General features: G+C 40.6%; 41 protein-coding genes and 1 pseudogene. 26 read left to right on the forward strand and 16 right to left on the reverse strand.

What is annotated here, in order from left to right:
• From ACVPON_RS02710 to ACVPON_RS02720, 3 genes are all read right to left on the reverse strand, one after another.
• On the reverse strand, positions 1–404 hold a 404-nt coding region (locus tag ACVPON_RS02710; protein WP_462875941.1), incomplete at its 3' end, for a transposase family protein.
• Positions 405–638: 234 nt separating this feature from the next.
• Positions 639–1,094 (reverse strand): GNAT family N-acetyltransferase, encoded by a 456-nt coding sequence (locus tag ACVPON_RS02715; protein WP_462875943.1) that lies wholly within the window; start codon positions 1,092–1,094, stop codon positions 639–641.
• 98 nt (positions 1,095–1,192) lie between these two features.
• Positions 1,193–1,969: a class I SAM-dependent methyltransferase gene (locus ACVPON_RS02720; protein ID WP_462875945.1), complete on the reverse strand. Its 777-nt coding sequence runs from the start codon at positions 1,967–1,969 to the stop codon at positions 1,193–1,195.
• A 352-nt stretch (positions 1,970–2,321) separates the two neighbouring features.
• On the opposite strand from ACVPON_RS02720, the gene pnp reads away from it, so the two are divergent.
• The 6 genes from pnp (at position 2,322) to ACVPON_RS02750 (ending at position 10,764) form a co-directional block, all read left to right on the forward strand.
• The gene (gene pnp / locus ACVPON_RS02725; RefSeq protein ID WP_462875947.1) at positions 2,322–4,532 is read left to right on the forward strand and encodes a polyribonucleotide nucleotidyltransferase; all 2,211 of its coding nucleotides are present in this window, start codon (positions 2,322–2,324) and stop codon (positions 4,530–4,532) included.
• Positions 4,533–4,751: 219 nt separating this feature from the next.
• The gene (gene cysE, locus ACVPON_RS02730) at positions 4,752–5,336 is read left to right on the forward strand and encodes a serine O-acetyltransferase (RefSeq protein ID WP_462875949.1); all 585 of its coding nucleotides are present in this window, start codon (positions 4,752–4,754) and stop codon (positions 5,334–5,336) included.
• Positions 5,337–5,607: 271 nt separating this feature from the next.
• Complete coding sequence (cysS, locus tag ACVPON_RS02735) at positions 5,608–6,951, forward strand: cysteine--tRNA ligase (protein ID WP_462875951.1); 1,344 nt, start codon at positions 5,608–5,610, stop codon at positions 6,949–6,951.
• Complete coding sequence (locus ACVPON_RS02740) at positions 6,944–7,324, forward strand: Mini-ribonuclease 3 (RefSeq protein ID WP_462875953.1); 381 nt, start codon at positions 6,944–6,946, stop codon at positions 7,322–7,324. Before cysS ends, ACVPON_RS02740 begins: the two co-directional genes overlap by 8 nt.
• Positions 7,325–7,332: 8 nt before the next feature.
• Positions 7,333–8,274, forward strand: coding sequence for a helix-turn-helix domain-containing protein (locus ACVPON_RS02745; protein WP_462875955.1), 942 nt, complete (start codon positions 7,333–7,335; stop codon positions 8,272–8,274).
• A 1,356-nt stretch (positions 8,275–9,630) separates the two neighbouring features.
• Entirely contained in the window at positions 9,631–10,764 is a 1,134-nt protein-coding gene (locus ACVPON_RS02750) for an ABC transporter ATP-binding protein (RefSeq protein ID WP_462875957.1), read from the forward strand.
• 262 nt (positions 10,765–11,026) lie between these two features.
• Here the strand turns inward: ACVPON_RS02750 and ACVPON_RS02755 are convergent, their stop codons facing one another.
• Positions 11,027–11,983, reverse strand: coding sequence for an aromatic acid exporter family protein (locus tag ACVPON_RS02755; RefSeq protein ID WP_462875959.1), 957 nt, complete (start codon positions 11,981–11,983; stop codon positions 11,027–11,029).
• A gap of 541 nt (positions 11,984–12,524) precedes the next feature.
• Between ACVPON_RS02755 and rlmB the strand changes: the two genes are divergently transcribed.
• The 4 genes from rlmB to ACVPON_RS02775 all read left to right on the forward strand — a co-directional run bounded on the left by rlmB (position 12,525) and on the right by ACVPON_RS02775 (position 15,768).
• Positions 12,525–13,253, forward strand: coding sequence for a 23S rRNA (guanosine(2251)-2'-O)-methyltransferase RlmB (gene rlmB / locus ACVPON_RS02760; protein WP_462876016.1), 729 nt, complete (start codon positions 12,525–12,527; stop codon positions 13,251–13,253).
• Positions 13,254–13,283: 30 nt separating this feature from the next.
• Positions 13,284–14,147: a DegV family protein gene (locus ACVPON_RS02765; protein ID WP_462875961.1), complete on the forward strand. Its 864-nt coding sequence runs from the start codon at positions 13,284–13,286 to the stop codon at positions 14,145–14,147.
• Positions 14,148–14,198: 51 nt separating this feature from the next.
• Positions 14,199–15,092 carry a DUF7916 family protein gene (locus ACVPON_RS02770; protein ID WP_462875963.1) on the forward strand — a complete coding sequence of 298 codons (894 nt, stop codon included), beginning with the start codon at positions 14,199–14,201 and terminating at the stop codon, positions 15,090–15,092.
• Between the two features lie 100 nt (positions 15,093–15,192).
• The gene (locus ACVPON_RS02775) at positions 15,193–15,768 is read left to right on the forward strand and encodes a hypothetical protein (RefSeq protein WP_462875964.1); all 576 of its coding nucleotides are present in this window, start codon (positions 15,193–15,195) and stop codon (positions 15,766–15,768) included.
• A 271-nt stretch (positions 15,769–16,039) separates the two neighbouring features.
• Here the strand turns inward: ACVPON_RS02775 and ACVPON_RS02780 are convergent.
• Positions 16,040–16,162, reverse strand: a pseudogene (locus ACVPON_RS02780) (helix-turn-helix domain-containing protein); the annotation flags it as partial.
• Between the two features lie 277 nt (positions 16,163–16,439).
• Between ACVPON_RS02780 and rplM the strand changes: the two are divergent.
• Together rplM and rpsI are read left to right on the forward strand one after the other, a co-directional pair.
• Entirely contained in the window at positions 16,440–16,886 is a 447-nt protein-coding gene (gene rplM / locus ACVPON_RS02785) for a 50S ribosomal protein L13 (RefSeq protein WP_067086679.1), read from the forward strand.
• A 19-nt stretch (positions 16,887–16,905) separates the two neighbouring features.
• Positions 16,906–17,298 (forward strand): 30S ribosomal protein S9, encoded by a 393-nt coding sequence (gene rpsI, locus ACVPON_RS02790; protein WP_462875966.1) that lies wholly within the window; start codon positions 16,906–16,908, stop codon positions 17,296–17,298.
• 59 nt (positions 17,299–17,357) lie between these two features.
• On the opposite strand, the gene ACVPON_RS02795 is transcribed toward rpsI, so the two are convergent.
• The 10 genes from ACVPON_RS02795 to ACVPON_RS02840 all read right to left on the reverse strand — a co-directional run bounded on the left by ACVPON_RS02795 (position 17,358) and on the right by ACVPON_RS02840 (position 27,174).
• Complete coding sequence (locus tag ACVPON_RS02795) at positions 17,358–18,404, reverse strand: tyrosine-type recombinase/integrase (RefSeq protein WP_462875968.1); 1,047 nt, start codon at positions 18,402–18,404, stop codon at positions 17,358–17,360.
• 100 nt (positions 18,405–18,504) lie between these two features.
• Positions 18,505–18,663: a DNA-binding protein gene (locus tag ACVPON_RS02800; protein WP_462875969.1), complete on the reverse strand. Its 159-nt coding sequence runs from the start codon at positions 18,661–18,663 to the stop codon at positions 18,505–18,507.
• 29 nt (positions 18,664–18,692) lie between these two features.
• Positions 18,693–19,865, reverse strand: coding sequence for a Rep family protein (locus ACVPON_RS02805; protein ID WP_462875971.1), 1,173 nt, complete (start codon positions 19,863–19,865; stop codon positions 18,693–18,695).
• A gap of 161 nt (positions 19,866–20,026) precedes the next feature.
• On the reverse strand, positions 20,027–20,584 hold the full coding sequence (locus ACVPON_RS02810) for a hypothetical protein (RefSeq protein WP_462875973.1): 558 nt from the start codon (positions 20,582–20,584) through the stop codon (positions 20,027–20,029).
• Position 20,585: 1 nt separating this feature from the next.
• On the reverse strand, positions 20,586–21,677 hold the full coding sequence (locus tag ACVPON_RS02815) for a cell division protein FtsK (RefSeq protein WP_462875975.1): 1,092 nt from the start codon (positions 21,675–21,677) through the stop codon (positions 20,586–20,588).
• 3 nt (positions 21,678–21,680) lie between these two features.
• Complete coding sequence (locus ACVPON_RS02820) at positions 21,681–22,007, reverse strand: hypothetical protein (protein ID WP_462875977.1); 327 nt, start codon at positions 22,005–22,007, stop codon at positions 21,681–21,683.
• A 184-nt stretch (positions 22,008–22,191) separates the two neighbouring features.
• The gene (locus tag ACVPON_RS02825; RefSeq protein ID WP_462875979.1) at positions 22,192–23,124 is read right to left on the reverse strand and encodes a hypothetical protein; all 933 of its coding nucleotides are present in this window, start codon (positions 23,122–23,124) and stop codon (positions 22,192–22,194) included.
• Positions 23,125–23,201: 77 nt separating this feature from the next.
• The gene (locus ACVPON_RS02830; RefSeq protein WP_462875981.1) at positions 23,202–24,221 is read right to left on the reverse strand and encodes a hypothetical protein; all 1,020 of its coding nucleotides are present in this window, start codon (positions 24,219–24,221) and stop codon (positions 23,202–23,204) included.
• 97 nt (positions 24,222–24,318) lie between these two features.
• Complete coding sequence (locus ACVPON_RS02835) at positions 24,319–26,106, reverse strand: hypothetical protein (RefSeq protein ID WP_462875983.1); 1,788 nt, start codon at positions 26,104–26,106, stop codon at positions 24,319–24,321.
• A gap of 111 nt (positions 26,107–26,217) precedes the next feature.
• Positions 26,218–27,174 carry a hypothetical protein gene (locus ACVPON_RS02840; protein WP_462875985.1) on the reverse strand — a complete coding sequence of 319 codons (957 nt, stop codon included), beginning with the start codon at positions 27,172–27,174 and terminating at the stop codon, positions 26,218–26,220.
• Between the two features lie 219 nt (positions 27,175–27,393).
• On the opposite strand from ACVPON_RS02840, the gene ACVPON_RS02845 reads away from it, so the two are divergent.
• The 9 genes from ACVPON_RS02845 to ACVPON_RS02885 all read left to right on the forward strand — a co-directional run bounded on the left by ACVPON_RS02845 (position 27,394) and on the right by ACVPON_RS02885 (position 47,357).
• Entirely contained in the window at positions 27,394–27,567 is a 174-nt protein-coding gene (locus tag ACVPON_RS02845; RefSeq protein WP_462875987.1) for a helix-turn-helix domain-containing protein, read from the forward strand.
• Positions 27,568–29,162: 1,595 nt separating this feature from the next.
• Entirely contained in the window at positions 29,163–32,195 is a 3,033-nt protein-coding gene (locus ACVPON_RS02850) for a glycoside hydrolase family 98 domain-containing protein (RefSeq protein ID WP_462875989.1), read from the forward strand.
• An 864-nt stretch (positions 32,196–33,059) separates the two neighbouring features.
• Positions 33,060–38,135 carry a ZmpA/ZmpB/ZmpC family metallo-endopeptidase gene (locus ACVPON_RS02855; RefSeq protein ID WP_462875991.1) on the forward strand — a complete coding sequence of 1,692 codons (5,076 nt, stop codon included), beginning with the start codon at positions 33,060–33,062 and terminating at the stop codon, positions 38,133–38,135.
• A gap of 286 nt (positions 38,136–38,421) precedes the next feature.
• Complete coding sequence (locus tag ACVPON_RS02860) at positions 38,422–40,197, forward strand: ABC transporter ATP-binding protein/permease (protein ID WP_462875993.1); 1,776 nt, start codon at positions 38,422–38,424, stop codon at positions 40,195–40,197.
• Positions 40,190–41,845, forward strand: coding sequence for an amino acid ABC transporter ATP-binding/permease protein (locus ACVPON_RS02865; protein ID WP_462875994.1), 1,656 nt, complete (start codon positions 40,190–40,192; stop codon positions 41,843–41,845). Before ACVPON_RS02860 ends, ACVPON_RS02865 begins: the two co-directional genes overlap by 8 nt.
• Before the next feature lie 692 nt (positions 41,846–42,537).
• Positions 42,538–43,131, forward strand: coding sequence for an MptD family putative ECF transporter S component (locus tag ACVPON_RS02870; protein ID WP_462875996.1), 594 nt, complete (start codon positions 42,538–42,540; stop codon positions 43,129–43,131).
• The gene (locus ACVPON_RS02875; protein WP_462875998.1) at positions 43,128–43,787 is read left to right on the forward strand and encodes an energy-coupling factor transporter transmembrane component T; all 660 of its coding nucleotides are present in this window, start codon (positions 43,128–43,130) and stop codon (positions 43,785–43,787) included. Before ACVPON_RS02870 ends, ACVPON_RS02875 begins: the two co-directional genes overlap by 4 nt.
• Positions 43,751–45,199, forward strand: coding sequence for an ABC transporter ATP-binding protein (locus ACVPON_RS02880; RefSeq protein WP_462876000.1), 1,449 nt, complete (start codon positions 43,751–43,753; stop codon positions 45,197–45,199). The genes ACVPON_RS02875 and ACVPON_RS02880 overlap by 37 nt, the downstream gene beginning before the upstream one ends.
• Before the next feature lie 1,003 nt (positions 45,200–46,202).
• On the forward strand, positions 46,203–47,357 hold the full coding sequence (locus tag ACVPON_RS02885; protein ID WP_462876002.1) for a carbohydrate-binding domain-containing protein: 1,155 nt from the start codon (positions 46,203–46,205) through the stop codon (positions 47,355–47,357).
• A 270-nt stretch (positions 47,358–47,627) separates the two neighbouring features.
• On the opposite strand, the gene ACVPON_RS02890 is transcribed toward ACVPON_RS02885, so the two are convergent.
• A complete protein-coding gene (locus ACVPON_RS02890) occupies positions 47,628–48,299 on the reverse strand; it encodes a trimeric intracellular cation channel family protein (protein WP_462876004.1) in 672 nt (223 codons plus the stop codon).
• Between the two features lie 230 nt (positions 48,300–48,529).
• Here ACVPON_RS02890 and ACVPON_RS02895 point away from each other — a divergent pair, with 230 nt between their 5' ends.
• The 5 genes from ACVPON_RS02895 to ACVPON_RS02915 all read left to right on the forward strand — a co-directional run bounded on the left by ACVPON_RS02895 (position 48,530) and on the right by ACVPON_RS02915 (position 55,311).
• Positions 48,530–49,498: a thiamine pyrophosphate-dependent dehydrogenase E1 component subunit alpha gene (locus ACVPON_RS02895; protein WP_462876006.1), complete on the forward strand. Its 969-nt coding sequence runs from the start codon at positions 48,530–48,532 to the stop codon at positions 49,496–49,498.
• Positions 49,499–49,570: 72 nt separating this feature from the next.
• Positions 49,571–50,566 carry an alpha-ketoacid dehydrogenase subunit beta gene (locus ACVPON_RS02900; protein ID WP_462876008.1) on the forward strand — a complete coding sequence of 332 codons (996 nt, stop codon included), beginning with the start codon at positions 49,571–49,573 and terminating at the stop codon, positions 50,564–50,566.
• 90 nt (positions 50,567–50,656) lie between these two features.
• Positions 50,657–52,045: a dihydrolipoamide acetyltransferase gene (locus tag ACVPON_RS02905; protein ID WP_462876010.1), complete on the forward strand. Its 1,389-nt coding sequence runs from the start codon at positions 50,657–50,659 to the stop codon at positions 52,043–52,045.
• Between the two features lie 269 nt (positions 52,046–52,314).
• Positions 52,315–54,069, forward strand: coding sequence for a dihydrolipoyl dehydrogenase (gene lpdA, locus ACVPON_RS02910; protein ID WP_462876012.1), 1,755 nt, complete (start codon positions 52,315–52,317; stop codon positions 54,067–54,069).
• Between the two features lie 252 nt (positions 54,070–54,321).
• Positions 54,322–55,311: a lipoate--protein ligase gene (locus ACVPON_RS02915; protein WP_462876014.1), complete on the forward strand. Its 990-nt coding sequence runs from the start codon at positions 54,322–54,324 to the stop codon at positions 55,309–55,311.
• Positions 55,312–55,811: the final 500 nt, after the last annotated feature.

Genomic DNA, 55,811 nt, shown 5'->3' on the forward strand with positions numbered 1-55,811 from the left:
AGAACTGATGATGTTGAGATAGATAGCCTGTGTGCAATATGTGTCATTGCTTGGTTTTCGATGAGTAATTGGGCAATCTTCTGGTTAACTGCGACAGAGATTTGATGGTTTTTCTTAACAAGAGGAGTTTCAGCGACCGCTATTTTCCCACATTCCTTGCACTTGAAACGACGTTTTTTAAGACGGATAAGTAGAGGATAGCCAGCAGTTTCTAGATAGGGGATTTTGGAGGCTTTCTGGAAATCGTATTTAGCCATTTGTCCCTTGCAGGAAGGGCATTTAGGGGCTGTGTAATCTAAGTGACCGTGGAGTTCGAAGTGAGTTCCCATATCAAATTCATCAGTGATAAGGATATTTTTGTCTTTAATTCTGAGAAAATTTGTGATAAGATTTAGTTGTTCCATATGACCCTTTCTAATGAGTAGTTTGGTTGCTTTTCATTATAAGTCATATGGGACTTTTTTTCTATACTCAAAAAGGCTCCATAATCTCTACAGTGGATTTACCCACTACAGAAATTATAGAGCCTCTTTACAAAGCTATTGGTCTAGATTTGAGAGTACTTTTATAGTTCTTTCGTTTCCTTTTAGTACTAGGCAAGGAGCTACAGGCTGTATTGGGTATGGCAAGGAGTATGGCTACAATTTTTTAATCATGACCAAGCAAGGATTTTGAGGTTCCCATAAAGTTGGAAAGACTTCGAGTTTTACAAAGCCACAGGATTTGTAAAAAGAAACGGTCTGATCATACTCTTTATAGTGCCCTTCATCTACAGTTTTAACCTGTAGGTAGGAATAATCTTGCCGGGCTTCTTCTTCTAGTGCCTCGATCAATAGCTTTCCAATACCTTTGCGGTGGTGCGCTTTTTTTACCCCCATACAATGGATAACTCCACAATCTTTAGATGAATTGGTCAAGTTTATAAAGGCGACTGCTTCATGGTCCTCATAGGCAGCCCAAAGTGGCAACCTCGTCCCATCTTGGACATACTTTTGTGTACTTTCAGGCAAGCCAAACCACTCGGGTAAATCAGCCAGGACTTCTTTGATAATGCGAGCTTTTTCAGTAGGATTTGTCACAGTTCTAATATTCATTTTTGCTCCTTTGTGAGAGGTTTGTGCAGAAAATTCTCTCTAAAAATAGAGTAGGTTCCTCTTTTCTTTTTGTTGGTTTGTTAAGGTTATCATTTGGCTCATAGCTTAATGGACAGATTCGCAAGATAATCGCTACCAAATACACTTAAACGATTATTTTTATCCTTAGATTCATAAAAATCAATCATGGCAAATCCTTGTTTCAGCTGACCTCTGATTTGTTCTTCTAAAGTGTGGCTAAACTCATAACCATCATCTGGATTAATGCTTAGCTGTCCAGTAGCTTCTAGCTGTCTGGAATTAAAGGGAAGATGATAGGTTAAAGATAACTCTTTTTCAGGCTGCTCCCAAACCTCCTCACCATCATACATGTAAATCCAAGGATTCATATAACCTACCATCAGCAACCCTCCTTTTTTCAAAACTCTATAGGCTTCACGCCACATCGTATCCAAATTTTCAATATAAACATTGGATACAGGACAAAAAATAATATCAAACGACTGATCATCAAAGGGGAATGTCTTCGTCATATCTGCCTGAACCGTTATCAGTGATAGCCCCTCTCTATTTGCGACCTGTCTATCTTTTTTCAGCTGTGATTCTGAAAAATCCATAATGGTCGTCTCATAGCCATTCATAGCAAAGACTGGTCCTTGCTGCCCTCCTCCACAGGCTAAACCTAAAAGTTTCTTACCTGGTGCTTTTTCAAACCATGATAAAGGAACGCTAGCTCCAACTGTTAGAGCTACTGCCATCGGTTTCCCCTTCATTGCTGTTAACTCCTCATGACTATAAGGAATTGTATAGGGGACTGTTTGCCTGCTTGATACGCGATTCCATCTTTTTTGGTTTTCAAGAATATATTCTGCCATTATTCTTTCCTCCTTCGTGTTTAAGAGTTCTCTTTCATAATAGAATTGTCTACACTTCATTATAGCATTTTTTTAATTTAGGAAGAAAAGGTGAAATAATGGGATTCGTAAGGACTTTTTGAAATCTCAATGACTTCTGTCTTTTTCTTTTTAATTTTCCTTTTCCTTCTTTTGTTTTTCGGCTAAAATATGATAAAATAAACAGGATACGTGGTTTTGTGCAAAGTTGAGTTTGGGAGCTTCCTAGGCTGACCTTTGTAGAAAACACGTTATCCTCTTTGAACAAAAAAGAATGGACTTTAGGTGTCTACTTTTGATGTTTTAGAGAATAGTTTAAAATTAGGAGATGCAAATGGTAAAACAAACATTTGAAATGGTTTTTGCGGGTCGTCCTCTGGTAGTTGAGGTCGGTCAGGTCGCAAAACAGGCAAACGGTAGCGTCGTTGTCCGCTACGGTGAAAGTACAGTTCTAACTGCCGCTGTCATGTCTAAAAAAATGGCAACAGGGGATTTTTTCCCTCTTCAAGTCAATTATGAAGAAAAGATGTATGCGGCAGGAAAATTCCCAGGTGGCTTTAATAAACGTGAAGGACGTCCGTCAACAGATGCAACCTTGACTGCCCGTTTGATTGACCGCCCGATTCGTCCTATGTTTGCAGAAGGGTTCCGTAATGAAGTGCAGGTCATTAATACCGTTTTATCGTATGATGAAAATGCAAGTGCACCGATGGCAGCGATGTTTGGTAGCTCACTAGCTTTGGCTATCTCGGACATTCCATTCAACGGCCCGATTGCTGGTGTCCAAGTCGGTTATGTAGATGGTGAATTGATTCTCAACCCGACGCAAGATCAGGCTGAGCATTCCTTGCTTGAATTAACTGTAGCAGGAACCAAAGAGGCTATTAACATGGTGGAGTCTGGAGCAAAAGAATTGTCAGAAGAAATCATGCTCGAAGCCCTACTCAAAGGTCATGAGGCTGTGAAAGAACTGATTGCATTCCAAGAAGAAATCGTGGCTCAAGTCGGTAAGGAAAAGGCAGAAGTTGAACTCCTCCATGTGGATGAAGACTTGCAAGCTGAAATCATTGCAGCTTATAACAGCGATTTGCAAAAAGCAGTCCAAGTAGAAGAAAAATTGGCTCGTGAAGCTGCAACCAATGCGGTGAAAGATCAGGTAACAGCTGTCTATCAAGAAAAATATGTAGAGCATGAAGAATACGATCGGATTATGCGTGATGTGGCAGAGATTCTGGAGCAGATGGAGCACGCAGAGGTGCGTCGCTTGATTACAGAAGACAAGGTTCGTCCAGATGGTCGCCGGGTAGATGAAATCCGTTCACTAGAAGCAGCTGTAGACTTTTTACCACGGGTGCATGGTTCTGGTCTCTTTACTCGTGGACAAACGCAAGCCTTGTCTGTGTTGACCTTGGCACCGATGGGAGAGACGCAAATTGTGGACGGTTTGGACCCTGAGTACAAAAAGCGCTTCTTACACCATTATAATTTCCCTCAATACTCAGTAGGGGAAACAGGACGTTACGGTGCACCAGGTCGCCGCGAAATTGGTCATGGTGCTCTCGGTGAACGCGCTCTTCTTCAAGTCTTGCCGAGCCTTGAAGAGTTCCCTTATGCGATTCGTTTGGTTGCAGAAGTGCTTGAGTCAAACGGTTCTTCTTCACAGGCTTCTATCTGTGCAGGAACCCTCGCCCTTATGGCAGGTGGTGTCCCGATCAAGGCACCAGTAGCAGGAATTGCTATGGGCTTGATTTCAGATGGGACCAATTACACTGTCTTGACAGATATTCAAGGTCTCGAAGATCACTTTGGTGATATGGACTTCAAGGTAGCAGGAACGCGCGACGGAATTACAGCCCTACAAATGGATATCAAGATTGAAGGGATTACGGCGGAAATCTTGCAAGAAGCTCTCGCACAAGCAAAGAAAGCCCGCTTTGAAATTTTGGATGTGATTGAAGAAGCCATTCCAAGTGTTCGTCCAGATTTGGCACCGACTGCGCCTAAGATTGACACCATTAAGATTGATGTTGATAAGATTAAGATTGTCATCGGTAAGGGTGGCGAAACCATCGATAAGATTATCGCAGAAACAGGCGTGAAGATTGATATTGATGAAGAAGGGAATGTGGCTATTTACTCAAGCGATCGCGATGCGATTAACCGCGCTAAAGAAATCATCGCAGGCTTGGTACGTGAGGCAAAGGTTGATGAAGTCTATCGTGCGAAGGTTGTCCGGATTGAAAAATTTGGTGCCTTTGTCAATCTTTTTGATAAGACCGATGCCCTTGTGCATGTATCTGAAATGGCCTGGACCCGTGTCAACCGAGTAGAAGATTTGCTACAAATCGGTGATGAAGTGGATGTTAAGGTAATCAAAGTGGATGAAAAGGGACGTGTGGATGCATCGATGAAAGTCCTCTTACCTCGTCCTGAAAAAGTGGCAGAGAGTGAACCAAGAGAAAAATCAGACCGCCCACGTCGCCCGAGGGAACAAAAAGACAAGGGAACCTTTGGTGAGTTTAAATTTCATAAGGTAGAAAAATAAGGGAGAAAAAAGATATTTTAAGAGGTCTCAAATACCGCTACTTCTTTATGTCTTAGTTGGGCTATTGAGAGCGACTCCCTTACTGCTGATAGCTACAAGATGGTCTAGGCTTGTAAAATAATGATGTTCAAGATTTTATAAGCCAAATACCTACTGCGTACATAGACATTGTGAGGCTGAGCACTTTTGCCCAGCCTTATCCATAATAAAGGAGAAAAAATGGGTTGGTGGAAAGACACCATTGAGATTGTAAAAGAAAAAGATCCGGCAGCACGAACAACGCTGGAGGTCATTTTGACCTATCCGGGGGTGAAAGCCTTGGCTGCTCATCGGCTGTCTCATTTCTTGTGGCAGCATGGCTTTAAGTTGCTGGCTCGTATCCATAGTCAGTTCTGGCGTTTTTGGACCCAGATTGAAATCCATCCAGGTGCTCAGATTGCAAGTGGTGTCTTTATTGACCACGGAGCAGGCTTGGTAATTGGGGAGACAGCTGAGGTTGAGTCAGGTGTCATGCTCTATCATGGGGTAACCCTTGGTGGAACGGGGAAAGACTGTGGCAAGCGTCACCCGACCGTCCGAAAAGGAGCCCTCATTTCTGCCCATTCCCAAGTCATTGGGCCGATTGAAATTGGTGAAAATGCCAAGGTTGGTGCAGCAGCGGTTGTCTTGTCTGATGTCCCTGCAGATGTGACGGTTGTTGGGATGCCTGCAAAAATCGTTCGCATTCATGGAATAAAAGATGAGCAGGCCATTCGTCCCTTGCAAGAAGCAAGGGAAGCAAGCTATTATTCCGCTAAGTTATAGGCACAAGAGACAGCCATGAGCGATGTTACTAGAAGACTTTTTCCGAGCTTTTAGTCCGAACTCAATTAAATCCAAGCTACAAAGCCCGTAAAAAACTTAAAGTGAAAATAGCCAGCTAGCTATCGCTAATAAACTGTATTTCAACACGTTTATGTTGTGTTCTTTTTCACACAGTGCTTAGATTAAATTTAATCCCTCCATCGCTTATTTATTTTTATTGAATATAAAAATAAACGAAGAGACCATCATTTACAAACCAAAGGACTATAGTATGATTACAATTTACGATACGATGACACGGAGCCTCCGTGAGTTTGTACCCTTGGAGCCTGGGAAGGTCAGGATGTATGTCTGCGGACCAACCGTCTATAATTATATCCATGTCGGGAATGCCCGTTCAACCGTAGCTTTTGATACGATTCGGCGTTATTTTGAGTACCGTGGCTTTGAGGTGACCTATATTTCCAACTTCACCGATGTTGATGATAAGATTATCAATCGGGCTAAGGAAGAGGGAGTGACCCCGCAGGAAATCGCAGAGAAATATATCGCAGCCTTTACTGCTGATGTGGAACAGTTAGGTGTCAAACCTGCAACCAAGCATCCCCGTGTTATGCACTTTATGGATGAGATTGTGGCCTTTATTGAGGAATTGATTGCAAAGGGTTATGCTTATGAAGTAGCAGGAGATGTCTATTTCCGAGTAGAGAAGTCACAGAACTATGCAGCCTTAGCCAATAAGAGCTTGGAAGACTTGGTGTTAGGAGCTAGTGGACGGACAGATGAGGAAACCGCTCGTAAGGAACATCCTGCCGATTTTGCCCTCTGGAAATCAGCCAAAGCAGGTGAGATTTCTTGGGATAGTCCTTGGGGTGCGGGGCGACCGGGCTGGCATATTGAATGCTCGGTCATGGCGACAGAACTCTTAGGAGATACTATTGATATTCATGGAGGTGGGGCGGATTTGGAATTTCCTCACCATACCAATGAAATTGCTCAGTCAGAGGCAAAGACAGGTCACACCTTTGCTAACTACTGGATGCACAATGGCTTTGTCAATATCAATAATGTTAAGATGTCTAAGTCCTTGGGGAATTTCGTCACGGTTCACGACGCCCTTGAAAGGGTGGATGGACAGGTCTTGCGCTTCTTCTTTGCGACCCAGCATTACAGAAAACCGATGAACTTTACTGAAAAAGGGGTGGCAGATGCTGCAGTTAATCTCAAGTATTTGAAACATACCTATGAACAAGCCTTTATAGATAAGGTAGATCTAGAGCGCTTGGCAATTTTTGAAGATCAATTCTGCCAGGCTATGGATGAAGATTTTAATACTGCAAATGGGATTACAGTTGTATTTGACTTTGCCAAGTGGATTAACTCAGGTAATTATAATTTAGCTGTCAAACTAGCATTTGAGAAGATGTTAGCAGTCTTTGGAATTGTCTTTGAAGAAGAAGTGCTTGATAGTGAGATTGAGGCCTTGATTGAGCAACGCCAAGCGGCGCGAGCAGCAAGGGATTTTGCAACAGCAGACAGTATTCGCAATCAGCTGGCAGCGCAGGGAATCAAGCTCCTCGATACCAAAGATGGAGTGAGGTGGACACGTGATTGATGTAACCCTCATCAATGGGATTGCCTTAGCCTTTGAGGGAGATGCAGTATATTCAATGTATATTCGCAGACATTTGATTTTTAAGGGATTGACCAAAGCCAATCAACTACACAGAGAGGCGAATCGTTATGTGTCGGCAAGGGCTCAAGCTAGCCTGATTTCTCAAATGTTAGAGACCGATTTTTTGACAGAAAAAGAAGTCGATATCTACAAGCGAGGACGCAATACCAATAGCCACACCAAGGCAAAAAATGCAGACGTTGTAACCTACCGCATGTCTACTGGATTCGAAGCGGTCCTAGGCTATCTCCATATGACAGAGCAAATCGAGCGTTTAGAAGAAGTGATTGCTTGGTGTATTGAACATGGATAGGAGATCCTATGCAAGCTGAACAATTTTTTTCAAACAAGGGTAAAATGAAAAGTAGCAGGGAAGCCCTCCATTTATTGGACAGTCAAGAGGCACTAGCCTTTTTTCCAGTGGCTACGATTGTCGATACCCCTATTCATCAGCCTGACCAGCTTAGCTTTCCCTTAGCAAATGGAAAATGGCTATTGGTCGATCAGGAGGTCTTGACAGAGCGGGAACGTTACTTGTTATCCCTTTCATCTGATGATGGAGCTTATACTCGTCATCCTTGGTATCAATTCTTGGTTAAGGGAACGGGACCAATTCCTCAAGAGCTTAGCTCTGTGCAGTGGATTCATGTGCACCATTCCCTATCGGCACTTGAAGAAAAAGAGGAGCTAGAAGCCTGGCTTGAAGTGATGCGTTCCTTATTGCCCCACCGTGTAGCAGATTTTCAGGTAACAGCCCATGATACAGTTTTTGTACTGGTTCAAAGCACTTTTATCCCCATTCAGGAGCTCTTAGCTGATACCTTATCTACCATGGAATTTGACTTTGGCTTAAAATTAACGATTTTGGTTGGGCAAATGTGGTCGCAAGTAACACAAGAGAATTTGGTAGGGCTGTTTCAAGCAGAACACCAGCTCTTTATCACATGGCAGCAACGTTTTCAATCTTCTAGGGTTCTTTCCTTTGGCCAGCTCTTTCTGTGGGGGCAGGGACAGGAAATTGCGCTTGGTCCCTTGCGCTATCAACTGGCACAGATGATTCACCAGCAAGAACAGTTGGCTGATAGCATTCTTGCCCTATGGGAGGAGGCTGCGGTAGTGACCAAGGCTGCTCAACGTCTCTATGTTCATCGCAATACACTTCAGTATCGCCTTGAAAAGTGGCTGGATATCAGTGGTCTTCAACTTCGTAATTTGACAGACTTGGCGCTCTGTTATCAGATTATCTTGGAAGACGGACAATAACAAATAGGGATTATAGTTGTTTAGTTTACTTTTAGTACTAGGCAACGAGCTGCAGGCTGTACTGGAGTACGGCAAAGCGAGTTAACGAAGTAATAAAAGTTAAACTAAATGAGTATATAATCATTCAGTGGATTAGGCAATCCTTGGCTTCAAATTTGTTATACTCTTTAAAAAATCAAAAGGATACTTGGTCAATTTGCCTCGGTGAAGGCTCGTTCTACCTTGGGCTTCGATTATAAGGAAATGAGCGGTGCTACTTTCATCTCCAACCTTTCACAATTCTTAATGGTGAAAGCTAGTCTACTTTTGATTTTTATTGAGTATGAATCGCTTTTTTCACGCTCTCGTATCTTGGGAATTGAACTCGAGCTAAAAGCTCGGAAAAAAGATAGGCTTCCTTGGGTTCATCGAACCCTACGTCAACCTCCTATTTTTCGTTCGCTTTTTTTACGCTCTCGTATCTTGGGAATTGAACTCGAGCTACGAGTTGTGCAAAAAAGATAGTTTTTCCTAGAACCAAGGTTCTGCGTCAAAACTCCTATTTTGCTTTGAGTTTTTCACGGGCTTGGTATCTTGGTGTAATTGAACCCGCCCTAAACTCTTTGCGAAAAAGATAGATTGTTTTGTGTTCATCGAACACTGCATCAATCTCCTATTTTGCTTTGAGTTTTTCACGGGCTTTGTATCTTGGTGTAATTGAACCCGCCCTAAACTCTGTGCGAAAAAGACAAATTCTCCTAGAAACTAAAGTTTCTTCGTCAAATTTTCTATTTTCGCTTTGAGTTTTTCACGGGCTTTGTATCTTGGTGTAATTGAACCCGCCCTAAACTCTTTGCGAAAAAGATAGATTGTTTTGTGTTCATCGAACACTGCATCAATCTCCTATTTTCGCTTTGAGTTTTTCACGGGCTTTGTATCTTGATTTAATTGAACTCGAGCTAAAAGCTCGGAAAAAAGATAGGCTTCCTTGGGTTCATCGAACCCTACGTCAACCTCCTATTTTTCGTTCGCTTTTTTTACGCTCTCGTATCTTAATGTAACTGAGTTCAGCCTAAAACCTCGGAAAAAAGATAAATCTTATTGGTTGCCAAGCAACCTGCTTCGATTTCCTATTTTTCATTCGGTTTTTTAACGGCTTCACATCTTAATTGAACTCGAGCTACGAGTTGTGCAAAAAGATAGTTTTTCCTAGAACCAAGGTTCTGCGTCAAACCTCCTATTTTGCTTTACTCGTTTCACGCTCTCGTATCTTGTGCAACTTGTACAAATTGTTTTTTTCTTTTTGTTCAATTTGACTGGAGACAAATAAAACGTTTTCATTTATACTAGAATAGTAAAAGAAAGCGAGGTTTGAACATGGTTCAACTAAATTTAAAAAATATCTACAAAAAATATCCAAACAGTGAACATTATTCCGTTGAAGATTTTAACCTAGACATCAAAGACAAGGAATTTATCGTATTTGTTGGTCCGTCAGGGTGTGGGAAATCAACGACACTTCGTATGATTGCAGGTCTGGAAGATATTACGGAAGGTGAAGCCTATATTGATGATGTGTTGATGAATGATGTAGCACCAAAAGACCGTGATATTGCCATGGTATTCCAAAACTATGCCCTTTATCCGCACATGACTGTATTTGACAACATGGCTTTCGGTTTGAAATTGCGCAAATATAGTAAGGAAGAAATAAAGAAACGTGTGGAAGAGGCAGCTACGATTCTTGGCTTGACTGAATTTTTGCAAAGAAAACCTGCTGACTTGTCAGGTGGACAGCGCCAGCGTGTGGCAATGGGGCGTGCAATCGTTCGTGATGCAAAAGTATTCTTAATGGACGAACCCTTGTCAAACCTAGATGCGAAATTACGTGTATCGATGCGGACAGAAATTGCGAAAATCCACCGCCGTATCGGTGCTACCACTATCTACGTAACCCATGACCAGACCGAAGCGATGACCCTTGCGGATCGGATCGTCATCATGAGTGCCACTAAGAATGAGGCAGGTACAGGAACAATTGGACGTATCGAACAAATCGGTACACCAGAAGAATTGTACAATGCCCCTGTGAATAAATTTGTCGCAAGCTTTATTGGAAGCCCAGCAATGAATTTCTTCAATGTGACCTTGAAAGACGGTGTCTTATCAGACGGAGAGAGCTTCTCACTTCGCTTGCCAGAAGGTCGCAGAAAGCATTTGGAAGAAAAAGGATATGATGGAAAAACCCTTACACTCGGTATCCGTCCAGAAGATATCAAGGCTTCTCAATTAGAATTAGATGCCTATCCTGAAAGTATCGTGACTTCAGAAGTGGTTGTATCAGAGTTGCTTGGGGCAGAGTCTATGCTCTATAGTCGGGTCGGATCAACAGAGTTTGTATCTCGTGTAGATGCACGTGATTTCCACAAACCGGGTGAAAAAGTACGCCTAGCCTTCAATTTGAACAAGGCACACTTCTTTGATAATGATACCAACAAGGCTATCGTCTAAATTCCCTCTATTTATTGAGATATTAGATAACCCTCCCCACTAAATGATGGGGAGGGTTGTTGGTTTATGAAGAGATGGGGGAGATATAGCTGTTTATACTCTTTAAAAATCAAAAGAATGCTTCGTCAACTTGCCTTGGCGAACGCTCATTCTACCTTCGGCTTCGATTATAAGGAAATGAGCGGTGCTAATCACATTTCCAACCGTTCATAATTCTTAATTGTGAAAGCTAGTCTACTTTTGATTTTTATTGAGTATTCGTTTAGCTCTTCGTATATTGCTCATAAAAATCAACTTTCAGCTGGATAAAGGCTTCTATATCATGGAGAAGTTGGAAGAGGGTTGCCCGTGCTTCAAATTCTTCTCGTGTCTGAGGGAGTGGTCGTTCGCGAAAGGTCTGGTGAAAGAGTTCAATGTCGTCTAGGAGTTCATGCCCGGGATTTTGCCTACTTAATTGGAGAGCTGTTCGTTCAAAAAGGCTAGCTAGAATTACGGCCTCGTGGCTCTCAAGTGAAAAGGTATTGATATTGTGAGCCATGGTACGCAGAATCTTATTTTGTGCGAGGCGCATTTCAAAGTAATGGACCTGGTAGTTGGTTTGGTGGAAGACTTGGTTGTGGCGATCGAGGTAGACAACATCAAGGGCTTTTTGAAGGGTGTGATCTAGTTGGGTAATCAGTTGTGCTTCATTGCGCCCATCTCCTGTCAGTAAAAATGTTTGAAAACGCAGAAGAATGGCTTTTAGTCCTTGTTCTACTTCCTCGTGGAAGACTTGGATTTGCTTGTCTTGTGAAGGCATATAGAGATTGGCGAGAAGAGCAATCCCAGCGCCGATTAAAAAGAGGGCTAACTCATTACCTAAGAGGATCAGTGAAGTAGACTTTTCTAAAAATAGGTGGGTTACTAGAACTGTACAAGGGGCAATACCTGCAGTCAGATTTGCCTTGTAGGCGAGTGGGACGTAGAGGAGGAGATAGAGCCCCAGCGTTAGTAGATGAAAGCCAAAAAGTGAGAAGGCAAGACTTGCAATAGCAAGGGCTAGAATGGTTGACCAAAGCCTTGCCCAAGCTGTTTTGAGTGAAGCACGCCTAGTGTCTAAAATACTTAAAATGGCAATGATTCCCGCAGAGGTAGCATAAGATAGCTGTAAAAAATCAGCCAAAGCAATCGCGATACAGGTTGCAAGCACTAGTTTAATCGTTCGATGAAGTAAAGGCATAGTTGTCTCCTAAATACAAATTTAATGTAAAATAACAGTATAGTATTATTGTAGCATACAGTTGAAGGATTTGTTTAAGGTTTTTGTGTCTTGGTTTAATTGAACTCGAGCTACAACTCACTGAAAAAAAGACCAATCTCATTGGTTGCCAAGCAACCTGCTTCGATTGTCTATTTTTTCTAGGAGTTGTTTAACGCTCTCGTATCTTAATTGAGTTCAGCCTAAAACCTCGGAAAAAAGATAAATCTCATTGGTTGCTAAGCAACCTGCTTCGATTTCCTATTTTTCAGTCGGTTTTTTCACGGCTTCACATCTTAATTGAACACGGGCTAAAAGTTCGGAAAAAAGATAAACAATGACTAAGAGACAGAACTTGTTTAATTGGCGGTAGCTAGCTGACTATTCCCTGCATTTCATTTGTGACTAGCCTAGCTATCTTCGCCGGGGTCTCGCAACGAAGTTTGCTCGACCACCTATTTTTCATTCACTTTTTATACGCCCTTGTATCTTGGTTTCATGGTATAATAAAAGCATGAAACAAATAGAAGAAAATGATATCGTTTATGGCGTGCATGCAGTGATGGAGAGTTTGGAGGCGAATGTTGGTCACAAGCTCTATCTCCAAGATGACTTGCGCGGAAAAAATGTGGATAAAATCAAGGCTATGGCGGCTGAAAAAAAGGTGTCTATTTCCTGGACCTCTAAGAAACATTTGTCTGAGATGACTGTAGGAGCTGTTCATCAAGGATTTGTCTTACGGGTATCAGCATTTGCCTACCAGGAGTTGACAGATATTTTAGAAAGGGCAGAGCGAGAGGAAAATCCGCTGATTTTGATTTTGGACGGTTTGACGGATCCCCATAATTTTGGCTCAATTTTACGGACAGCGGATGCAACACAGGTAGCAGGTATTATCATTCCGAAGCATCGTGCGGTTGGGGTAACCCCTGTTGTTGCTAAGACTTCAACAGGGGCGGTGGCTCATGTTCCCATTGCTCGGGTGACCAATCTAAGTCAGACCCTTGAGAAATTAAAAGAGGAGGGCTTTTGGATCTTTGGGACGGATATGAATGGTACTCCCAGTCATAAGTGGAATACGGCAGGCAAACTAGCTCTCATCATAGGTAATGAGGGTAAGGGGATTTCTGCCAATATTAAAAAGCAGGTCGATGAGATGGTGGCTATCCCTATGAAAGGGCATGTCCAGAGTTTAAATGCTAGTGTGGCTGCGGCTGTGCTGATGTATGAGGTGTTTCGGAAGAAAGTATAAGGCTACAACTAGTTGCTTGGAAGGAGATATATGGATCAATTTAAAATCGTGACGGATTCGACGGCAGATTTACCGGTAGAATGGGCAGAACAATATCATCTGGATATTGTGGGACTGACTGTGGAGTTGGACGGTGTCGTATATGAAACCGTTGGAGAGAATCGCTTGACTAGTGATGTTCTGTTAGAAAAAATGCTGGCTGGAGGACAACCGACGACTAGTCAAGTCAATGTCGGACAGTTTGAGTGTTTATTTAGAGAGGCTGCAAAGGCTCATCAAGCAGTCCTATATCTCGCCTTTTCTGCTGCCTTGTCAGGAACCTATCAAAGTGCCGTCATGGCACGTGCATTGGTCTTAGAGGATTATCCCCAAGCAGTGATTGAAGTGCTTGATACCAAAGCAGCTACCTTGGGAGAGGCTTATCTTGTACTACAAGCAGCAAAAGCACGGGAGGCAGGTGTGTCTCTGCCTGATACGATTGCTCTTATTGAGGACTTGATTCCTCGTCTACGGACGTACCTCTTGGTCGATGATTTACAGCACTTAGTGCGCGGAGGTCGTCTGTCAAAGACGGCGGCTCTTATTGGTGGCTTAGTCAATATCAAGCCCTTAATTTCGATTGATAGCAATGGAAGCCTTGTCTCCATCGCTAAACTTCGTGGCAAGAAGAAAGGGATAAGAGAGATGGTTTCCTTAACGCTTGGGCACTTGGATGCTTCCTGCGTTATGGTAGCCTATACTGGTGATAGAAAAGCAGCGGAGCAGGTTCGAGATACCCTGCTAGCAGATCCACAGGTGGAGCAAGTCATCATGGAGCCTTTGGGACCGATTATTGCGAGCCATACAGGAACAGGTTCCTTAGCGATTCTGTCCGTTGGTACAGACAGGCGATGAGTCGCTTTTCTTTCTTTGGATAAAAGAAAACGTTTTCTAAAAGGAGATAAAATGAAACGATTATTATCAGCTTATGCAAGTGATCTACAAATGATGTCTGCACCGGAACTCAAGCAGAGCATTCAGGCAAGTGAAGGACGGATTTTGCTAGGAGAAACGGTGGTAACCGCAGCTCCTCTTATTGCAGGGGTTTCAAATGCAGAGATGATGGCCGCTTTTGGTTGCGATTTGCTGCTCCTCAATGAATTTGACGTCTTTAGTTGTTTTATTCAGGATTTTTATGCCTGTGACAATCCTATTGCAGAACTAAAACGCTTAACGGGTCGTCCCATTGGGATCAACCTAGAGCCAGTAGATGAAACGCAGGAGGTCATGGACGAGCAAGTTGTTCTCTCCAGTGGTCGGAAGGTCAGTCCAGCTAGCCTCCAAAGAGCTAGTGAACTTGGCGTAGACTTTATTCTATTGACAGGAAATCCCTCAACGGGAGTCTCTTTGTCCGCGATTGAAGGAGCTATTCGATTAGCAGTCCAGCATTTTAAGGGACTGATTTTTGCAGGAAAGATGCACGGAGCAGGTCTGGGAGAGGCTGTGGTTCACGAAGCAGCTTTGCTTGATTTTGTAGCAGCAGGTGCAGATGGTGTATTGATCCCAGCGGTAGGGACCGTTCCTGGTGTAAGGGAGGACATCGTGGCACCGATTGTGGAGCGAGTGAGGCAGGCTGGGGCTTTAATTGTGTCAACCATTGGTACCAGTCAAGAAAGTGCGGACAGTCAGACCGTTCGTGAGTTTGGTCTTAGCAATAAGCGCGTGGGAGCAGATATTCATCACATCGGAGATGGAAGTTATGGGCGCATGCCAGATCCTGATAATATTCTGGCTCTCAGTTTAGCAGTTAGAGGAAAACGCCATACCTACTTCCGGATGGGTCAGTCTATCCTTCGTTAGCTGGGTTCCTTTGTTGCTTATGTTAAGAAAAATCCTTTTATTTCTATTTTAGGGTTGTGCGTAGTCTAGTGGATATTACGGTATAAGAAAAGGAGAAAGCATGGGATTCTTTGAACGATTGTTTAAGAAAGTTGAAGAGGTTAATACAGGTCAAGCTAATCCAGAAAGTCTGGCAGAAGATTTGTATATTGAAGAAAAAATCTCAGAAGAAGAGGCACTTGATGCTTGGTGTAGCATGCAGCAAAGATTGTTGGTCAATGCTGTAAAAGCGGCAAGTCAAGAGGTAGAGCGGGCATTTGTTCTGGTCAATTTTAAACCAGGCGAAGAGACCTTTGAACTATTTTATCAAGTAGAAGGACGGCTCCTTCATTGGCAAGAATTAGGTGAGGAAGCCCGAACTAAAATTGAAAAACAACTCCTTCCTCAGGCATCAGAAGTTGCAAGAGCTGTGCATACGGACTTTGAGGCAGCAGGCCTGCCACATATCGCATATGCTATGTTACAGTTCGAACAGGCAACCCTGGCATGGTTTGGTCGAAGATTGGCACAAGCTACCCCTGAAGCGAATCTTACATTTGAAGTATTTTCCAATCAATGGTTTTCACTATTAGAAAGAAGGATCGGGGAGCATCCATTAGATAGTGATCGCCCCTTGCCTTATCTAGAGCTTGAGTGACGGGAATTCATACTCTTTAAAAATCAAAAGGATACTTGGTCAACTTGCCTTGGTGAAGGCTCGTTCTACCTTCGGCTTCGATTATAAGGAAATGAGCGGTGCTAATCACATTTCCAACCTTTCACAATTCTTCATTGTGAAAGCTAGTCTACTTTTGATTGTTATTGAGTATCAGTTTCCTTAGAAGGTTGATGGAGCAAAAAATCGCTAAATTCTCAAACTAAATTCCACCGTCTATCAAAGTGGAATTTAGTCTGTTAAAAATCAGAGCTTCTTTTGAGATTGTAGAAGGGTCTTTTCCTAGCTTAACAGCGATAGCCGAAAAGGGCTTCAGTTGTTCGATTCCTATTTGAATATCGTTTCGATCAGAGAGAGTAAGGTGTTTGTTTTTCATTGTCAGTTACCAACTTGTCCCAAAGTAAGTTCTACCTTATTTTCTTGTCTCAGTCCAATTTCCAGTTTTTGCGACAGACTAGAACTTACTTTGGGAATTTACAAAGGCAAAAAATCAAGAAAAAGAGAGTAGTTGGGCTTGACTTTCTCTCTTTTATTTTGATATAATGGTAGGCGGTATTGTTTACCCCATTTGAAAGGCCCCGGAACCCTTCAAATAACTTGCGGACCGGAACATCCGCCCTGTAAACAAAAACGATATTCATATAGGAGACATCATGAACAAAACAACATACATGGCTAAGCCAGGTGAAGTTGAACGCAAATGGTACGTAGTGGACGCTACTGATGTGCCTCTTGGACGCCTTTCAGCAGTTGTAGCAAGCGTTCTTCGTGGAAAAAACAAACCAACATTCACACCTCACACAGATACAGGTGACTTCGTCATTGTTATCAATGCTGAAAAAGTGAAATTGACTGGTAAAAAAGCAACCGACAAAGTATACTACACTCACTCAATGTATCCAGGTGGATTGAAATCAATCACTGCTGGTGAGCTTCGTTCAAAAAATGCAGTGCGTTTGATTGAAAAATCAGTTAAAGGAATGCTTCCACACAATACTCTTGGGCGTGCTCAAGGAATGAAATTAAAAGTATTCGTTGGTTCTGAACACAACCACGCTGCACAACAACCAGAAGTTCTTGATATTTCAGGACTTATCTAAGGAAAGGAACAATTAAAGTATGTCACAAGCACAATATGCAGGTACTGGACGTCGTAAAAACGCTGTTGCACGCGTTCGCCTTGTTCCAGGAACTGGTAAAATTACTGTTAACAAAAAAGATGTAGAAGCCTACATCCCACATGCTGACCTTCGTTTGGTTATCAATCAGCCATTTACTGTTACATCAACAGTAGGTAGCTATGACGTTTTGGTTAACGTTGTAGGTGGTGGGTATGCAGGTCAAGCAGGAGCTATCCGTCATGGTATCGCTCGTGCCCTTCTTCAAGTAGACCCAGACTTCCGCGATTCTCTTAAACGCGCAGGCCTTCTTACACGTGACGCTCGTATGGTAGAACGTAAGAAACCAGGTCTTAAGAAAGCACGTAAAGCTTCACAATTCAGTAAACGTTAATCCAAACGTTATGGGGACAACATTTGTGCCGACTTTTTGGTTCAAATTGGTTCAAATGTTTACTCGCTTAATGAATTCAATAAATTTAAGGCATCAGCATCTTGCTGGTGTCTTTTTTCGGGCATCAGCGCCAGATAATAGTTTTGCGTTGTTTGAATATTGACATGTCCCAACCGTTTTGATACATAGGTAATATCAATATCTTTTGAGAAGAGGAATGAAGCGTGAGTGTCACGCAAACCATGAAAGGTTGTTTTGGGGATTCCTAATTCTTCAAGTAGTTTAGCCAGTTTTCTAGATTGGTGGAAACCATCAGGGTCAAAGATATATCCGTTTGGTTTGACAGGAATAGATTGAATCAGGTCGTAAACTTCCTTGTTAATGGTCACATCTCTTTTTGAGTTTTCGGTTTTCAGAGATGTATCTGTTGAAGTCGGACTGATAGATTCTCTTACCTGTATGCCATATTCAAATAGATACTCAGGTTTAATCCCTAACAATTCTCCTCGCCTCATTCCTGTTTCCAGAGCTAATAAAATGAGAATATGAAATTCATCTGTGTGATTTTCTAACAAATAGGTACGTAATTTTTTGAAATCTGTAATAGATAGTGCCTTGTTCCTTTTGGTCAGTATTTTCCCTCTAGCTTTGACAAGATACAAAAAATCTGTTGAGATATAACCTCTAGCATAAGCATCACGAAGAGATGTTTTGATTTTTAACAATAATTCATGAGTTGTCTTCTTTGAGTGAGTTTCGGCGTATTTGTCAATTTTTTGTTGGACAACAATATCATTCAGGTCCTTCAATTTTATGCCTGAAAACAAATCTTCTATAATTCCCAATGCTTTGGTGTAATTCTGAAACGTTGTCTCTCTAATATCTTTTTTCTTGATAATGTAGAGCCAGTTAGAGAAGAAGTCTGGAAAGTAGGTTTCTCTATTGGCGAGATCTTTTCCCTTTCCTTTCTCTAATTCCATTTCCAAAGCCCACAAATCGGCTTCTGCCTTTGTTTTAAAGGTCTTTATCATTTTTTTGTGGTTACCGTGCTTATAAAGTGAAATTTGTGCCTTATATTTTTTACCTACCTTTACGATGCTTGCCATGAGTAATCAATCCTTTCTAAAAATTAAAAGATTGATAGCCTACCATTGAATACATTGCTATTATATATGGTTTTTGGTAGACTATCAATCTTGGGCATCATTAGACAAGGTTTTTTGCGACAAAGTCCATGAGAGCGGAACGAGTGAATTTCTCACGTTTTCCAATCATGAAACGCTTGAGAGTGTCGTTAGCTCTAAAATACTTATCGAATGATTTTGGGTCAATGCCGAGGTAATCGGCCGCTTGTTCTCTAGTCATTAAGTGGGTATAATTATAGGATTTACGTATCATTCATTATCTCCGTTCTTTGTTAGTTGTTGAAAAAGTTGATAGCTAGCTTCTTTATCATGAAACAAATCCTTATGCTCGTTCTCGTAATAGGGATTGGGGAGTTTTGACTGACCATTTTTCAGGAATAGCTCCAAATGATTATCGTAACTATACATCTCTACGAACTGTTTAGATACTTCCAGAACAAGAGCTAATCTTCTCATCAACTGTTGGTAATTATCGACTTCAGCGTTGATATGGCGTCCTTTTCGTAACTCAAGGAAAAAGTCATAGGGAGAATATGGACTCGTCACAATATAGATATTGGCCATTAAAGGTTTGTCAAAATACCTGCTACTGGCCATTACTTGTTCGTTGTAGGGGTCAAAGAGTTTTAGTAAGTCTGAATAATCAAACTGATGAGGTCGTAATTCATCTAAGATAACGACGGGTTCCATCTGATAATGTTGAAATGGGTCTCGGATAGATCCTGTAATGAAATAAGTATCATTGAATTGTTTGGCATACTTACGTGCCAACCTTGTCTTTCCAGTACCTGCCTTTCCGAATAACCAAATAACAATAGATTTCTCATTCTTCTCCCGCATTTCTTTCTGCCAATTACTAGCCTTAATTTCTAACTGTTTCAGGTGGACGGCTTCGATTTTTGCCTTGGCCTTTGCATACTGTGAGCCACTCAACTTTTGTTCAATTTCTTTCTTACTGATAACTCCTTCGTATAAGAGGTCGAGCAAATTATTGATAATGGCACTGTCGCTAATGTTGGTCTGTTTCTTGATATTCTGACTTATCTTTTCCAAGAGTTCTGTGTATTCAAAGTCTGCGACAACTTCCTTTGGGTCATAGATATGCTTATTTGAAGCAGATTTTGTGTGATGGACTAAGTAGGAGTAAGCATTATTAACACTCCCTCGCCAAGCTTCAAAGCATTGAATAGGTTGGTCGAGTAATTTTGCTAGATTATTTAGACTCCTGGCTGATTCAAATTGTAAAACAATATGAACATGTGGTTTTACAAGCTTACTGTTCTCATCTAAATCTTTGTCATGAATGATACCCGCTAGTTTTTTGGGTTTCAATTTCTCCTTTATTTTCTTGATGATGTCTGTTAAACTTTCACTTGCCAGATAGCTGACTTGCTGGGTGAACATCACATTTTTAGCTTTCAAGAATCAGTTTCTCCTTTCATAAATTGGAACTTTGGAACTAAAATTTATCTGACAAATAACAAGCCCTTGTCAGATAACTGATGAGTAGAAATGTAATAGAACCACAACCAACATGGAGCTCTTGCCTTTCGGCAAGCTCCGTTGGTTATAGAACAGTATTTCTAGCTCCCTGTCATCGTCCAGATGTTGTCTTCTTCTATCAATTCTGAGTAAGAATAATAGTGAAATAGTCCTTTTATTTCTTCTTCTAGATATTGCTTATTCTTGTTTAGAATTTTACGGGACTCTACCCCAATCGGTATGGTAAATTGAATTATGATTCCATTGGAATCAATGCAAACGCCTATGTTTTGTAATTGGAGTACTTGTTCTCCGTTTTGTAGTTTCCTAATTTTCCATAGGTGGTGATAGGCTTGCATTGTTCTCCAAAAGAATACACCGTTTCTAAAATATCGCCTGAATTCTCTTAACCAAAGGTAAAGGATATAGAGAAAAATGCCAAGGATAATGGCTGATAACCAATTCTGTACGTTTGTCATCTGTTTACCCCAGACAAAAGATATATCAAGGTACTTTTGTAGCCCTATTGGTATGTAACGAATAGCGATAAGTACAGTTTGACACATACCCAAAATGCCTAGCAAACCAAGTTGGATAGGTATAGAGCGTGTAAATTTTGTTCTCTTTAAGTTCAATTTTTTTGTACTAATTTTTTTCAATTTAGAGTCCTCCTTTTATGGTGGGAATAAGCAATGGCATGATATTTGGCGGACTAACCCCGTCAATTAACTGTACGATACCAGTGCCCTTTTCATTTGGAATCAATAGTCCCTCGTTATCTTCAAGGTCAGGAAATAGGAAGACGGAGGTCTTCTTATTGATTGGACCAAGTTGCCAAAGAAAGTTTGCTTGTTCACGAACTGCGATTGGTAAGGCATTTGTATCCATTCTCTGACTGACTAGAATTAGATGGCAAGAGGTGGTTCGACCTAACAATGCAATATTTGATAGGAGTGCAAAGAATGTTTCTTTCACTCCCTTGCTAGCTAGGGTTGTTAAAGCTAGTAATTCATCAATCACAATACAACGGTGTTGAAATATCTGATTGGGATTTTCCAACAGTTGCAGCTGTCGACTATATATCGTATCTAATTCTAGTTTTAATATAGAATTTACCTTGGCTACAAATTCATCTGATGAATAGTCTTTATTCTGATAAAGGACAGAGATACCATTGTCTAAACAGAATCTAGTAATACTGTCTGTTTTGGGGTCTACGACTTCTACATGAGCGAATTTTTTCAACACAGATAGAAGATAAGTAAGTGCGTACGATTTTCCTGACCCACTTGAACCAGCTATCAACAAATGAACAATCTTATTGAAATCGACATGAAAGCTCTTCATCAGCTCAAATTTACCATTATCTACTTGAATATCTGAAAGATTATCATAGAAAAGTCGTTCAGGAATTCCCCGAAAGAATGGGAATCTGAAAGCTCGTGAGACGTTAAAAGAGCGATTTTCCTTCTTGACAAAATAAGTCGTTGGTTGCTTTAGAAAAGTTACTTTGGGATAACCACAAGAAGATAGTATTTTGTAGATACTTTGATAAAGGTTGTTATCTAGTACATAGGAGCAAGGAATTCTTGGTATAAAATCAAGATAATCTTTACCGACTTCTAAGGAAAATGAATTAGTAGCAGATGAAATAGAGCTATTTGCTAGCCCTATTTCTAGACATTGAGTAAGCAGTTCAATATCTAAATCTACTACATTCAATTCCTGTTGTTTATTTTTCAGGAATTGCATGAATTATTCTCCTTTCTTTGCGGTCTTTGCTTGTTTGGCTCTGAAATAAACCTTGCCACGAACTTCACAGGCTTCAAGCTTTTGGAAGATAACCTCGTCAAATTGTGAGATTTTTTGAATATCATCAAACTTGACCTCGAATGGAGGATTTCCCTCTTGTACAAACCAATAGCGATAATGGAAAGTGTTACTTGGTTCACCATCTATCCAATTCTTTCGTTTATCACCTTCAGGGGATAGTGAGATAAATAGTTTGTCGAAATCAAAATATTTTTGAGCTGTATCAGTTGAATAACCGTTTTGTTGTGAATAATGGGCTTTAAATGCCATAGATATTACCTCTTTCAGCCTACCTAGGAAAAGCTATCTTTCATTAATTATTTTTTAAGAATTCTTATAATCCTATTATAAATGGAAAAGGTGAACTAAAGTTTCATGTTTTTACAGGGCATTGAGGGCTGACAATAGGCAATTTTGAAAAAATAAAAAAGAGCCTTTTTAGGCTCACGGTGTTTTAATCTACATCATCTAAAATACTATAATCAAATTTTTCAGAATAAAGTGAAGTGTGTAATGCTCCAGATTGTTTTTCTAATTGATACAAACTATATAGTCGTATATTCTCTTTATCATTATCGGATAAAAGAGTCTCTAGAAGTGTTAGAAATTTTTGCGAACTAAAATGATTGATAAATAATTTATCCTTTAATACGAGCATAGGCCGTATTTCTCCCTCATTGCTTGCCTCTCGAAATCTTGAAATGATAGTATCTTCGAAATATGTGAGAAGTTCTTTGCTGCTATCCAAACAAAAATTGTCAAATGCTGTATAAAAGGCAACATAGAATTCAATATCACTATCTAAACTCTCTGATATAGATAACCAAGTATTTGAAAAAATACTTTCTTCATTGAATAACTGTTGGATTAAGAGAGTATGGTAATTGTCTAAAGTCCTTTTGAAGAGTTTTTCAAAATAGAGTTTTAAGAAGTTGTGATTTTTACATAGTAACAATATCAGTATATTACTTACTTTCTGTATTTCTCTATTCTTAGGAACTGTTACTGTCCAAAAATTTAATAAGTTTGATGGTAGTTTTGCAAATTTACGATTTTTATGAAGTTTTTCTAATTCTTCGTGTGAGAAAAGAGTTCCATTGACTAAAATACTATACAGAATAATTCTAATTAGATAGAGTTTATCATCGTCATTGCCAAATACAATTTCACTATATTCCTCCTGATAAATATGTGCTAATGTATCCAAATCATTCAGACTTATTGAATCGTTAGCGCCATTGATTATTTGGGATAGCTTTGGTTCTTTCCAGTAGTATTCCTCTCGGTCTAGCTTAGCAATTAGTTCTTTATTGTTTTTGTAGTTTGAGGAGATATATGTTTTAAGTCGTCTTCCAATATTGGCATTTAGAAATTGTTTGATATTCATAATTGAGCTCCTTTCTAAAAAGACTCCTCTACATATTATGAGAAGTCTTATTTATGTAATGATTGTTGTTGGTGGTTCTATTCTTTTGTGTATTGTGGATAAGAAGTGAACTTATAGAAAAAGTTTGTTGTTGATAACTCGATGCTATTATTTTTATAACTAATTTCTATTGTTGTAGTAGCCGTTTCGTTTATAATCCCCTCTGAATTCTGTCCGGTTTTTGTATAATTTAGAACCATTGGAAGCGAACTGGACAAATTGTTTCTTTGACCGACATAATCCTGATAGGTATTTATTTTATTCAAATCTAACGGAGTTCCAAAACTCGAAGTACTTTCTTCCATCAGCTTAGAGGTTAATTTTTCTATATCGAATTGATATGTTCCTGAAAAGGTAATATCATATGCCAAATAATCGGGATTTGGCATAATTTCTGTTATAGTAAATGTTCCATCCTCTTTAAACTCTAATTTGCTACCATCTTTCCAAGGAGTATCGAAGTGTCCACTGGTCCATTTACCTATAATTTGAGAATTTAAATCTTTAGTTATTTTTTCGCTGATTTTTTTTGTTTGCGTATCATTCGGTAAGCTTGAAGAAGTTGGGTTTTCGTTAGTATTTGTACTACTACTTGAAGCATCTTCAGATATTTCGGAGTTTTCCTCTATTTCTTTCTCTAATTTTTTCTGAGCTTCCCTATAATCATTTTGATTTTTAGTAAAGTTCTTTGAGGTGTTAGATACAAATTTTTCGCCGTCTAAAATAAGATTGCCTTCTGCAATTTCATAATTAAAAGTAAATTCGCCTTTTTCGTCGCTACTAACCGTGATCGTCTTGTCTTTTTTGTTAATTTTTCCAGATAAAGAAAATTTCTTCTCGGATAGCTGAGTAGTTAAAAGTCCGTCTAATTCATAATATTGAATAGACATAGTTACTGTGTTATTTTCTATCTTGATTGTAGTAAGTGTATCCGATGAGGAAAAAGCTGAAGCACTGCCATATGAATTATATGTACCATCTAATTTTTTACCACAACCTGCCAAAATAGCTGATATAGCAACTAATAATATTGATAATTTTATTAATCTAAATTTCATTGTTTAACTCCTGTATTGAATATTTGTTTTCAAGCGAGAAACTATTCTTTGCAATTTTAATTTTCTATGATTGTATTTGACTCACAAAATCTAGTTATTATTCATAATAATGCAATGTGGTAGAAATTGAGTAGTTATAGTTCTTCCCAATAACTACTTGCTTTCCATAGATTGTGACAATTGCATCTGTTTGATTGTAGTTATAGATAAATAGTCCGCTATAGATATATTTTTGTTTTTCATCAATTAATTGCAACAAATGTCCTGTCTCCCCGCCGTCGTTATTTGCATATGAGGAGGCTTCGTTCAAAATAGCTCTTATAAGATTATCTGCCAAGGCTTCAGGTGTTAACTCACTTCGACTAGATACTGTATGTTGTGGCTGCATTGATTCAATGCTGTTTAATCCAGAGGTAGCATCCAGTTGTTGTCTAATTTTGGAGTTGGAATGATTATTGTATAGATAATTATATATCACATGAGAAGCAAAACTACGTTTCATATCATCGGTCATACCGAGTTTTGAAAGAGAAGAGAGGCCGATAGAGGAGCGAAACTGATTTATGTTTTGAAGTAAGCGATCAGTAAAACGGTCATTGAGAGAAAGAAGGTTGGTTGTCAATGGGGTGGAGGCTAATTGTCTGTTTGAGTTGGCATAGCTATAGGTTCCATTAGATAGTTCAGTCACTAAACTTGTTTGATTAGTACTATCAAGTAGTGCTGAATAATGAGTATTTAATGAGCCGTAACTGCTATACGCATTTGCGTTGCGAACATCTGGTAAGGTAGCTAAGAATTCATCTGCCTTTTGCTTTATGTAACTAGGAGTTCTGGTGACAGTGGTTGAAGAAGCTGTACTTGTTGAGGTTAAACTACTGCTAGGCTTGGTTGTGCTTTGTGACGAACTGCTAGGCTTGGTCGTACTTTGCGACGAACTGCTAGGCTTGGTCGTACTTTGCGACGAACTGCTAGGCTTGGTCGTACTTTGCGACGAACTGCTAGGCTTGGTCGTACTTTGCGACGAACTGCTAGGCTTGGTCGTGCTTTGCGACGAACTACTAGGTTTGGTTGAACTTTGTGACGAACTACTAGGTTTGGTTGAACTTTGTGACGAACTACTAGGTTTGGTTGAACTTTGTGACGAACTACTAGGTTTGGTTGAACTTTGTGACGAACTGCTAGGCTTGGTCGTGCTTTGCGACGAACTACTAGGTTTGGTTGAACTTTGTGACGAACTACTAGGTTTGGTTGAACTTTGTGACGAACTGCTAGGCTTGGTCGTACTTTGTGACGAACTGCTAGGCTTGGTCGTACTTTGCGACGAACTGCTAGGCTTGGTCGTGCTTGGAGGTGTTACAGTGTCTGCCACACTATACCAAGCAATCCCTTCCTGCTTCCAGCCTCTCTGAGATAGTACTTGATACTCATTAAAATCTCTGGTAAATAGATGTTTCTGGATTCCGCTATGATATAAGCGATAAATTGGTTGACTTCCAAGAGAATAGAATGACGTCCCTTCTTGGCTCCACCCTCGCCTGCTTAATACTTGATACTCATTTTTATCTTTTGTATATAAGTGAACTTTTAATATAGGGTGGTAGAGGCGATAAACAGCTATGTTACCGACTTTAGCTGTATTCCAAGCGACACCGTCATAGTTCCAACCTCTAATTTGTAATACAATTACTTCATTTTCATCTACTGTGTACAAATGTACTTTTAATGCGGGGTTGTACATACGATGAACATGTATTTTTCCTGTTTGACTTTGAATTGGGAGCTTAACTGTATTGGCATTCGCTTCTTGATTAAGCCAAAACATTCCGCCAATAACAACAGTTATTGATAGAATTATACCCACCAATCTAAATTTTATGTTTTTCATACATCCCTCTTTCTTTAAGATAATTTCCCAATTTATATTTTATATGAAATCCTTGATTAGCGTTATTTTATCAAGGTTTACCAATAAAATCCATATCCTTACGTTCTAATTCTATTCCGTTTCTGCATCAATTTCGATATTTTTCAGTTTAGTATCTGGCTGGTCGAGTGTCAATGTCAGTTCACCATTGGTTTTGGTTGCCCAGACATATTCGCTATCAGAATTAAATGCAACTAGATATGTTGAATCATAAACTTCTTCAGTGATAAAGTTAATAAATCCACTAAAATATTTCTCAGAACTCATTGCTATGGTTTTTAATGGTTTAGACTCTAGGTAATCATCGTAGGTTAATCGTTTTTCTTTGAAAGCATATTCTCCAGAGAATACGAGGGCTTCAAATTTTAGATATTCAGTTTGTGTTTTGTTTCCAGAATCATCAGTGTACATTCCAATTGTGTAAGAGGTCGGAGATGGTTGCTGAAGTTCTTGGATAGCTTCTTCAGAGTTTTCAATGTTTTGAGCATAGGTGGTATAAGTATTTAGAATATCAGTAATACTTTCTGTAGATGCGCCATTTTCAATTGCATCAAACTTTTCTTGAATTGGTAGAGGGAACACTGTACCGGAAAGCTCTCCATACAAATCTTGTTCATTAGATGTATAACTTCTTACTTCTTCGATATGCTCTACAGTTGCCTTGATACCGCTTAGTTCGAGTTCTAGTTTATTTTCAACATATTGGGCATGCAATTCCTTAGCTTTTGCAATGATTTCATCATCACTAAGTGATTGTAAATCAGCGAAAGTTAGCTCCTCGATCGCATACGAAGTAATCTGTTGGTCTTCAATGACACTAATTCTATGTATATAAGTATCCTTGGAAAAATTATCATCTGAGAATTGGTAAAATATTTTTCGACCGCTTGAATTTATATAGTCTCCGAATGTCATTTCTCCAGAAATCTCCGTACTTTTTGATGAACCATTTGAGGTATCTTGTGTGTTGCCACATGCAGTCATAAAAAGTGTAGCTACGCACATTGAAATTGTTAGCAGTTTTTTCATGTTATTCTCCTTTTTCATATTTTTGATGTTGATGCCTAATTTGTGTTGTTTAACGATTAAATACTATCAGTAATTTTTTCATGATGCCCTCCTTAAATTTTAGACTATTATAACATATTGTGGATATAATCACAATATGAAATGATTCACAATCAGCTTATAATGGAGAGAAGAAAGGAGTTGATAGCCATTATAAGTTTTAGACCTTTGTGGAAGACTATGGAAGCTAAGAATGTTTCCCAGTATCGACTCCTGAAATCTGGAATAGACAATAAAACATTAGATAGTCTTAAGAAAAATAAAAATATTACTCTCCTTACACTTGAAAAGCTATGTGCTATACTTTCGTGTACTCCTAATGATATAATTGAATTTACAAATGACTCTACATAAAAAAGATTCAACCCTAAGAGCTGAATCTTTAAGTATTCAATAGGTCTATCAATCGTTAACTGTTTTGGTTCAAATTGGTTCAAATTGGTTCAAATGATAGGGAGAACAATCCCTCTCTGTCAATATTTATACAGTTTTGTTGATTAAAATGCTGCATATTCCTCCGTATTTACGGATAGAATTGTATAATATATCAGTGTATATTTCAGTAAACGTTAATATTCAGTTATATCAATGTTTTAAGGCACTCGCAGGGTTTTCCCTACGGGTGTTTTTTTGGTCTTTTTGTCAACTGTATTGGGTTGACAAAGAGACCAAATATGATGGAGATGTAGAATTTCTAGTGTAGAGATTGGGAACTAGCTTGGTTGCATTTACAGAGTTATACCTTTTATACCGTTTAGGTTTCAATAGTTGTCTCTAAATGAGATTTTTATACTCTATAAAAATCAAAAATAGTAGACTTGAAAATTTATAAAACTCAAACATGATAGTGTGCCCCATGTTGCTATCCATTAGTTATTTATAAATTGTTTCCTAATTTCCTAGAGTTTTAAAAAATGAGCAGTCGACTTTGTTTTCGGTGAATAATTGCTATTTTTGATTTTAAATGAGTATTACCTGGTACTAAATGTAAACGAAATCACTATAAAATAGTCGCTAGGGAGTCTAAGTATTGTATAGGCGGTTGGCTATGAACGTCGGATTAATTTGATGTTGCTGGAATAGTAGTGGGTTTGTTGAACAAAAATTCAGCTTTCTTCTCTCTCTTTTGACGAATTGCCAATATTCTGTCCAAGTATTGAACAGGCGGTAGGAAGCCATTACAATAAAAGTATGAAAGCGTTATACTTTATGAAAGTCATCATCAAATGTCAGAAAGTAGTTACCGATGCACTCAACTGATAATCTCAGTGAGTGTAAGGTAGAGTGTGCTTGTAGCACCCGTGGTTCTTAGGGGATGATTTTTTGGAGTATGGATATAAAGGAGGTTGAAATAACAGTGGTTCTACTATTGCTAGTAGAGCTACCTCAGGAGAGCGATTTTAGATCGTCTAAAGAAAGGATGCTTTAGTAACTGAGGCAAAAAACGCTTCTAATACTCAATAAACATCAAAAGTAGACTAGCTTTCACAATTAAGAATGGTGAAAGGTTGGAAATGAGAGTAGCACCGCTAAAATTTCCTTATAATCGAAGCCGAAGGTAGAACGAGCCTTCACCAAGGCAAGTTGACGAAGGAGCCTTTTGATTTTTAAAGAGTATAACCTTCTAGATGAAGGAGTGCAGTTACCTCTGTTGGGATATTGATGTTCTCTTTTCACCAGTTCTAAAAAGGATATAGGAAAGTAGTTGATGATCGATTGGGATTGAAACTTGAATCGCTTTCACCTAACGGATGAAGTAAAGAGAAGATATCCGGATTTGGTACATGATTAGGATAGTCATTTTAAAGCTATTGTAACATATGTTGTAGAACGTTCATCTCGAGCTAATTTTGGCTATTAGACCGGCAAGCTATTTCTTGTTTCAGCCGAGAATCACTCAGATGAGGGAAGGATGCAGAGGGTATTTTGTAGAAAAGAAAGGTTAAGTTATGAATAAGAAAAAATACTTGTTTTTAGGTATTCTGTTGTTGCTTATCAGTCTATGGGGAACTGGTCTAAGAGAGGGATCTGAGGCAGAAACGATACAAGAGTTACCCCCGACAGCAGTAGAAGCTTCGGCAACAGAAGATGGGGGCTCGACCGTGTATCTGTCAGATATTGAATGGGTTTCGGCTAGTCATGGAGATGTGACAGATAGCAAGACTGTCCAAAAAGACAGGCCCTTTACCAGTGGGAATGATGGTCAAGATACAAAAATTTCATTGGTACTAGCAGATGGTACAGTCCAGTCCTTTGATAAGGGCTTAGGAACAGTAGCTGCTTCCCCAGCTAGTATTGTCTATGATATTTCTGATGCTTTAGTTAGCAAGTTTTCAACTTATATCGGATTGGATAGGACTGCAAACCATCAAGATAGCAATCATGCTAAGCTGGATAGGGTTGACATCATTGTAGATGATCAGGTTCTGTATTCAACTAAGACAGACCATCCAGATGGTATCCTTTACGATACTCCAGCTATTAAGGTGGATCTTGCTATTCCTGAAGGGGCTAGAAATTTAGAATTGAGAGCTTATGCAGGGGAGCAAACGTGGGGAGATGAATTGGTTTTTGCAGGAGCATTCTTCGTTGCTAAAGGAAAATTTAAGAATCCACATGATTTTACTCCAGCGGAGAAACGCAGAGAGATTACGAATGATCATCCCTTACTCATGATGCCTCTTTATGCAAATGGTCCAGAGTTTGAAAAGGGAAATTATAGTTTTTGGGGAGATGATACCCTGTATGGAAAATGGGAATCTATTCCAGATGATCTGAAACCCTATGTTGTTATTCAGCTCCATCCAGATGATCTTCCTAAGCGAGAGGGAACGGCAGCACAATTCTATGAATACTTTTTGAAAAAAGCAAAGGAGTATGTGAATCCTAAGACGGGGCAGAATGAACCGATTCCAATCATACTAACAACCTATACAGCAGGCAATGTTTCACATTATACAGCGGCACACTGGCTAACCAATAATTGGATTGAGAATATGTATAGACAATATCCAAACCTTCAAGGTCTATTCTCGACTGAAAATTATTGGATTTGGAGCGAGGGGATTGAAAGCCGTGCAGCAGATTATTTAAGTCTATCTGCTAAATATGGTGGTTACTTTATTTGGTCGGAACAAAACAACCATGCTTCAATTGAGAAGGCGATGGGAACACAAGGGAAAACTAAATTTAAGGATACGTTAGACAAATATTGGCAAAACTTCATCTTCATGTATAAGAATACGCCAGCTGCTGAAGGGAATGATGCTCCGACGAGTAGTTATATGACAGGATTGTGGCTGTCAGATTATGCCTATCAATGGGGTGGGCTAATGGATACTTGGAAATGGTATGAAACAGGGAAATGGAAATTATTTGCTGAAGGAAATATTGGAAAGAGTCAAGGAGATCGGCAATGGTTGACTGAACCGGAAGCCATGCTTGGAGAAGAGGCTCTGGCTATTTATCTCAATGGAGGGAGTGTTTATAATTTCGAACATCCTTTTTACACCTACGGTGTCAAGGATTTAGAATCACCTCTGTTTACCAATGTCATTAAAGAATTTTTCCGTTATGTTATCGCAAACCCAGCTCCATCTAAAGAGGAAGTGCGAAATAGAACAAAGGTTATCTTAAGAGGAGATTTCTCAACCGTTAATAATGGGCGCTTTTTTGAGGGACTTCATACTGAAAAAGCTCAGAGTCCCCTCTATACAACAGGACGTTATGGAAATATTGCAGCTGTCCCATCAACGCTCAGTCAAGAAGATTTGAGAGAACGGTTTGGAGAGGGAGTGAGGATTTTGGATTTAAATTCACCTGAATTGGCGAATTTGGATGCAAAAAAACAATTCTTTGACTCCATTTATGAAAAGCAGTATGAGGGAGATATTTTTGGGCAAAAAATAGAGAATCGATGGTTTATCTATAATTATAAGTATAATGAAAATACAGCGCAGACAGGGACCTTTGATTTTAATGGAATTGGCACAACGATAACTCTTGAACCTCATAGTTTCTTGATAGGAGAAGTTACAGACAATACTATTCAGTTCAATTTAAACAATTACCGAACCAATAAAGATTCACTGTGGGAAGGTGCAGGGTCTGCTGGTGAGGCTAAAAATCTTCCTCAGCTTGGGAAAGTTGGTGCCTTGAATTGGGTGTATGAACGGTATATTCAAACAAATCCAGGAGGCGAAGCTCGGACAACGACAATTGTTTTGGAGAATGTAGTAGGGAAACCAAGTGTAGATGTTCTTTCTGGAACAGATCAATCTTATCAAACACCAGAAATAAGCTATGATAGTCTTAGTAAAAAGGCAACAATCACGATTAAAAACAATGGTTACTTGAACTTTAAAGTCACCCTTCCGAAAGCAGAGGGCGATAAAACTCCAGATGCAGCAAATACAGACAGTGATAGCGATGGTTATACAGATGATCAAGAAAAAGTAGTTGGTACAGATCCAAAAGATTCAAACAGTAAACCAACTGTAACAGTTGGCAATATGGATGCCAAAACGATTATTGAAAAGAAACCCATTGAAGCAATCGATGTTCCAGTAACCAATCTTCCAACTAATGCTACAGTTGAAGTGGCAGGGTTGCCAGATGGCTTGACCTATCACTTGGCTACTGGTCAGATAACTGGTACAGCAACAGTAGCAGACTGGGCTAAAGACGAAAAAGAACGCCAGTTTCTAGTTAAGATTGTAGTAAAAGATGCAAATGGAAACCCAGTTGCAGAAAAGGAAATAGCCCTTAAGGTTCAACGTGCTACAGATGATCAAGGAAAGATAGCTGCTACAGATCCAAACAACACAAATAGTAAGTTATCTGGCGCTACTGTGAGATCAACTTCAACAGCAGTACTGCCAAAAACAGGGACGGCAACTTCTAATTTGGGGGAGTCCGGCTTCATTGCACTCGGTTTGGTAGCTTTCTTAGCTCTTGGTAGGGCTAAAAAAGAGAAAGCATAAGCATTTGATTGAACATGACTTAAAAGTTTGGCTAGACTTAGTTAGAATAAGTGCTATGTGTCATCTAGTAACTTCTAATTTTTTGAAACATTTTAGAATTTGTTAAAGTCGCCGTTCATTGAAAAAAGACAGTCATTGCCACATGATGATACAGTGACTTATATATTGAAAAGTTCCAAAGTTTTGAATAGCTCTGGAACTTTTTTTGTTTATCGATATAAATATGTTTTTAAGACTCTGATATAGTTGTTTCGTTTACTTTTAGTACTAGGCAAGGAGCTGCAGGCTATACTGGAGTAGGGCAAAGTGAGTTCCAATCATCTAGAAGATGATTGGAAGTGGGAAATAAGGAAACGGAGTTTCCGCAGTCGTTGAAGGAATAAAAGTTAAACTAAATGAGTATAACCAGAAAAAAGTGGACACTCTGCCACTATAGGAAATACAATTTTAAGAGCTTGAGAATAGCTAGCATGACTCCGTCTGATCTATTCCCTTCAAAAAATCCCTTCAACACCACCAGAGGTTGGGCAAAAATAAGAAATGTGACGAGTGAACCGTTCCGGCGAAGATTTTTAGTCTGTGATTGGCTAGAGCCGAAACAGTTACCGATCTATTTTCTGAGCTTTTATACTCTTTCAAAATCAAAAGGATACTTGGTCAACTTGCCTTGGTGAAGGCTCGTTCTACCTTGGGCTTCGATTATAAGGAAATGAGCGGTGCTCTAATCTACTTTTGATTTCTATTGAGTATTAGTTCGTGTTTGCTCTTTCATTTTTTGTATTAGAGTATTTTTTATCAACTTTCTAGCCAATTCAGAAGCATTTATGGTAAAATGGCACTGAAGAATATTATTTGGGGGTGTTTATGAAAATAGAAAAATGGAAGCGTTTTTCTTTGCGAAAAATGTCAGTCGGGCTGGTGTCGGCTGCTATTGGGAGTGTTTGCCTGTCATTTCAGGCTAGTCCAGTGCTAGCGAGTGAGCAACCAACCTATAAAGTGCACTATCAGTATGTTAGTGAAGATGAGCTGACAGAAGAGGAAAAGCAACTTATTATCAAGGAATTACCAACATTAGAACAGCAAGAAGAGAGTACTTACTATTTAATCTATCGCCCAAATAAGGCTACTGTGGCAAATATATTGCCATCTACAGGAAGTGATTATTCTGTACTCCTATCTTCAGCGGCGCTATTGTTTATGGTAGTGGGGATTGCCATTGGTAAAAATACAAAGGGTAAAGTAACCTCTGTATTAGTAGTCACTGCTTTAGGAAGTTCTGTCATTTCGTCTAGTGCACTGGCTTTGTCTAGCCATGAACTAGCAACTTATAATCAAACACTTGCAGTGAAGGGCGAGGAAAACTTTCCAACACCGTTAGAGATTCCTAATTATCGTTATGTTGGCTATATAAAATCGGACCATTCACAAAAGATTGTACCTCCAGTATCAAAGGTTCAACAACAGGAGAATAAAGAGTCTGAACACGGTCAAGGAACTTCAAAAGTAGAGACGGTTTCATTTGATACCGTATATAAATCAGATGATACAATGCCCTATGGACAAATGAAGGAAGTGCAAGCCGGCCAAGATGGCGAAAAAGTGGTTGTCAAAGAGGCAACTAGCGATACTGTTATTCGTGAAACGGTCACAAAAGTAGCCGTCCCTCGCCTTGTCACAGTCGGCACCCAGCCTACTGTCATTACAGAAGTGGTGCCTTATAGCGAACGCCGTATCAATGATGATAGCCTAGAAGCCGGTCAAGAAGTGGTCGAGCAGGCAGGTCAAAATGGTAGCAGGACTACAACTATAACCTATAGCTTAGATCCTCAGACTGGGCAAGTGAGGCAAAATGCTCCAGTAGTGACCGAAGAGGCAGCGGTTGATCGGGTGGTTCGGGTAGGTAGTAAAGCCCAGGAAGTCGAAACTCGGATCGTCCTACCATTTGAGACGGTCTACTCGGCAGATGAAAGCTTGGCGCATGGTCAGACAATGGAAACCCAAGCCGGCCAAGATGGCGAAAAAGTGGTTGTCAAAGAGGCAACTAGCGATACTGTTATTCGTGAAACGGTCACAAAAGCAGCCGTCCCTCGCCTCGTCACAGTCGGCACCCAGCCTACTGTGACTACAGAAGTGGTGCCTTATAGTGAACGCCGTATCAATGATGACAGTCTAGAAGCCGGTCAAGAAGTGGTCGAACAGGCAGGTCAAAATGGTAGCAGGACTACAACCACAACCTATAGCTTAGATCCTCAGACTGGGCAAGTGACGCAAAATGCTCCAGTAGTGACCGAAGAGGCAGCGGTTGATCGGGTGGTTCGGGTTGGTAGTAAAGCCCAGGAAGTCGAAACTCGGATCGTCCTACCATTTGAGACGGTCTACTCGGCAGATGAAAGCTTGGCGCATGGTCAGACAATGGAAACCCAAGCCGGCCAAGATGGCGAAAAAGTGGTTGTCAAAGAGGCAACTAGCGATACTGTTGTTCGTGAAACTGTCACAAAAGTAGCCGTCCCTCGCCTTGTCACAGTCGGCACCCAGCCTACTGTGACTACAGAAGTGGTGCCTTATAGCGAACGCCGTATCAATGATGACAGTCTAGAAGCCGGTCAAGAAGTGGTCGAACAGGCAGGTCAAAATGGTAGCAGGACTACAACCACAACCTATAGCTTAGATCCTCAGACTGGGCAAGTGACTGCAAACAAACCGATAGTAGTCGTTCAGCCGGCAACGGAGCAAGTGATTAAAGTCGGTACCAAAGTAAAACAAAAACCGACGATAACTGTGCCAACCGTTACTAAAAATGAAGATCGCAAGTCTGTATCAATGACTTTTGCATTAAGTGATCCGAGTCAGGCCTATCATTCAGCGAAAGTAAAACTGTATAAAGGTGATGAGTTTATCCGTGATGTTGCGATTTCAGATATGAATACGCCACTGACGATTGGAAATTTAGAGTATTTTACACCTTATACGCTAAAGACCGAAGTAACTTATAATCTAGGAAATGGTGAACAGAGTGAAATTCAGCAATCGACTAATGTTGAATTGGAATACAAGAAAATTGAATTTAAAGATATTCGTGGTATTGAACTCTATAAAAAAGTTGGAGAAAGCTATCAGTTACAAAGTAGACCCCAGCTAACGGATAGTAACCTCCAAAGCCACTTTATTAAGGTGTTATCAACAAGCGGAAAGCCATTATGGCTACCGATTGCAAGCAGCAGTGAAGAAGAAAAAAATGGCATACCTGTCTACAAAATCCGTGTCGTTTTACCAGAATTGGTACAAGATGAGCAAGGAGAATATAAGGAAAATACGGTATTTTATCTTCCAAAGTCAGCCGGTACTTCCAATCAACTGAACCATTACCGAGTAGACTATACCACAGTACCGAATGCAGGGGCAGAACGTACAGTTGCCTACCACAATACGGAAAAATTATTACCCTTCTATAATAAAGAATATATTGTCCGTTTAGGTAATCAAATCTTGCCTTCGCAAAAATTGTATCAAACCAATTTACGTGATGTTGTGCCAATGGTCAATAATCAAATGATTATGGATATCCATGCTTCTAAAACGGCTATCAATCGATTGTTGTTGCACTACGATGATGATACAATCGAATATATGGATCTTGCCTATAAGGAAGATTTTAAAAACAACCGAATAGCAGAGTATACGATTGTAGGAACGCCCCTATTATATACACCAGAGGTATTAGTAGATGGGTATTCAGATGTTATTGACGCTCTGTTGCCAACCTTGTCAGCGATTGAATTAGATTCGCAAGGGGTTCGCCAAACCTTGAAGATTCAGGAGAATGATTCGACAAAATCAATTGAGGATTTGTATCTAGATAGTACTTTCAACATAGTCAAATCAAACTTGGCGAAAGAATTGAAAAAGGTACTGTCAACGGATGCGGCGATCAATGTCCCAGAAGGTGCTGTAAAAGAGGCTTTGATTGAAAAAATAAAAGCAAATGCAACTCCGTTTCTTTTAGGCTTGACCTACTTAAATAAGTGGTACAATATCAACTATGATACGATTAACGTCAAAGATTTGTCGGCTTATAAATTAGACTTCTTTGGAAATCAATCTGTATCTACGCTAGATCAGATCATTCGTTTAGGAAATGCAGGCTTTGATTTATTAAAAGCATCAAGTAACGTTCAAGCTTTCGACCGTGTCATTAGCACTTCCAAACCCAAAAAGACCTTGTTTGAGTATCTTGAGAACTACCGTCAGCTATTTTTACCAACCAAATCGAATAATGAATGGTTGAAAGAAAATAGTAAGGCTTATATTGTGGAAACGGCATCTAGCGTAGACGAAGCACGTCAAAAACAAGATGCAGCGTATGGTCAAAAGAATAACAGGTATTCTATAGGCGTTTATGATACGATAACGAGTGGCAAATGGTTTCATCGGAATATGTTATTGCCCCTATTAACATTGCCAGATGAGAGTGTCTTTGTTATTTCAAATATGGCAGGTATCTCATTTGGGGGCTATGAGCGTTATAAAAATGCGACATCATTGACTGGCGATGACTTTAAGGCTTATATGCGTGATCGTGTTGACACTGCTGCCATCTGGCAACGTGATTACTTTGATGTTTGGTATAAGATTTTAGACGATGCAGCAAAAGATAAGCTCTTTGCAACGATGTTGACCTATGATGGCTTTAATTATGTAGACAGTTCAGGAACACGCTCTTGGCGTACCTTGCATGATAAAGATGATTCCATTCAAGGTTTCTTTGGACCTGTTGGTCGCTATTATCCTAACAATGGTTCAGCAGCCTATGCAACAGGGGTTATCGTTCATTTTGTTGTCTATGGTGTGTTGGATAAGGCAGGGGCCCAAGTATTCACGCATGAAATGACTCATAATCTGGATGGGTCTGCCTTCTTTAATAATTTGTCTCGTCGAGAAGGACTTGGAGCAGAGCTGTTTGCTTTTGGATTATTAGAAACTCCTGAAAAAGGTTCGTCCATCCTTGGTATTAATACAATGTTTAAAGAGCCTGTCGATGATGCAAATCGCTATCATGTAGCTGATCCCCTAAGCCGTTATCAAAGTATGGCGGATGTTGATCAATATATTACAGGCATGTTTGATGTCATCTACACATTGGATTATTTAGAAGCAACTTCACTGTTAAAACAATCCAATGATGTAAAGAAAAAATGGCTACGTGTTATTGAAAATAAACACATTACAGATAGAGATGGTCAACAAACCCATGCGGCAAATAAAATCAGACGATTAAGCGATGATGAGGTGCAAGGATTGCAAACCTTAAATGATTTGGTCGATCACAATATCATCAATAGGCGCTCATACTATGATGAAGCAGAAATAGCTCGTAATAAGTACTACAGTATTCCAATGTTGTCACCAATCTATGCTGCTTTATCAAATGATAAGGGGGCTCCGGGTGATTTAATGTTTAAACGTATGGCATTTGAACTTTGGGCAGCTAAAGGTTATAAAAATGGATTCTTACCATATGTATCAAATCAATATGGCAAAGAAGCATTAGACAGTGGCAGTCGTACTTGGTCAAGTTGGTTTGGACGATATGTTGGACTGGTTACAGATGATCTGATATTTGAGAAAGTCTTTAACAGTGAGTATTCCTCATGGAGTGATTTTAAGAAGGCAATGTATGCAGAACGGATTGAAAAAGCCTCCTCCCTCAAACCAATTACGATTGAGTATGAATTAGGTGTGCCAAATTCAACCAAAGAAGTGACCATCACATCCGTTCAACAGTTGCAAGATTTAATGGATGCAGCAATGGCAAAAGATGTGTCGAATATTAATCGAGCAACAACTCATGTACCAGCTAGTTGGGTGAACGTATTAAAATCGAAAATTTATAAGGCTTATCTGCTTCAAACAGACGATTTTAAAACATCTATTTACAAATAGATTGTATCCTTTCTTAGGCTAGTCGTATTTCTTTTACAAGAGGGGATAAGAGTAGTCAACCAGATATTGGATGGCTGAGGTGGAGTCCTGGTCAGTGATAGAGGATACAGTAACATAACAAAAGAGGTCGGACTTTGTTGCCGACCTCTTTTACTTTATTGTCAACTTCTATCCTTTTTGATTGAGTATTATCTATTTTTGCTTTTCTTTGAGGAGTATGAATCGGTATCCATTTATGAATTAGAATTTACAGATAATTCAAAGAATGTTATAATAGTCACAAACAATGAAAGGGAGTAAGAGGGTGAGCCAAACTCAGAAAATATCACGGGAGAAGAAAAAATATTTATTGACAAGGCTGAAGGAGCAGATACGACCGAAAATGCCCTTGGTTTATCTAGCTGCTTTTTTGTCATGGGTTCAGTTTTTGGTTCGAATTTTGAGTTTTTATTGGATTAGCAAAGGGTTTGCAGCTTATATGGCAAAGGAAGCATTTAGTCTTAGGGATTTGGTTCTGCATTTGCTAGTTGTTAATCTGGCTGGTTTTACAGTGGCATTCTTTGCCAAGCGTTTGCAGGGGCTTGCTTCCCAGTTTGCTCGTGATGGACTGAAGAAATCTTTCTTTGAAGTCTTGATTGCCCAAGATGGTCAATTTGAGTCAGAGACAACAGCAGCAGATGTCTTTACAGTAGCCTCTCAAGGAATAGATAGTTTAGATACGTATTACTCTCATTATTTAAGCATGTCGCTTCGGACTTATTTGAATTGTACGACGATCTTACTCTTAGTGGCTTGGTTATTCCCACTGGGGAGCCTCATTTTTATAGTTGTACTGCCCTTGATTCCACTTTCCATTGTCCTCATGCAGAAGCGTTCACAGCGCATCATGAATCGATATTGGGCATCTTATATGGATGTTGGCAATCTCTTTTTAGATGATTTAAAAGGGTTAAATACCTTGTATGCCTATCAGGCAGATGCCTTGTATGAGAAAAGTTTCAATGAGCAGGCGGAAGAGTTTAGGGATGCGACCATGGAGTTACTAGGATTTCAACTGCAAGCAGTGGGCTATATGGATGCGGTCATGTATCTAGGAATTGCTCTATCGGGTTTTGTGGCGATTGATCAACTGGTGGTGGGACACCTAACCTTGTTCCAATTTATCTTTTTTATCTTGATTGCGACGGAGTTTTTTGCACCGATTCGCGAGCAGGGGTATGGCATGCACTTGGTTATGATGAATACTAAAATGGCAGACCGAATCTTTGGCTTTTTAGACCAGATAAAGGGGAAATCTGAAGAGGGAGTCACAGTTTTAGAGAATTTTGATCAAGTTTATCTAAGAAATGTCTCCTTTGCTTATGGTAAAAAGAAGGTCTTGCAAGGGCTTGATTGGGACATGTCAGCTGGGCATCTCTATGCAGTTGCGGGTATCTCAGGGCAAGGGAAAACGACCCTAGCCCAGTTGTTGATGAAGCGTTTGTGTCCTCAGCAAGGAGAGATTCTATTCGATGAGAGATCGCTTCATAGCCTTAGTCAAGCAGCTATAAACCAGCAGGTTCTCTATGTATCGAGTCAATCCTATCTTTTAAACCAGCCCCTCTATGAGAATCTAGCCATGGCATGTGATTGGACAAAAGATGAGCTTCTTATCTGGATGGACAAGCACGGCATTTTACAATTTATCCATGATTTGCCGGATGGTTTGGACACAATAGTGGGCGAAAATGGTCAGCATCTTTCTCCTGGTCAACGCCAACAGATTATCTGTGCTCGGGCAATCTTGGCTAAGCGTTCCTTATATATCTTTGATGAAATTACTTCCAGTGTAGATGCGGATAATGAAGGGCTTATCTATGACTTGCTTCAATTGGTGGCAGAGACTGCAATCGTTGTGATGATTACCCATAAGATGAAACAGGTTTATCTAGCAGACACAGTTCTTTTCCTAGCAGATCATCAAGCCTATGTAGGACCTGCGAGGGACTTATATGCCACGAACCCAGCCTTTCGTCAGTTAGTAGATATTCAAGCACAATTAGAGGAGGCCGTTTATGGATAAAGAGAGATACCCAACAGCAGTAGTGATTCCCCGTTTGATAAAGACGATGCAACATCTACTATTGTACATCGGTCTTGCAGTCTTCTTTGCAGTTATGGGCTTTGTAACAACTGTAGCCATTCCGACTCTTTTGGTGCAAGTGGCAGGGCAGGCTTTAGAAAGAGGAGCTAGACTGTCTTGGCTGTTGCTTTTAGCCCTGATCGTCCTTGCCTTATTACGGGGTGTCTTCCGATATGGAGAGCACTACTTTGGGCACTATGTCGCTTTTCATAGTCTAGCAGCCTTTCGGAAAATGATCTTTGCTAAATTACGCCGCTTAGCACCTGGCAAGCTAGATTGTCAAGATAGTGGAGTCTTGCTCAAGATGATAAGCGAGGATATTGAGGCCTTGGAAATCTTTTTTGCCCATACCTTGGCACCTATTTCTACGGGGATTTTGGTTGCGTTTCTCATGTTTGTCACCTTTGTCAGGTATGGGTGGGAATTGGCTGTTCTAGCCTTGATGACCTATGCCTTACTGGCTCTCATCTTGCCCAATCGATTTGCTAGGCGTCTGACCCCTATTTTACAGGCACAAAATCAGGAACGTAAAGCCTATGTAGCGACCTTTATACAGGGCTTAAAAGCGGTCAAGGACTTATTGCAATTCCGTCAACTGGAGGCGTATACTGAGGCTTTACAGGTACAAAGTCAGCAAGTCAATGTCAGGGAAAGACAAGTAGCCCAGACCTATTTTATGCAACAAGTCTATAGCTTTTCAGTGATTGGTTTTGGCACGACACTCTTTGCTTGGGAAACCCTTAGGCTAGTCCAAATGGAGCGTTTGAGGGTGTTTACAGGTCTATCGCTATTGGTGGCTTTTACCAGTTCCTTTGCTCCCTTTTTAGAGTTGAGTCGTTTGCCCTTAGGATTTAAACGGGCTATGAATGCTGGACGTAATATCTTTTCTCTACTAGATGAACCAGAAATGGAAAAGACAGGGGGACCTCTCTTGGAAACCATTGATAGGATTGAAATTTGTAATCTAACATTCGCCTATAAAGAGGATAGAAAAGTGGTATATGATGGACTATCTATTGACTTTACTAAGGGCGGGATTATTGGGATTACTGGTCCGTCAGGTGCTGGTAAATCAACCTTGATGAAATTGGTGATGCGTTGGTACGAATGGCAGGCTGGAAGCATTCAATTAAATAAACGAAATAGTCAGGCTTTACATCCTGCCCAGCTACAGGCTCACTTTGCTTATGTTCCTCAGATTCCTCAGATTTTTAACCAAAGTATTCGTGAAAATCTGCTACTAGGAAGAAGGGATATTTCAGACGAAGAAATTCTTATTCTGGCAGAGAGATGTCAGATGAAAGAACGAATTTTAGAGATGGCAGAGGGACTTGATACAATTATTGATGCAACCAGTTTTTCAGCTGGCGAAGCCCAGCGTCTGGAATTGATGCGTGCCCTATTGAAACAGGCAGACTGTTATATTTTTGATGAGCCAACGAGCAATTTGGATTCACTGAATGAAGCTCTCTTCCTCCAATTGGTGAAGCAGGAATGTAGGGGACTGGTCTTTCTTATCTCGCATAGGGGGAGTACCCTTGCTTGTTCAGAACGGATTTACCGAATTGAGGATGGTCTCGTAACTTAGGCGAAAGATAGACACGAGTGCTTATTCGTGGTATCATATACTCATTTAGTTTACCTTTTAATCCTTCAAGGATTATGGAAACTCCCTTTCCTTATTTCCAACTTCCAATCACCTTTTATACTCAATAAAAATCAAAAGTAGACTAGCTTTCACAATTAAGAATTGTGAAAGGTTGGAAATGAGATTAGCACCACTCATTTCCTTACAATCGAAGCTGAAGGTAGAACTGGTGTTCACCAAGGCAAGTTGACGAAGTATCCTTTTTCCCTACTCCAGTACAGCCTGCATCGTTTCCTAGTATACTCATTTAGTTTACCTTTTAACTCGCTTTGCCGTACTCTACGATTGTTACTGACTATCGTCAGTATGATTTCCAACCTTCAACAGTCATTAGACTGTTGAAGCAGCCTGCAGCTCGTTGTCTAGTACTAAAAGTAAACTAAACAACTATACTAAAAGGAAACGAAACAGCTATAGTATCATTTAACCGGGCTGATTTATTCCATTCATCCTGAATGAAAGAGTAAGAGTAGGCAAGGAAAAGGAGCTAAAGACAGTTGGTGGCTATTGAAGCGGAAGAAAAGAACTTCTTTTCTCCAGTATTCATTCAGTCTAGTTGACCAAGAAAGTGCTTGCTTTTTGAATAATAATAAAAGAGGAAGTTCAGCCTCTCAATAAATATGGAGAAAATGATGAAACAATTAAAAGTAAAAGATTTGATGGTAACAGGAGCCTTTGCAGCTCTCTATTTCCTATGTGTGGGGCTAGGAACCTTGGTAGCGGCTATATTTGACCGTTCGGGGAATATGATGTATGCCCCAGCCTTTGCGGCTATTTTAGGCGGGCCGGTCTACATGCTCTTGGTCGCTAAGGTCGGGAAGTTTGGTTCGATTAGTTTGGTGAGTGCTGTTATGGCTTGCTTCTTTTTCATGTCAGGCTACATGACAGCAGCTTTTGTGCCAAGTTTAGTTTTTGGTATCTTAGGAGACTTGATTGGAAAACAAGGACAGTACAAGCAAAAGTGGTTCAATATTGTGAGTTTTGTCGTCTTCTCTTTTGGAAATTTAGGTCCGATTATTCTCATGTGGCTGATGAGAGACGCATATGAAGCAAATCTGATGGCGCGCGGAAAATCTGCTGACTATATTGCACGTGTGATGGTCGACTTTACTCCTTTAAATGTGCTGGTCTTGTCTACAACGATTGTCGTGGGAGCTTTGATTGGAGCTTCCTTAGGTCAACAAATGCTAAAGAAATCCTTCAAAAAATCGGGGTTATTAGAATGAGATTTGATGCCAGAAGCAAGATTCTATTAGTTATTTTTGCAGGGATTACCTATGGTATTCATGTGACAGACTTGGAACGTGCCTACTTGTTAGTAGGGATTGCAGTTTGTAGTCTTCTTGTGGGGCGCATCAAAATGGCACTTATGACCTTATTCGGGTACTTTGTGTTTTATCAGATGAGCCAACTGGATATGCTTCCCATATGGCTCTTTCGTTTTGCTTTTATGCTTAGCCATATCTGGGTCCCTCTTATGGCTGGGCATTTTCTGCTCCTTACGACCTCGGCTTATGAACTGATCCATGGTCTTCGAAAATGGCACTTGCCAGAGAGTTTTTTGTTGACCTTGGGGGTCATGTTCCGTTTTATCCCTCTGATAAAAAAAGAGGTTAGGGTGATTCAAGTATCTTTAAAAACACGGGGACTGTTTTTAAGGAAACGGGATCTGATCATGCAACCTCATCGTTATCTGGAATATGTCTTGGTACCCTTAATGATGTCGCTTCTGCGTTCGGCACAGGATTTGACCATTGCGACCTTGACCAAGGGGCTTGCAGTCACCAAGAGACCCAGTGAATTTGTGCAGTCTCGCTGGACATGGTTAGATTGGAGTGTATGTGTATGGTGTCTAAGCTTTCTCATTCTGAAATTCAAGTAGAAGCCCAGTCTTTGCGACTGACATATGCCCATGGTGAAAAACCAGCCTGTCAGGTGGAGGAATTACGCCTTGAAAGAGGAAAATGCTTGGTCTTGTGTGGGCCGTGTGGATCTGGGAAGTCTTCGTTTTTACACCTCATCAACGGTTTGATTCCAGAGTATTATCAGGGCGAAATCGAAGGGAGTTTGCGGATTGGGCAGTTCTCTTATCAGGAGGCTAGTGTCGAATGTTTAGCCAATCAAGTTGCTTCGGTTTTTCAAAATCCAGCCACTCAATTTTTCCATCAAGAGGTTTTGCAAGAGCTAGTCTTTCCTTGTGAAAATCAAGGGATGACCCGCAGTGCTATTTCCGAGCGCCTGGCAGAGGTGACAGAGCTTTTTCAGCTGGAATCCTTGTTAAATCAGAAGATGGAACATTTATCAGGTGGGCAAAAGCAGGTTGTTGCCATTGCGACTGCTGCTATGCAGGGAACCGATATCATGGTCTTTGATGAGCCAACGGCTAATTTAGATGCGGCGGGTATAAGGCGGGTAGAGGAGATGCTCCTCTCCTTGAAAAACCAGGGGAAGACCTTGATTATCGCAGAACATCGTCTTGCTTATCTAAGGGAAGTGGCTGATTCCTACGCCTATTTTTGTGAAGGAAAGGTACTGGAGCACCTATCAGCACCTGCCTTTCTGGCTTGTTTTGAGGAGAGGCGAAAGGAATGGGGATTGCGGCCATTTGATTTGCTTTCCTATCAAGTGCGAGTAAAAGAGTTGGTTCAAGCCTTTACCAATGATCAGACGGGGCTTGAATTGCATCATTTTGGTGTCTATCATCAGGGTGCCTACCTCTATCAGCTAGAACAGCTAGTGTTAGCACCTGGACAGATTGTTGGTATTGTCGGTGCAAATGGATCTGGCAAGACCAGTTTTGCCCGTTCTTTATTGGGCTTGGAGGGAGATAAGACAGGACCAGTTAGGTGGCAAGGCAAGGTCTTACGAGCTCGAGAACGCCTTGGCAAAATGGCATACGTGATGCAGGATGTACGCCTGCAGTTAGTGACGGAGCGGGTTGACAAGGAATTGACCTTGGGGCGAGAAACGAACCAGTTGGATGATGAAGTATTGAGAATCTTTCGACTTTCCCATCTCCTAGATCGCCATCCCATGAGCTTATCGATGGGAGAACAACAACGCTTAATGATTGTGGCTAGTCTCCTAAGTGATAAGGAAATCATTATTTTTGATGAACCTTCGAGCGGTCTGGATAGGGAGCAGATGGAGCAACTCGCAATCCAGCTCCAACAGTTAAAATCCAAGGGCAAATTAGTACTCCTCATCTCCCACGACGATGAATTACTAGCGAGAGTATGCGATAAGATAGTAGACCTAAGATACGAGGGCGTGAAAAAAGCGAATGAAAAATAGGAAATACGACGAAGAGTTTAGTAAGAATTTGCTTTGCAAATTCCTATTTCCCACCTCCAAAGGTATACCATACCTTTGGAGCTAGGAGGATTTATCTTTTTTCCGAGCTTTTAGCCCGAGTTCAGTTAAATCAAGATACGAGGGCGTGAAAAAAGCGAATGTACCCAAAGGGCATCCGTATCTGTAAAGCAGGCACAGCCTGCAACAGCTACGGTAAAAATAGGAAATCTGACGAGTGAAAAGCTCTAGTAGCATGTTTCAGCCTATTCCTAAAAAGCTTCTTATCTGTAATTAGATAAAGCCGAAACATCTGTCTATCTTTTTGCCGAGCTTTTAGCCCGAGTTCAATCAAGATGTGAGGACGTGAAGAAAATGGAAAGAAAAATAGGGAATCGGAGAAGATTACTCCAGTAATCGATACGATTCATCTTTTTTCTAGCATTTTTAGTCCGAACTCAATTAAGATACGAGAGCGTTTGACACGAGTATCACTCGTTTCAGAACGTAGACAAATCCTCTAAGTGACAGAAAAATGGCAAATTCGAAGTGTGAATATCATCTTGAAGTAACTCTTAAAAATACTGATATAGCGGTATTTCTAAGAGTTTTTATATTTTTTAGTAAAAGAAGAAAGATTAAAGAAAATTAGTCGAAATAGACTTTTTCTTCAATCTGACACGAGTATCACTCGTTTTATTTCTAATACTCAATAAAAATCAAAAGGTTGGAAATGAGATTAGCACGGCTCATTTCCTTATAATCGAAGCCGAAGGTAGAACGAGCCTTCACCAAGGTAAGTTGACGAAGGATCCTTTTGATTTTTAAAGAGTATAATTCTCTAAAGATCTATTTTGTAGCAGGGATTGGTTTAAGATTTATTTTAGAAAAATTTAAAGGTTTTTTCAGAAAACAGAGATATACTTTTTCTATGTTGATTATCTAAGGAAATCCTATTGTTGGCTTTTCTGAGGTATCAGGAATAGATAGAATTGAGGAATCTTGAATGAATATAAGAAAAATCTTTGGATCATCTGTTACGTTATTGAGCATGACCTTACTGGTAGCCTGTTCAACGGCTACAGGGCAATCGTCCACTGGTTCACAAACCAATCAGGCTACGACTTCGCTAACGAATCAAGTTTCTAGTACGGTTGACTGGGATAGTTTACCAACCAAGGAAGTAACCTTGAGCAATGAGGGGCTAACGATTACAGAAGCGGGAACCTATGTACTGACAGGCAGTACAACAGCAGGGGTGAGGGTGAATACAACTGGCAATGTCCGTTTGGTTTTAGCAGGGACGACTATTTCAAGCCAAGATACTGCTGCAATCTATGTGGAAGCGGCAGATAATGTTCTACTAGAATTAGAGGCAGGGACAGAAAATAGGGTGTTTGATAGTCAGCAACATACGGATAGTAATATTGAAGGAGCGATCCATTCTAAGGCTGATTTGACTATTACAGGTACAGGCCGTTTGACGGTTGAGGGAAATTTTGAGGACGGAATTGTGTCTTCTGATGACCTTGTGATTGAGGCAGGTACGATCCAGGTTTCCGCTTCTGATGATGGAATCCGAGGGAAAGATTCGGTGACGATTACAGGTGGTACCATCGATGTGACTGCAACAGGTGATGGGATTAAGTCCAATAATGATCAAGATACAAGCAAGGGCAATGTCCAGATTGCAGGTGGTAGCATCACAGTTCAAGCAGGTGATGATGCCATCAAGGCAGAGTCCAGTTTGATTATTGATGATGGGGAAGTAACAGTAACAAAAAGTGCTGAAGGGCTTGAGGGTGCAAATGTGACCATTAACGGTGGAACAGTCACAGTTAACTCGACAGATGATGGGATTAATGCCGCAAGCGATGTCATGGGAGCAGATCTCTTTATCAAAGTGACAGGTGGTACAATGAACGTAAGCGTTGGTCAAGGTGATACCGATGCCTTTGACTCAAATGGAGATCTCTTTATCTCAGGTGGAAGTATCACCATTACGGCGCCAACATCAGCCTTTGATGTTGATGGAACAGTAGAGTTTACTGGTGGTGATGTAACGGTTAATGGACAAAAACAAACAGAGATTGTCGCATCAGGCCCTGGAGGTGGCTTTGGTGGTGGACGTGGAGCGGGCAATCGTCCTGGCGGTTGGTAATTCATATAGAATTAGGTCGCTTATACCGAAAGGTAGCCACTGCTGTCACCTGAGATCGTCCAGCAGGGCTTGAAACCATAAAAGAAAAGATAGGGGCGAGACAAGCCACTCATCTCATCAAGAAAAGGAAAAAAGCAAATAGCCCTCAGTAGCTGTGTACTTCTACTGAGGGCTTCGTGCTGTAGTGATAGAGGTGTACTCTTTGAAAATCAAACTCTGGTCTGATTGCCTCACCTGGCTGAATATCCGTTTTATATGTGGTTTCATCGTCTAGTCAGCTGGTCTCTGTTTTCTTGATTTGTCCATATTTGGCAAATTGATCTGGTATTTAATGACCAGTAGGCGAATGAAGAGGAAGATGAAGAAAAGGCTGATAAAGACTGGGATTCGAGGCAGGTTCCAGTCAAGAACGAGGAAGTGGTAACTAATGCCTGTAAAAAGGGCGAGGACAGCATAGACATCTTCTTTTAAGACAACGGGTGTCTCATTGACCAGTAAATCGCGAATAATACCACCACCAACACCTGTTAGGGCTGCAAGAATACCAGAGGTCATCATATTGATGCCTAACTGCACACCGGTACTAGCTCCAATCAAGGCAAAGATGATCAAGCCGATTGCGTCAAAGATAAGATTGGCTTTGCTGAGAAATTGGTATAAGGTTTTGTCGCGTGGCGATTCATTTTTCTTCATGACGACAAAGAGGTACATGATAATCGATACAAGGACGGAAAGGTAGATAGAAGAGGGCTCTGTTAGGGCGACAGGAAGCTGGTTGATGAGGGTGTCTCGAATGACCCCACCTCCGATCGCAGTAATAGTCGCAAGTAAGGTAATGCCAAAAAGATCAAGTTTTTTCTTAAAGCCCTTAATCGTGCCAGAAACGGCAAAGGAGATGGTACCAAAATAGTTGCAAATCATTAAAAATAAATCGAAATCCATAGCGACCTCCGCGGTTATTCTACCATAAAATAGGGGAATATTCAATGGAAATGAAGTTTGTGAAAAAAAGAACTTACTTCCGAAAAATAGTTTGGTGAATTTTGTGAAAAAAGGCACGAATCTAGCTTTTTTCACAGATAGGACAGGAAGTAGAAAACGGTTAAATTATTTGCAATTTGTGAATTTTTGCATTATCATAGAGAAGAAACAGAATAACTTTGGAGGAAATTATGGTATCTATTTCAAAAGAAAAACATTTGGATATGTTTTTAAAAATGCAACAAATCCGTGATGTGGATATGAAATTAAATAAACTTGTTCGCCGTGGATTTGTACAAGGAATGACCCACTTCTCAGTTGGGGAAGAGGCTGCTTCAGTTGGAGCAATAGCGGATTTGACAGATCAAGATATTATCTTTTCAAATCACCGTGGACATGGTCAGACCATTGCCAAAGGAATTGACATCAATGCCATGATGGCTGAGCTTGCTGGTAAGGCAACTGGCTCCTCAAAAGGGCGTGGTGGTTCCATGCACTTAGCAAATCTTGAAAAAGGCAATTATGGAACAAATGGTATCGTTGGCGGTGGTTATGCCCTTGCAGTCGGAGCTGCGCTTAGCCAACAATATCTTGGAACAGACAATATCGTTATTGCTTTCTCAGGAGATTCAGCGACCAACGAGGGGAGCTTCCATGAGTCTATGAACTTGGCAGCCGTTTGGAACTTGCCTGTAATCTTCTTTATCATCAACAATCGTTATGGTATTTCAACAGACATTACCTACTCAACTAAAATTCCTCATCTTTACCTACGTGCTGATGCTTATGGTATGCCAGGTCACTATGTAGAGGATGGAAATGATGTTGTGGCTGTTTATGAAAAAATGCATGAAGTCATTGAGTATGTTCGTGCTGGAAATGGACCTGCCCTCGTTGAGGTGGAATCTTACCGCTGGTTTGGGCATTCAACTGCTGATGCAGGTGTCTACCGTACCAAAGAAGAGGTGGATGCTTGGAAAGCAAAAGATCCACTTAAAAAATACCGTGCCTACTTGACAGAAAATAAGATTGCGACGGATGAGGAACTAGACGCTATTGAAGCGCGGGTTGCAGAAGAAGTAGAAGCGTCTGTAAAATTTGCTCAAGAAAGTCCAGATCCAGACATTTCGATTGCTTATGAGGATGTTTTTGTGGACTAATTCCTTAAATAAGGAAAGACAGAAAGTGTTCCAATGGAACAAGTAAGATTTGATATTTTCTAGGAGAAAAAGATGACTGAAACAAAAGTAATGGCCTTGCGTGAAGCGATTAACTTGGCTCAAAGCGAGGAGATGCGTAAGGATGAACGCGTATTCTTAATGGGAGAGGACGTAGGAATCTACGGGGGAGACTTCGGTACCTCTGTTGGGATGTTAGAAGAATTTGGTGAAAAACGTGTCCGTGATACTCCAATTTCAGAAGCTGCGATTGCAGGTTCTGCAGTTGGTGCTGCTCAAACAGGTCTTCGTCCAATTGTTGACTTAACCTTTATGGACTTTATCACGATTGCTCTTGATGCGATTGTCAACCAAGCAGCGAAAACGAACTATATGTTTGGTGGGGGCTTGAAAACACCTGTAACCTTCCGTGTGGCTTCTGGTTCGGGAATCGGATCAGCAGCGCAACACTCCCAATCTCTTGAGGCGTGGTTGACCCACATTCCGGGGATCAAGGTTGTTGCACCAGGGACAGCGAATGATGCGAAAGGTTTGTTGAAATCTTCTATTTTAGACAACAACCCTGTCATCTTCTTGGAGCCTAAAGCACTTTATGGTAAAAAAGAAGAGGTTAATCTTGACCCTGATTTCTATATCCCACTTGGAAAAGGTGAAATCAAGCGCGAGGGTACGGATGTGACCATCGTGTCCTACGGTCGGATGTTGGAACGTGTTCTGCAAGCAGCTGATGAAGTGGCAGCAGAAGGCATCAGTGTAGAAGTCGTTGATCCACGGACCCTCATTCCTCTTGATAAAGAATTAATCATTAATTCAGTTAAGAAAACTGGAAGGGTTATTCTGGTCAATGATGCTTATAAAACAGGAGGATTCATCGGCGAGATTGCTTCTATTATCACGGAAAGCGAAGCCTTTGACTATTTGGATGCGCCAATCATTCGTATTGCTTCTGATGATGTTCCTGTTCCTTATGCTAATATTCTTGAAAATGCAGTATTGCCAAACGTTGAAAAGATTAAAGCTGCAATTTACAAACAAGTTCATAAAGGGTAAAAGCGAGACAGACGGTTTTGGGATAGTTCAAAACCGTCGCTCCCTTATTCGCTAGCCGAAGAGAAGGGAAAAAACAGAAAGGAAGATTACATGGCAATAGAAATTATCATGCCTAAACTCGGTGTGGACATGCAAGAAGGTGAGATCATCGAGTGGAAAAAACAAGAGGGTGATTTTGTCAATGAAGGTGATGTCCTCTTGGAAATGATGTCTGACAAGACCAGCATGGAATTAGAAGCTGAAGATTCAGGCGTCCTTCTTAAAATTGTTCATGGCAATGGTGTAACAGTACCTGTTACAGAAGTCATTGCCTATCTTGGAGCAGAAGGAGAAGATGTAGATGTAGTAGCAAGTTCGACTGCTACATCAGCTCCTGAGGTCGCTCCAGTTGAAGCGACACCAGTTGTGGTAGTAGCGGAGGCTCCTCTATCAACTGCGAAGCCTCAAGGCGGTGGGAAGGTACGTGCTACGCCTGCTGCCCGTAAATTGGCGAAAGACTGGGAGATTGATTTGGGGCTTGTTCCGGGAACAGGTGCTAATGGTCGGGTTCACAAGTCAGATGTGGAAGACTTTAAGGGAGCTGCTCCTAAGGCAACACCACTTGCCCGTCGTATTGCAGCTGATAAAGGAATCCAGCTTGAAGATATTATTGGAACAGGTGTTAACGGTAAGATTCTCAAGGAAGATGTGCTTGCAGCACTTGCAGCTAGTCAACCAGTAGCGGTAGAAGAAGCTCCTGTTAAGGCAACAGAAAAACCAGCTAAGTCATTGCCAGAAGGCGTTGAAATCATCAAAATGAGCCCAATGCGTAAGGCAATTTCAAAAGGAATGGTCAACTCTTACCTTACTGCCCCAACCTTTACGCTTAACTATGACATTGATATGACCAACTTGATGGCACTTCGTAAGCAAGTACTTGAGCCAATTATGAACAAGACAGGCTTGAAAGTGACCTTTACCGACTTGATTGGTCTAGCAGTTACTCGTACATTGATGAAAGAGGAGCATCGCTACATGAATGCATCGCTCATCAATGATGCACAAGAAATTGAATTGCATAAATTTGTAAATCTTGGAATCGCTGTTGGTCTAGAAGATGGTTTGGTTGTCCCAGTTGTTCATGGTGCAGACAAGATGAGCCTGTCTGATTTTGTCGTCGCTTCTAAAGATGTGATCAAAAAAGCTCAATCCGGTAAATTGAAAGGTGCAGAAATGTCTGGTTCTACCTTCTCTATTACCAACCTTGGTATGTTTGGTACCAAGACTTTTAACCCGATTATTAACCAACCAAACTCAGCCATTCTTGGAGTTGCCTCAACTGTGCAGACACCTGTAGTGATTGACGGTGAAATCAAAATCCGCCCAATCATGGCTCTTTGCTTGACCATTGACCACCGCATTATTGACGGAATGAACGGTGCTAAATTCATGGTAGATTTGAAAAACTTACTTGAAAACCCATTGGAACTGTTAATCTGATGAAGCATTAGATTGTAAACAAAAACTTGTAAAGAAAATAGAGAAAGGAAAAGGGTTCGTGCGTGTAAGCGTACTTGAACCCGCCCTAAACACTTTGTAAAAAAGCCCCTGATAGAAACGGCTTGATTCCCTTATGAGCGGTAGTTAGCTGGCTATGTACTTCATTTTATTGGTGACTAGCCTTACAGGGGGCTCGCAACGAAGTTGCAAGCAACTTCTGCTCGGTAGCCGATTTTTACGTTGTGTTTTACGGGCTTGGTATCTTATATATGGCAGTTGAAATTATTATGCCAAAACTTGGCGTTGACATGCAAGAAGGTGAAATCATCGAGTGGAAAAAGCAAGAAGGTGATGTGGTCAACGAGGGAGATGTTATCTTAGAGATGATGTCGGATAAGACCAGCATGGAATTGGAAGCGGAAGATTCTGGTATCTTGCTAAAAATCGTTCGTGGTAATGGTGAGACTGTACCTGTTACAGAAGTAATCGGCTATATTGGTGCAGAAGGTGAAGTGGTGGAAGCTGGTACAGCAGCAAAAGTAGAGGTTGCTCAGGCAACAGCAGATTTGAAAGCGGCAGGATTGGAAGTGCCAGTAGCTCCGGCTGCAAGTCCAGAGGCACCAAAAGTAGCACTTGCAGCAGATGAGTACGATATGGTTGTCGTCGGTGGCGGACCTGCAGGTTACTATGCAGCGATTCGCGGTGCACAATTAGGTGGAAAAATTGCAATCGTTGAGAAATCAGAATTTGGTGGAACCTGCTTGAACAAGGGTTGTATCCCGACAAAAACTTACCTCAAAAATGCAGAAATCCTTGATGGTTTGAAGATTGCAGCTGGTCGTGGTATCAACCTTGCTTCCACCAACTACACCATTGATATGGATAAAACAGTGGACTTCAAGAACTCTGTTGTGAAGACCTTGACAGGTGGGGTACAAGGTCTCTTGAAAGCCAACAAAGTGACGATTTTCAATGGTCTTGGTCAAGTTAATCCTGATAAGACGGTAACTATCGGTAGCCAAACAATCAAGGGGCGGAGTATTATTCTTGCGACAGGTTCAAAAGTATCCCGTATCAATATTCCGGGAATTGATTCGAAACTTGTCTTGACGTCAGATGATATCCTGGATCTTCGTGAAATTCCAAAAACTCTTACAGTCATGGGAGGCGGAGTTGTCGGAGTGGAGCTTGGTCTTGTCTATGCTTCATACGGTACAGAAGTAACTGTTGTTGAAATGGCAGATCGGATCATTCCAGGTATGGATCGCGAAGTATCGATTGAGCTTCAAAAAGTTCTTTCTAAGAAAGGAATGAAGTTCTTGACTTCTGTTGGTGTATCTGAAATTATTGAAGACAATAACCAATTGACGATTCAGTTGAACGATGGCTCTGAAATCGTATCTGAAAAAGCCCTTCTTTCAATCGGACGTGTGCCACAACTAGCAGGTCTTGAAAATCTTGATCTTGAAATGGATCGTGGACGTATCAAAGTGAATGCCTACCAAGAAACATCGATTCCAGGTATTTATGCACCAGGTGATGTCAACGGTACGAAGATGTTGGCTCATGCTGCGTATCGCATGGGTGAAGTGGCTGCTGAAAATGCGATTAAGGGGAATCACCACAAAGCAAAATTGGACTTCACACCAGCGGCAGTCTATACACATCCAGAAATTGCCATGGTTGGTTTGACAGAAGACCAAGCGCGTGAGCAATATGGTAGCGACATCTTGATTGGAAAATGTAGCTTTGCTGGAAATGGTCGTGCGATTGCTTCAAATGAAGCACATGGATTTGTCAAAGTGATTGCAGATAAGAAATACCATGAGATTCTTGGTGTGCATATCATTGGTCCAGTAGCAGCTGAGATGATTAACGAAGCAGCAACCATCATGGAATCAGAATTGACAGTAGATGATGTAGTCGCTTCTATCCATGGACATCCAACCTTCTCAGAAGTGATGTATGAAGCTTTCTTGGACGTCTTAGGAGTGGCTATCCACAACCCGCCAAAACGTAAATAAAGACTATAAAAGGAGACAATCGTCTCCTTTTATAGTCTCAAAATGTAGACCAAGAACGTGAAAGTTGTTTATCTTTTTCTATTTCTATCTGTGATTTCTTCACCCAGTCAGCTATTGATTTTTAAAGCGTATTAATGGTTGAAAATCGTAAAATTCTATCCTATTGTTTTTTCTGCGTGTCGCGGTATCAATCACTTGTTTTTTGAGAGCGTTTGCCCTATACTAGATAGAGATAAAGATGAGGAGTATGCTATGAAATACATTGTCAATAACAGTAATGATCCAGCTTATAACATTTCTCTAGAAGCCTATGCTTTTAAAGAATTGACCCATGTTGATGAAATTTTTATCCTATGGATCAATGAACCTGCTATTATCATTGGAAAACACCAGAATGCTATTCAGGAAATCAATAAGGAATATACAGATGCCCACGGTATTCATGTTGTTCGCCGCTTATCAGGTGGTGGTGCGGTATACCATGATTTGAACAATTTAAACTATACGATTATTTCCAACAAGGCAGATGAGGGCGCATTTGATTTTAAAACTTTCTCAAAACCAGTTATTGACACGCTTGCAACCCTAGGGGTTAAAGCGGATTTTACAGGACGCAATGACCTTGAAATTGAGGGTAAGAAGATTTGTGGAAATGCCCAGGCCTATGCCAAGGGACGCATGATGCACCATGGCTGCCTGCTTTTTGATGTTGATATGACTGTTTTGGGGGATGCCTTGAAGGTGAGCAAGGATAAGATTGAATCAAAAGGGGTCAAATCAGTTCGTGCGCGTGTGACGAATATCAATACGGAGTTGCCAGAAAAAATGACCGTCTTAGAGTTCAAGGACGCCATTTTGAATCAGATGAAGCAAGAATATCCTGATATGGATGAATATGTCCTATCAGAAGAGGAACTCAAGCGTATTCAAGAAATCCGGGATACCCAGTTTGGGACTTGGGATTGGACCTTTGGTCAGACCCCTGAATATACAGTGGAGCGTAGTGTCCGCTATCCCGCTGGAAAAATCACGACCTATGTGAAGGCAGAAAAATCAGTCATTGAATCGATTAAAATTTATGGAGATTTCTTTGGAATTGGCGATGTCGCAGACATTGAGGAATTACTTGTCGGAACACGCTATGAGTATGTAGATGTACTTGCAAAACTCCAGACGATTGATACGACCTATTATTTTTCACGAATGACAACAGAAGAAGTCGCAAAAGCGATTGTAGCTTAATCTTGAGTAGGAGGCTGGTCAATCAGCCTCTTTTATAGTTGTGTCATTATGCCCCTCACATCTGAATGGAGTTCGGACTAAAAGTTGTGTAAAAAAGATAGGTAGCTGTTTTAGCTTTAACCAATTGCAGTTGAAAATCTTTTAGGGATAGGCTGAAACATGCTACTAGAGCTTTTCACTCGTCAAGATTCCTAATGTTCATTCGCTTTTTCTAGACCCTTGTATCTTGATTTAACTGAACTCGGGCTACAACTCACTGAAAAAAAGACCGTAACAGAAATGGATTAAAACGCAGTGTATTAGCGGTAGCTAGCTGGCTATTCCCTGCATTTCATTTGTGACTAGCCTAGCTAGCCTCGCAGGGGTCTCGCAACGAAGTTGCAAGCAACTTCTGCTCGGCCGCCTATTTTCGCTTTGAGTTTTTTACGGGCTTAGTATCTTATTTTAATTGAACTCGCCCTAAACTCTGTGCGAAAAAGACAAATTTTCTTAGAAACTAA

The sequence above is a fragment of the Streptococcus sp. 1F3 genome (genome assembly GCF_054968985.1).

Excerpts from the sequence above, each read along its gene's own strand:
- ACVPON_RS02915 (WP_462876014.1), top strand. The coding sequence starts at position 54,322 with ATGAAATACATTGTCAATAACAGTAATGATCCAGCTTATAACATTTCT.
- rplM (WP_067086679.1), top strand. The coding sequence starts at position 16,440 with ATGAACAAAACAACATACATGGCTAAGCCAGGTGAAGTTGAACGCAAA.
- ACVPON_RS02895 (WP_462876006.1), top strand. The coding sequence starts at position 48,530 with ATGGTATCTATTTCAAAAGAAAAACATTTGGATATGTTTTTAAAAATG.
- ACVPON_RS02800 (WP_462875969.1), bottom strand. The coding sequence starts at position 18,663 with ATGACTAGAGAACAAGCGGCCGATTACCTCGGCATTGACCCAAAATCA.
- ACVPON_RS02750 (WP_462875957.1), top strand. The coding sequence starts at position 9,631 with ATGGTTCAACTAAATTTAAAAAATATCTACAAAAAATATCCAAACAGT.
- ACVPON_RS02825 (WP_462875979.1), bottom strand. The coding sequence starts at position 23,124 with ATGAATATCAAACAATTTCTAAATGCCAATATTGGAAGACGACTTAAA.
- ACVPON_RS02795 (WP_462875968.1), bottom strand. The coding sequence starts at position 18,404 with ATGGCAAGCATCGTAAAGGTAGGTAAAAAATATAAGGCACAAATTTCA.
- pnp (WP_462875947.1), top strand. The coding sequence starts at position 2,322 with ATGGTAAAACAAACATTTGAAATGGTTTTTGCGGGTCGTCCTCTGGTA.
- ACVPON_RS02770 (WP_462875963.1), top strand. The coding sequence starts at position 14,199 with ATGAAACGATTATTATCAGCTTATGCAAGTGATCTACAAATGATGTCT.
- ACVPON_RS02855 (WP_462875991.1), top strand. The coding sequence starts at position 33,060 with ATGAAAATAGAAAAATGGAAGCGTTTTTCTTTGCGAAAAATGTCAGTC.
- ACVPON_RS02900 (WP_462876008.1), top strand. The coding sequence starts at position 49,571 with ATGACTGAAACAAAAGTAATGGCCTTGCGTGAAGCGATTAACTTGGCT.
- ACVPON_RS02850 (WP_462875989.1), top strand. The coding sequence starts at position 29,163 with ATGAATAAGAAAAAATACTTGTTTTTAGGTATTCTGTTGTTGCTTATC.
- ACVPON_RS02715 (WP_462875943.1), bottom strand. The coding sequence starts at position 1,094 with ATGAATATTAGAACTGTGACAAATCCTACTGAAAAAGCTCGCATTATC.
- ACVPON_RS02835 (WP_462875983.1), bottom strand. The coding sequence starts at position 26,106 with ATGAAAAACATAAAATTTAGATTGGTGGGTATAATTCTATCAATAACT.
- ACVPON_RS02875 (WP_462875998.1), top strand. The coding sequence starts at position 43,128 with ATGAGATTTGATGCCAGAAGCAAGATTCTATTAGTTATTTTTGCAGGG.
- ACVPON_RS02885 (WP_462876002.1), top strand. The coding sequence starts at position 46,203 with ATGAATATAAGAAAAATCTTTGGATCATCTGTTACGTTATTGAGCATG.
- ACVPON_RS02890 (WP_462876004.1), bottom strand. The coding sequence starts at position 48,299 with ATGGATTTCGATTTATTTTTAATGATTTGCAACTATTTTGGTACCATC.
- ACVPON_RS02880 (WP_462876000.1), top strand. The coding sequence starts at position 43,751 with ATGGTGTCTAAGCTTTCTCATTCTGAAATTCAAGTAGAAGCCCAGTCT.
- rpsI (WP_462875966.1), top strand. The coding sequence starts at position 16,906 with ATGTCACAAGCACAATATGCAGGTACTGGACGTCGTAAAAACGCTGTT.
- ACVPON_RS02820 (WP_462875977.1), bottom strand. The coding sequence starts at position 22,007 with ATGGCATTTAAAGCCCATTATTCACAACAAAACGGTTATTCAACTGAT.
- ACVPON_RS02745 (WP_462875955.1), top strand. The coding sequence starts at position 7,333 with ATGCAAGCTGAACAATTTTTTTCAAACAAGGGTAAAATGAAAAGTAGC.
- ACVPON_RS02765 (WP_462875961.1), top strand. The coding sequence starts at position 13,284 with ATGGATCAATTTAAAATCGTGACGGATTCGACGGCAGATTTACCGGTA.
- ACVPON_RS02755 (WP_462875959.1), bottom strand. The coding sequence starts at position 11,983 with ATGCCTTTACTTCATCGAACGATTAAACTAGTGCTTGCAACCTGTATC.
- ACVPON_RS02865 (WP_462875994.1), top strand. The coding sequence starts at position 40,190 with ATGGATAAAGAGAGATACCCAACAGCAGTAGTGATTCCCCGTTTGATA.
- ACVPON_RS02840 (WP_462875985.1), bottom strand. The coding sequence starts at position 27,174 with ATGAAAAAACTGCTAACAATTTCAATGTGCGTAGCTACACTTTTTATG.
- ACVPON_RS02815 (WP_462875975.1), bottom strand. The coding sequence starts at position 21,677 with ATGCAATTCCTGAAAAATAAACAACAGGAATTGAATGTAGTAGATTTA.
- ACVPON_RS02905 (WP_462876010.1), top strand. The coding sequence starts at position 50,657 with ATGGCAATAGAAATTATCATGCCTAAACTCGGTGTGGACATGCAAGAA.
- cysE (WP_462875949.1), top strand. The coding sequence starts at position 4,752 with ATGGGTTGGTGGAAAGACACCATTGAGATTGTAAAAGAAAAAGATCCG.
- ACVPON_RS02845 (WP_462875987.1), top strand. The coding sequence starts at position 27,394 with ATGGAAGCTAAGAATGTTTCCCAGTATCGACTCCTGAAATCTGGAATA.
- ACVPON_RS02860 (WP_462875993.1), top strand. The coding sequence starts at position 38,422 with ATGAAAGGGAGTAAGAGGGTGAGCCAAACTCAGAAAATATCACGGGAG.
- lpdA (WP_462876012.1), top strand. The coding sequence starts at position 52,315 with ATGGCAGTTGAAATTATTATGCCAAAACTTGGCGTTGACATGCAAGAA.
- ACVPON_RS02775 (WP_462875964.1), top strand. The coding sequence starts at position 15,193 with ATGGGATTCTTTGAACGATTGTTTAAGAAAGTTGAAGAGGTTAATACA.
- ACVPON_RS02830 (WP_462875981.1), bottom strand. The coding sequence starts at position 24,221 with ATGAAATTTAGATTAATAAAATTATCAATATTATTAGTTGCTATATCA.
- ACVPON_RS02870 (WP_462875996.1), top strand. The coding sequence starts at position 42,538 with ATGAAACAATTAAAAGTAAAAGATTTGATGGTAACAGGAGCCTTTGCA.
- ACVPON_RS02720 (WP_462875945.1), bottom strand. The coding sequence starts at position 1,969 with ATGGCAGAATATATTCTTGAAAACCAAAAAAGATGGAATCGCGTATCA.
- cysS (WP_462875951.1), top strand. The coding sequence starts at position 5,608 with ATGATTACAATTTACGATACGATGACACGGAGCCTCCGTGAGTTTGTA.